At 68.6% G+C, this 54,735-nt stretch carries 55 protein-coding genes and 2 tRNA genes (2 of these 57 cut by a window edge); 39 read left to right on the plus strand and 18 right to left on the minus strand.

Annotated elements, in window-relative coordinates:
• Positions 1–89 carry the final stretch of a citrate synthase gene (locus AC1DQJ_RS11170; RefSeq protein ID WP_477603215.1) on the plus strand. 1,078 nt of this gene lie to the left of the window's left edge, so the window shows 89 of its 1,167 coding nt (coding positions 1,079–1,167); its start codon lies off the left edge, out of view; the stop codon is at positions 87–89.
• 88 nt (positions 90–177) lie between these two features.
• Positions 178–999 carry a bestrophin-like domain gene (locus tag AC1DQJ_RS11175; protein WP_477603217.1) on the plus strand — a complete coding sequence of 274 codons (822 nt, stop codon included), beginning with the start codon at positions 178–180 and terminating at the stop codon, positions 997–999.
• 5 nt (positions 1,000–1,004) lie between these two features.
• On the opposite strand, the gene gltB is transcribed toward AC1DQJ_RS11175, so the two are convergent.
• Together gltB and AC1DQJ_RS11185 are read right to left on the minus strand one after the other, a co-directional pair.
• The gene (gltB, locus tag AC1DQJ_RS11180) at positions 1,005–5,534 is read right to left on the minus strand and encodes a glutamate synthase large subunit (protein WP_477603502.1); all 4,530 of its coding nucleotides are present in this window, start codon (positions 5,532–5,534) and stop codon (positions 1,005–1,007) included.
• Between the two features lie 32 nt (positions 5,535–5,566).
• On the minus strand, positions 5,567–7,003 hold the full coding sequence (locus AC1DQJ_RS11185) for an NAD(P)-dependent oxidoreductase (protein ID WP_477603219.1): 1,437 nt from the start codon (positions 7,001–7,003) through the stop codon (positions 5,567–5,569).
• A 226-nt stretch (positions 7,004–7,229) separates the two neighbouring features.
• Between AC1DQJ_RS11185 and AC1DQJ_RS11190 the strand changes: the two genes are divergently transcribed.
• Positions 7,230–8,030, plus strand: a complete 801-nt coding sequence (locus tag AC1DQJ_RS11190) for an undecaprenyl-diphosphate phosphatase (RefSeq protein WP_477603221.1) — start codon at positions 7,230–7,232, stop codon at positions 8,028–8,030.
• 7 nt (positions 8,031–8,037) lie between these two features.
• Here the strand turns inward: AC1DQJ_RS11190 and AC1DQJ_RS11195 are convergent, their stop codons facing one another.
• A complete protein-coding gene (locus AC1DQJ_RS11195) occupies positions 8,038–9,006 on the minus strand; it encodes a complex I NDUFA9 subunit family protein (protein WP_477603223.1) in 969 nt (322 codons plus the stop codon).
• A 154-nt stretch (positions 9,007–9,160) separates the two neighbouring features.
• Here AC1DQJ_RS11195 and AC1DQJ_RS11200 point away from each other — a divergent pair.
• From AC1DQJ_RS11200 to lptB, 5 genes are all read left to right on the plus strand, one after another.
• A tRNA-Leu gene (locus AC1DQJ_RS11200) sits at positions 9,161–9,247 on the plus strand.
• Positions 9,248–9,408: 161 nt separating this feature from the next.
• Positions 9,409–10,026 carry a ribonuclease D gene (locus AC1DQJ_RS11205; RefSeq protein WP_477603225.1) on the plus strand — a complete coding sequence of 206 codons (618 nt, stop codon included), beginning with the start codon at positions 9,409–9,411 and terminating at the stop codon, positions 10,024–10,026.
• Positions 10,027–10,033: 7 nt separating this feature from the next.
• Positions 10,034–10,651, plus strand: coding sequence for an LPS export ABC transporter periplasmic protein LptC (gene lptC, locus AC1DQJ_RS11210; RefSeq protein ID WP_477603227.1), 618 nt, complete (start codon positions 10,034–10,036; stop codon positions 10,649–10,651).
• Positions 10,652–10,725: 74 nt separating this feature from the next.
• Positions 10,726–11,274 (plus strand): LptA/OstA family protein, encoded by a 549-nt coding sequence (locus AC1DQJ_RS11215; RefSeq protein ID WP_477603229.1) that lies wholly within the window; start codon positions 10,726–10,728, stop codon positions 11,272–11,274.
• 8 nt (positions 11,275–11,282) lie between these two features.
• On the plus strand, positions 11,283–12,041 hold the full coding sequence (lptB, locus tag AC1DQJ_RS11220; RefSeq protein WP_477603231.1) for an LPS export ABC transporter ATP-binding protein: 759 nt from the start codon (positions 11,283–11,285) through the stop codon (positions 12,039–12,041).
• On the opposite strand, the gene AC1DQJ_RS11225 is transcribed toward lptB, so the two are convergent.
• Positions 12,038–12,769, minus strand: coding sequence for a helix-turn-helix transcriptional regulator (locus tag AC1DQJ_RS11225; protein WP_477603233.1), 732 nt, complete (start codon positions 12,767–12,769; stop codon positions 12,038–12,040). The genes lptB and AC1DQJ_RS11225 overlap by 4 nt on opposite strands.
• Before the next feature lie 101 nt (positions 12,770–12,870).
• On the opposite strand from AC1DQJ_RS11225, the gene AC1DQJ_RS11230 reads away from it, so the two are divergent.
• The 6 genes from AC1DQJ_RS11230 to AC1DQJ_RS11255 all read left to right on the plus strand — a co-directional run bounded on the left by AC1DQJ_RS11230 (position 12,871) and on the right by AC1DQJ_RS11255 (position 18,120).
• Positions 12,871–13,614, plus strand: coding sequence for a glutathione S-transferase family protein (locus AC1DQJ_RS11230; protein WP_477603235.1), 744 nt, complete (start codon positions 12,871–12,873; stop codon positions 13,612–13,614).
• Between the two features lie 180 nt (positions 13,615–13,794).
• A complete protein-coding gene (rpoN, locus tag AC1DQJ_RS11235; RefSeq protein ID WP_477603237.1) occupies positions 13,795–15,285 on the plus strand; it encodes an RNA polymerase factor sigma-54 in 1,491 nt (496 codons plus the stop codon).
• 135 nt (positions 15,286–15,420) lie between these two features.
• The gene (locus tag AC1DQJ_RS11240; RefSeq protein ID WP_477603239.1) at positions 15,421–15,570 is read left to right on the plus strand and encodes a hypothetical protein; all 150 of its coding nucleotides are present in this window, start codon (positions 15,421–15,423) and stop codon (positions 15,568–15,570) included.
• 86 nt (positions 15,571–15,656) lie between these two features.
• Positions 15,657–16,628: a methionine ABC transporter ATP-binding protein gene (locus tag AC1DQJ_RS11245; protein ID WP_477603241.1), complete on the plus strand. Its 972-nt coding sequence runs from the start codon at positions 15,657–15,659 to the stop codon at positions 16,626–16,628.
• A gap of 5 nt (positions 16,629–16,633) precedes the next feature.
• Positions 16,634–17,290, plus strand: a complete 657-nt coding sequence (locus AC1DQJ_RS11250; RefSeq protein ID WP_477603504.1) for a methionine ABC transporter permease — start codon at positions 16,634–16,636, stop codon at positions 17,288–17,290.
• Between the two features lie 20 nt (positions 17,291–17,310).
• Entirely contained in the window at positions 17,311–18,120 is an 810-nt protein-coding gene (locus AC1DQJ_RS11255) for a MetQ/NlpA family ABC transporter substrate-binding protein (protein ID WP_477603243.1), read from the plus strand.
• 136 nt (positions 18,121–18,256) lie between these two features.
• On the opposite strand, the gene AC1DQJ_RS11260 is transcribed toward AC1DQJ_RS11255, so the two are convergent.
• Entirely contained in the window at positions 18,257–19,300 is a 1,044-nt protein-coding gene (locus AC1DQJ_RS11260) for an aspartate-semialdehyde dehydrogenase (protein ID WP_477603245.1), read from the minus strand.
• A gap of 290 nt (positions 19,301–19,590) precedes the next feature.
• Between AC1DQJ_RS11260 and AC1DQJ_RS11265 the strand changes: the two genes are divergently transcribed.
• From AC1DQJ_RS11265 to AC1DQJ_RS11275, 3 genes are all read left to right on the plus strand, one after another.
• On the plus strand, positions 19,591–20,205 hold the full coding sequence (locus tag AC1DQJ_RS11265) for an exopolysaccharide biosynthesis protein (protein ID WP_477603247.1): 615 nt from the start codon (positions 19,591–19,593) through the stop codon (positions 20,203–20,205).
• Positions 20,206–20,236: 31 nt separating this feature from the next.
• Positions 20,237–20,875 carry a ribosome hibernation-promoting factor, HPF/YfiA family gene (gene hpf / locus AC1DQJ_RS11270; protein ID WP_477603249.1) on the plus strand — a complete coding sequence of 213 codons (639 nt, stop codon included), beginning with the start codon at positions 20,237–20,239 and terminating at the stop codon, positions 20,873–20,875.
• A gap of 74 nt (positions 20,876–20,949) precedes the next feature.
• The gene (locus AC1DQJ_RS11275; protein WP_477603251.1) at positions 20,950–21,414 is read left to right on the plus strand and encodes a PTS sugar transporter subunit IIA; all 465 of its coding nucleotides are present in this window, start codon (positions 20,950–20,952) and stop codon (positions 21,412–21,414) included.
• A 58-nt stretch (positions 21,415–21,472) separates the two neighbouring features.
• On the opposite strand, the gene AC1DQJ_RS11280 is transcribed toward AC1DQJ_RS11275, so the two are convergent.
• From AC1DQJ_RS11280 to AC1DQJ_RS11295, 4 genes are all read right to left on the minus strand, one after another.
• On the minus strand, positions 21,473–21,727 hold the full coding sequence (locus AC1DQJ_RS11280; RefSeq protein ID WP_477603506.1) for a DUF1150 family protein: 255 nt from the start codon (positions 21,725–21,727) through the stop codon (positions 21,473–21,475).
• 44 nt (positions 21,728–21,771) lie between these two features.
• Positions 21,772–22,185, minus strand: a complete 414-nt coding sequence (locus AC1DQJ_RS11285; RefSeq protein WP_477603253.1) for an Hsp20 family protein — start codon at positions 22,183–22,185, stop codon at positions 21,772–21,774.
• Positions 22,186–22,441: 256 nt separating this feature from the next.
• Positions 22,442–22,517: transfer RNA gene (locus tag AC1DQJ_RS11290), tRNA-Ala, on the minus strand.
• Positions 22,518–22,635: 118 nt separating this feature from the next.
• Positions 22,636–23,103, minus strand: coding sequence for a TIGR02300 family protein (locus AC1DQJ_RS11295; RefSeq protein ID WP_477603255.1), 468 nt, complete (start codon positions 23,101–23,103; stop codon positions 22,636–22,638).
• A 122-nt stretch (positions 23,104–23,225) separates the two neighbouring features.
• Between AC1DQJ_RS11295 and aroA the strand changes: the two genes are divergently transcribed.
• The 11 genes from aroA to AC1DQJ_RS11350 all read left to right on the plus strand — a co-directional run bounded on the left by aroA (position 23,226) and on the right by AC1DQJ_RS11350 (position 33,470).
• Positions 23,226–24,548: a 3-phosphoshikimate 1-carboxyvinyltransferase gene (aroA, locus tag AC1DQJ_RS11300; protein WP_477603257.1), complete on the plus strand. Its 1,323-nt coding sequence runs from the start codon at positions 23,226–23,228 to the stop codon at positions 24,546–24,548.
• Positions 24,545–25,195, plus strand: a complete 651-nt coding sequence (gene cmk / locus AC1DQJ_RS11305; RefSeq protein WP_477603259.1) for a (d)CMP kinase — start codon at positions 24,545–24,547, stop codon at positions 25,193–25,195. The genes aroA and cmk overlap by 4 nt, the downstream gene beginning before the upstream one ends.
• A gap of 190 nt (positions 25,196–25,385) precedes the next feature.
• Positions 25,386–27,095, plus strand: coding sequence for a 30S ribosomal protein S1 (gene rpsA / locus AC1DQJ_RS11310; protein WP_477603261.1), 1,710 nt, complete (start codon positions 25,386–25,388; stop codon positions 27,093–27,095).
• A gap of 310 nt (positions 27,096–27,405) precedes the next feature.
• Complete coding sequence (locus AC1DQJ_RS11315; protein WP_477603263.1) at positions 27,406–27,687, plus strand: integration host factor subunit beta; 282 nt, start codon at positions 27,406–27,408, stop codon at positions 27,685–27,687.
• Positions 27,688–27,766: 79 nt separating this feature from the next.
• Entirely contained in the window at positions 27,767–28,171 is a 405-nt protein-coding gene (mscL, locus tag AC1DQJ_RS11320) for a large-conductance mechanosensitive channel protein MscL (protein ID WP_477603265.1), read from the plus strand.
• Between the two features lie 40 nt (positions 28,172–28,211).
• Positions 28,212–28,856: a phosphoribosylanthranilate isomerase gene (locus AC1DQJ_RS11325; RefSeq protein WP_477603267.1), complete on the plus strand. Its 645-nt coding sequence runs from the start codon at positions 28,212–28,214 to the stop codon at positions 28,854–28,856.
• Between the two features lie 14 nt (positions 28,857–28,870).
• Complete coding sequence (gene trpB / locus AC1DQJ_RS11330) at positions 28,871–30,091, plus strand: tryptophan synthase subunit beta (protein WP_477603508.1); 1,221 nt, start codon at positions 28,871–28,873, stop codon at positions 30,089–30,091.
• An 8-nt stretch (positions 30,092–30,099) separates the two neighbouring features.
• Positions 30,100–30,234 (plus strand): hypothetical protein, encoded by a 135-nt coding sequence (locus AC1DQJ_RS11335; RefSeq protein WP_477603269.1) that lies wholly within the window; start codon positions 30,100–30,102, stop codon positions 30,232–30,234.
• Positions 30,231–31,064, plus strand: coding sequence for a tryptophan synthase subunit alpha (gene trpA, locus AC1DQJ_RS11340; protein ID WP_477603271.1), 834 nt, complete (start codon positions 30,231–30,233; stop codon positions 31,062–31,064). The genes AC1DQJ_RS11335 and trpA overlap by 4 nt, the downstream gene beginning before the upstream one ends.
• Before the next feature lie 6 nt (positions 31,065–31,070).
• A complete protein-coding gene (accD, locus tag AC1DQJ_RS11345) occupies positions 31,071–32,000 on the plus strand; it encodes an acetyl-CoA carboxylase, carboxyltransferase subunit beta (protein ID WP_477603273.1) in 930 nt (309 codons plus the stop codon).
• A 150-nt stretch (positions 32,001–32,150) separates the two neighbouring features.
• Positions 32,151–33,470, plus strand: a complete 1,320-nt coding sequence (locus AC1DQJ_RS11350) for a bifunctional folylpolyglutamate synthase/dihydrofolate synthase (RefSeq protein WP_477603275.1) — start codon at positions 32,151–32,153, stop codon at positions 33,468–33,470.
• Positions 33,471–33,551: 81 nt separating this feature from the next.
• Here the strand turns inward: AC1DQJ_RS11350 and trxA are convergent, their stop codons facing one another.
• The 7 genes from trxA to AC1DQJ_RS11385 form a co-directional block, all read right to left on the minus strand.
• The gene (gene trxA, locus AC1DQJ_RS11355; protein ID WP_183771157.1) at positions 33,552–33,875 is read right to left on the minus strand and encodes a thioredoxin; all 324 of its coding nucleotides are present in this window, start codon (positions 33,873–33,875) and stop codon (positions 33,552–33,554) included.
• Between the two features lie 81 nt (positions 33,876–33,956).
• Positions 33,957–37,418: a double-strand break repair helicase AddA gene (gene addA, locus AC1DQJ_RS11360; RefSeq protein ID WP_477603277.1), complete on the minus strand. Its 3,462-nt coding sequence runs from the start codon at positions 37,416–37,418 to the stop codon at positions 33,957–33,959.
• The gene (gene addB / locus AC1DQJ_RS11365) at positions 37,415–40,411 is read right to left on the minus strand and encodes a double-strand break repair protein AddB (protein ID WP_477603279.1); all 2,997 of its coding nucleotides are present in this window, start codon (positions 40,409–40,411) and stop codon (positions 37,415–37,417) included. The genes addA and addB overlap by 4 nt, the downstream gene beginning before the upstream one ends.
• A gap of 155 nt (positions 40,412–40,566) precedes the next feature.
• Positions 40,567–41,277 carry a nucleotidyltransferase family protein gene (locus tag AC1DQJ_RS11370; protein WP_477603281.1) on the minus strand — a complete coding sequence of 237 codons (711 nt, stop codon included), beginning with the start codon at positions 41,275–41,277 and terminating at the stop codon, positions 40,567–40,569.
• The gene (gene amgK, locus AC1DQJ_RS11375; protein WP_477603283.1) at positions 41,274–42,365 is read right to left on the minus strand and encodes an N-acetylmuramate/N-acetylglucosamine kinase AmgK; all 1,092 of its coding nucleotides are present in this window, start codon (positions 42,363–42,365) and stop codon (positions 41,274–41,276) included. The genes AC1DQJ_RS11370 and amgK overlap by 4 nt, the downstream gene beginning before the upstream one ends.
• Positions 42,349–42,831 carry a tRNA (adenosine(37)-N6)-threonylcarbamoyltransferase complex ATPase subunit type 1 TsaE gene (gene tsaE, locus AC1DQJ_RS11380; protein WP_477603285.1) on the minus strand — a complete coding sequence of 161 codons (483 nt, stop codon included), beginning with the start codon at positions 42,829–42,831 and terminating at the stop codon, positions 42,349–42,351. Before tsaE ends, amgK begins: the two co-directional genes overlap by 17 nt.
• On the minus strand, positions 42,828–43,706 hold the full coding sequence (locus AC1DQJ_RS11385; RefSeq protein WP_477603287.1) for a 1-acyl-sn-glycerol-3-phosphate acyltransferase: 879 nt from the start codon (positions 43,704–43,706) through the stop codon (positions 42,828–42,830). Before AC1DQJ_RS11385 ends, tsaE begins: the two co-directional genes overlap by 4 nt.
• Positions 43,707–43,835: 129 nt before the next feature.
• Between AC1DQJ_RS11385 and AC1DQJ_RS11390 the strand changes: the two genes are divergently transcribed.
• Together AC1DQJ_RS11390 and AC1DQJ_RS11395 are read left to right on the plus strand one after the other, a co-directional pair.
• On the plus strand, positions 43,836–45,350 hold the full coding sequence (locus AC1DQJ_RS11390) for a CoA-acylating methylmalonate-semialdehyde dehydrogenase (protein ID WP_477603289.1): 1,515 nt from the start codon (positions 43,836–43,838) through the stop codon (positions 45,348–45,350).
• A gap of 37 nt (positions 45,351–45,387) precedes the next feature.
• Positions 45,388–46,029: a hypothetical protein gene (locus tag AC1DQJ_RS11395; protein ID WP_477603291.1), complete on the plus strand. Its 642-nt coding sequence runs from the start codon at positions 45,388–45,390 to the stop codon at positions 46,027–46,029.
• Here AC1DQJ_RS11395 and AC1DQJ_RS11400 read toward each other — a convergent pair.
• Positions 46,026–46,241 carry a hypothetical protein gene (locus AC1DQJ_RS11400; RefSeq protein ID WP_477603293.1) on the minus strand — a complete coding sequence of 72 codons (216 nt, stop codon included), beginning with the start codon at positions 46,239–46,241 and terminating at the stop codon, positions 46,026–46,028. The genes AC1DQJ_RS11395 and AC1DQJ_RS11400 overlap by 4 nt on opposite strands.
• Positions 46,242–46,346: 105 nt before the next feature.
• Between AC1DQJ_RS11400 and zapE the strand changes: the two genes are divergently transcribed.
• Positions 46,347–47,462: a cell division protein ZapE gene (zapE, locus tag AC1DQJ_RS11405; RefSeq protein WP_477603295.1), complete on the plus strand. Its 1,116-nt coding sequence runs from the start codon at positions 46,347–46,349 to the stop codon at positions 47,460–47,462.
• Here the strand turns inward: zapE and AC1DQJ_RS11410 are convergent.
• The gene (locus AC1DQJ_RS11410) at positions 47,459–48,340 is read right to left on the minus strand and encodes a LysR family transcriptional regulator (RefSeq protein WP_477603297.1); all 882 of its coding nucleotides are present in this window, start codon (positions 48,338–48,340) and stop codon (positions 47,459–47,461) included. The genes zapE and AC1DQJ_RS11410 overlap by 4 nt on opposite strands.
• Positions 48,341–48,528: 188 nt before the next feature.
• Between AC1DQJ_RS11410 and sdhC the strand changes: the two genes are divergently transcribed.
• From sdhC to AC1DQJ_RS11450, 8 genes are all read left to right on the plus strand, one after another.
• Complete coding sequence (gene sdhC / locus AC1DQJ_RS11415; RefSeq protein WP_477603299.1) at positions 48,529–48,951, plus strand: succinate dehydrogenase, cytochrome b556 subunit; 423 nt, start codon at positions 48,529–48,531, stop codon at positions 48,949–48,951.
• On the plus strand, positions 48,951–49,349 hold the full coding sequence (gene sdhD / locus AC1DQJ_RS11420) for a succinate dehydrogenase, hydrophobic membrane anchor protein (RefSeq protein ID WP_477603301.1): 399 nt from the start codon (positions 48,951–48,953) through the stop codon (positions 49,347–49,349). The genes sdhC and sdhD overlap by 1 nt, the downstream gene beginning before the upstream one ends.
• Positions 49,349–51,136 (plus strand): succinate dehydrogenase flavoprotein subunit, encoded by a 1,788-nt coding sequence (gene sdhA / locus AC1DQJ_RS11425; RefSeq protein ID WP_477603303.1) that lies wholly within the window; start codon positions 49,349–49,351, stop codon positions 51,134–51,136. Before sdhD ends, sdhA begins: the two co-directional genes overlap by 1 nt.
• Positions 51,137–51,145: 9 nt before the next feature.
• A complete protein-coding gene (locus tag AC1DQJ_RS11430) occupies positions 51,146–51,880 on the plus strand; it encodes a class I SAM-dependent methyltransferase (RefSeq protein ID WP_477603305.1) in 735 nt (244 codons plus the stop codon).
• Positions 51,881–51,959: 79 nt separating this feature from the next.
• The gene (locus AC1DQJ_RS11435; protein ID WP_477603307.1) at positions 51,960–52,742 is read left to right on the plus strand and encodes a succinate dehydrogenase iron-sulfur subunit; all 783 of its coding nucleotides are present in this window, start codon (positions 51,960–51,962) and stop codon (positions 52,740–52,742) included.
• Between the two features lie 189 nt (positions 52,743–52,931).
• Positions 52,932–54,161 (plus strand): NAD(P)/FAD-dependent oxidoreductase, encoded by a 1,230-nt coding sequence (locus tag AC1DQJ_RS11440; protein WP_477603309.1) that lies wholly within the window; start codon positions 52,932–52,934, stop codon positions 54,159–54,161.
• A gap of 20 nt (positions 54,162–54,181) precedes the next feature.
• Positions 54,182–54,502, plus strand: coding sequence for a 2Fe-2S iron-sulfur cluster-binding protein (locus tag AC1DQJ_RS11445; protein WP_477603311.1), 321 nt, complete (start codon positions 54,182–54,184; stop codon positions 54,500–54,502).
• A 77-nt stretch (positions 54,503–54,579) separates the two neighbouring features.
• Positions 54,580–54,735, plus strand: the 5' end (the start) of a protein-coding gene (locus AC1DQJ_RS11450) for a methyltransferase domain-containing protein (RefSeq protein ID WP_477603313.1). 1,029 nt of this gene lie beyond the right edge of the window; the window shows 156 of its 1,185 coding nt (coding positions 1–156); the start codon lies at positions 54,580–54,582; its stop codon lies off the right edge, out of view.

Genomic DNA, 54,735 nt, shown 5'->3' on the forward strand with positions numbered 1-54,735 from the left:
CCGGCTGGATCGCCCACGCCATCGAACAGGGCCAGACCGGCGGCCTGATCCGCCCGCGGGCGCGGTATGTGGGCGTCGAAGTAGGGTAGGTTTCCGCGCCGCCTCCGGGCGACGCCCCATGGCGAAGCCGTCGAATGCCGGAAACCTTGGCCTTCTGGGGGCTGAGGAGCGGTGACGATGGGCGCGACCGTGTTGGGCTGGGTGCTGCTGACGGCCGTGCTCATCCTGGCGGTGGAGCTGGGCTTTCGACTCCACACCCGGGTTCTCGATCGGGCACGCGCCAGCGGCGACGCTGAAATCGACGGCTCGGGCTCCGGCTACGTGCTGAGCGCGACGCTCGGCCTGCTGGGCCTGCTGATCGCCTTCGTGTTCAGCATGGCCAACGACCGCTTCGTCGAGCGCCGTCAGCTGGTGGTGGCCGAGGCCAACGCCATCGAGACGGCGGCGCTGCGTTATCAGCTGCTGCCCGAGCCGCATCGGAGCGACCTGCTCAAGACCATGGCCGGCTATGTGAAGGTCCGGCTGGAGTTCTACGACTTCGGCGACGACATGGCGAAGGTGACGGACGCCGAAGCCCGCGCCGAGGGGCTGCAGGCGCGAATCTGGCGCCAGCTCGACGCGGCGGTGCGCACGCCCGAGGGCTCGGGTCTGGCCATCAGCATGCTGTTGCCGACCAACGAGATGTTCAACCTGGAGACGGCGCGACGGGCGGCGCTGGAGGAACGGGTGCCGGCGCGGGCGCTGCATGTGCTGGTGATCTTCTCGGTGGTCACCGCGGCGATCATGGGCCACGGCCTGGCGCATGGGCGACGACGGCATCTGGTGGCGACCAGCGGCCTGTTCGTGCTGGTGGCGATGGCGATCAGCCTGATCGTCGACCTCGACAGCCCCCGGATCGGCAGCGTGCGGGTGCCGCAGACGCCGATGGAGCACGTGGCCCGGCAGGTCGAGGGGATGGCCGCGGCCGCGCGACCGGGCATCCCCAAGCGCGCGCCCTAGGCCCCTCAGGCCCGGTGATGCACCGCTTCTTCCTCGGCCAGGGGCTTGTCGAGGCGGTGGACCATTTCCTTGGGGACCACTTGCCAGAACTTCGGCAGGTGGCGGTCCCAGTCGCGCAGGATGCCGGCGGCGAAGGCTGAGCCGGTTTCGCGGGCGTGCTCCTCGACCAGGGCCTTGAGCTCGGCCTCCCAGTGGCGGGTCCCGATCCGTTCGACCACGACGCTGTCGGTGTTGAGCATGGTCAGGAAACGGTCGTGCAGGTCGAGCACGAAGGCCATGCCGCCGGTCATGCCGGCCGCGAAGTTGATGCCGACCGGCCCGAGCGCCACGACGGTCCCGCCGGTCATGTATTCCAGGCCGTTGGCGCCGCAACCCTCGACCACCGCAGTGGCGCCGGAGTTGCGCACGCCGAAGCGCTCGCCGGCCAGACCGGCGGCGAACAGCCGGCCGCTGGTGGCGCCGTAGAGCACGGTGTTGCCGATGATGGCGTTGGACTCCGCCGCCGCCAGGTGCGGGGTAGGGCGGATCACCAGGGTCGCGCCGGACAGGCCCTTGCCGACATAGTCGTTGGCCTCGCCGGTCAGTTCGATGCGCAGGCCTTGAACGGCGAAGGCGCCGAGGCTCTGGCCGGCCGAGCCCTTGAGCTGGACGGTCAGGTGGCCGGCGGGCAGGCCGTCCATGCCGAACTTGCGGACGATGTGTGAGGAGGTGCGCGAGCCGATTGCCCGGGCGGTGTTCCGCACGGTGTAGGTCAGTTGCATCTTCTCGCCGCGCTCGAGCAGCGGGGCGGCGTCGCGGACGATCTGGGCGTCTAGGGTGTCGGGCACCTCGTTGCGGCCCTCCACCGTGCAGAACGGGGCGTGGGCGCCGGGGTCGGCGCGGACCAGCAGCGGGTTGAGGTCGAGGTCGTCGAGGTGCTCGCCGCCGCGGGAGACCTGCTGCAGCAGGTCGGTGCGGCCGACGATGTCGTTGAGGCTGCGGAAGCCCAGGCCGGCCAGGATCTCGCGCACTTCCTCGGCGATGAAGGTGAAGAGGTTGATGACCTTCTCCGGACTGCCCGAGAACTTCTCGCGCAGCGCCTCGTCCTGGGTGCAGACCCCGACCGGGCAGGTGTTGGAGTGGCACTGACGGACCATGATGCAGCCCATGGCGATCAGGCTGGCGGTGCCGATGCCGAACTCCTCGGCGCCGAGCATGGCGGCGATCACCACGTCGCGGCCGGTGCGCATGCCGCCGTCGGCCCGCAGCCGCACCGAGTGGCGCAGGTTGTTCAGGGTCAGGACCTGGTTGGCTTCGCTAAGGCCCATCTCCCACGGGCCGCCCGCGTACTTGATCGAGGTCTGCGGAGAGGCGCCGGTGCCGCCGACATTGCCGGAGATCAGGATCACGTCTGCTTTTGCCTTGGCGACGCCGGCGGCGATGGCGCCGATGCCGGTCATGGCCACCAGCTTCACGCAGACCCGGGCCTCGGGGTTGATCTGCTTGAGGTCGTAGATGAGCTGGGCCAGGTCCTCGATCGAATAGATGTCGTGGTGCGGCGGCGGACTGATCAGCATCACGCCGGGCGTCGAGTGGCGCAGCTTGGCGATCAGCTCGGTGACCTTGAAGCCGGGCAGCTGACCGCCTTCGCCGGGCTTGGCGCCCTGGCTGACCTTGATCTCGATCTCGCGGCACTCGTTGAGGTACTGCGCGGTGACGCCGAACCGGCCCGAGGCGATCTGCTTGACCGCGGAGTTGGGATTGTCGCCGTTGGGCAGCGGCTTGTAGCGGGCCGGGTCCTCGCCGCCCTCGCCGGAGACGCTCTTCGCGCCGATCCGGTTCATGGCGATGTTGAGCACGCCGTGCGCCTCGGGGCTCAGCGCCCCCATGCTCATCCCGGGGGTCAGGAAGCGCTTGCGGATCTCGTTGACGCTTTCGACCTCGTCGACGCTGACCGGGCGCTCGGTGGAGCGCAGGTCGAGCAGGTCGCGCAGCTGGATGTGGGGCATGCGTCGCATGCCGTCCGAGAACGCCTTGAACGACGTGTAGTCGCCGGCGTCGCAGGCCCGCTGCAGGGTGTGGATCATCCGCGCCTCGAAGGCGTGGGCTTCGCCGGCGCGGCGCGCCTTGTAGAAGCCGCCGACCGGCAGCGAGATGGCCGCCGCGTCCCAGGCCTTGCGATGCAGCTCGAGCGCCTTGGCCTCGAGACCGGCCAGGCCGATGCCGGAGATGCGCGAGGGCATGCCGGGGAAGAACTCGGCGACCAGGGCGCGGGAGAGGCCCAGCGCCTCGAAGTTGTAGCCGCCGCGATAGGACGAGATCACCGCGATGCCCATCTTGGCGATGATCTTCAGGAGCCCGCCCTCGATGGCGTGCTTGAAGTTCACACAGAGGTCGCGGAGCGTCAGCTCGCCGGTCAGGCCGCGGTCGAGGCGGTCCTGGAAGCTCTCCTGGGCGAGGTAGGCGTTGACCGCCGTCGCCCCGACCCCGACCAGCACCGCAAAGTAGTGGGTGTCGAGGCACTCGGCCGAGCGGACGATGATCGAGACGTAGGAACGCAGGCCCTTGGCGACCAGCGAGGAGTGCACCCCGCCGGTGGCCAGGATCATCGGCAGGGCGAGGCGGTCAGGCCCGCAGGCCTGGTCGGTCAGCACGATGGTGGCGCAGCCGCGCAGGGCGGCGTCCTCGGCCTCGGCGCGGATGCGGTCGAGATTGGCGCGCAGGGCGTCGCCCGGCCGGCTTTCGGCCGCGGGCAGCGGCATGGTGCAGTCGATGACTGCGACGCTCTTCTCGCCGATGAACTCGACGATGCGTTGGTACATGCCGGTGGTGAGCACCGGGCTCTCCAGCACGAACACGTCGGTCTGGGCCTCGTCCTGGGCCAGGATGTTGCCGAGGTTCTTGAACCGGGTCTTCAGGCTCATCACCGCCGTCTCGCGCAGCGAGTCGATCGGCGGGTTGGTCACCTGGCTGAAGTTCTGGCGGAAGAAGTGCGACAGCGGCCGGTACTGGTCGGAAAGCACCGCGAGCGGCGCGTCGTCGCCCATCGAGCCGACGGCTTCCTTGGCGTCCTCGACCATGGGCGCGAGGATCAGCTCCAGGTCCTCAAGGCTGAGGCCGGCGGCGACCTGGCGGCGGACCAGCTCCTCGCGGGAATAGGCGCGCGGCTCGGGCCCCGGCGCGATGGTCTTTTCCAGATCGACCATGTTGCCCAGCCACTGGTCGTAGGGGTGGCGCTGGGCGAGGTGATCGATGATCTCGTCCTCGCCGTAGAGCCGGCCCTCGACCAGGTCCACCGCGAGCATGCGGCCGGCCTGGATGTGGGTCTTGCGGACAATGCGGCTTTCCTCGACCCGGCACATGCCGGCTTCGGAGCCCATGATCAGCAGGCCATCGTCGGTATAGGCCACGCGCAGCGGGCGCAGGCCGTTGCGGTCCTTGCCGGCCACCACCCAGCGGCCGTCGCTGGCGCAGACCGCGGCCGGGCCGTCCCACGGCTCCATCACCGCGTTGCAATAGGCGTAGAGCGCCTTGTGCGCCGGCTTGATCTGCTCGTCGGAGCGAGCGTTCCAGGCCTCGGGCATCAGCAGGGCCTTGGCCATCGGCGCGTCGCGGCCGGCCCGGACCAGCACCTCGAAGGTGTTGTCGAGCGCCATCGAGTCCGAGCCGTGCGGGTCCTGGATGACCGGCTTCACGTCGTCGCCCATTTCCCCGAAGGCGTCGGCCGCCATTCGGATCTCGTGGGACTTCATCCAGTTGACGTTGCCCTTCTTGGTGTTGATCTCACCGTTGTGGGCCAGCATCCGGAACGGCTGGGCCAGCCGCCATTCGGGGAAGGTGTTGGTCGAGTAGCGCTGGTGGAAGATCGCCACCGCGGCCGCGAAGCGTTCGTCCCGCAGGTCGGGATAGAAGGCGTCGATGTGCTCGGCCAGGAACATGCCCTTGTAGATCAGCTGCCGGGCCGAGAACGAGCACAGGTAGAAGTGCTGGATGCCGGCGGCGGCGACGCGCTTCTCGATCCGCTTGCGGCAGAGGAAGAGCGCGCGCTCCAGCGCCTCGCCGGTCAGGCCGGCCGGCGGGGAAAGCATGATCTGCTCGATCTCGGGACGGGTGGCGTTGGCCTTCTCGCCGATCACCGAGGTGTCGACGGGCACCTGGCGCCAGCCGTAGATGTAGAAGCCGAACCGCAGGGCCTCGGCCTCGACGATGGTCCGAGCCGATTCCTGGGCCCCGAGGTCGTTGCGCGGCAGGAACACCTGGCCGACGGCGATCGGTCCGGGACGCAGGGCGTGGCCGATGCGGGTCACTTGGTCGGCGAAGAAGTCCTGCGGCACAGACAGCAGCACGCCGGCCCCGTCGCCCGTCTTGCCGTCAGCGTCGACCGCGCCGCGGTGCCAGACGCTCTTCAGCGCGGTGATGGCCAATTCGACCACCTCGCGGCGCGGCTTGCCGTCCAGCGCGCAGACCAGGCCGACGCCGCAAGCGTCGCGCTCGTCGGCGGGGGAGTAGGCGTGGGCGTCGATCAGGGCGGCGCGGTTGGCGAGGTAGCGGTCCATCTCACTTGGGTGGTGTTGGTCGCTCATCGGGATCACTCCGCGGCCAGCAGCGCACGCTGCGACAGGTATTGATGGATGGCGTCGGCGGCGTCGCGGCCGTCGCGGATGGCCCACACCACCAGCGAGGCGCCGCGGACGATGTCGCCGGCCGCGAAGACGCCGGGCAGGCTGGTCGCCTGGGTCTTGAAGTCGGCCTTCAGCGTGCCCCAGCGGGAGACGGCGAGATCGGGGGCGCCGAAATGGCCCGGCAGGTCTTCCGGGTCGAAGCCCAGGGCCTTGATGACCAGGCCGGCGGGCAGGTCGAAATCACCATCCTCGACCTCTTCGGGCGCCTGACGGCCGCTGGCGTCGGGCGGGCCGAGCCGCATGCGGACGGCGCGCAGGCCGTCGGCGCGCTCGGCCTCGCCCAGCACCGCGCGCGGCGCGGCCAGCCATTCGAAGACCACGCCTTCTTCCTCGGCGTGGGCGACCTCGCGGGCTGAGCCGGGCATGTTGGCCCGGTCACGGCGATAGAGGCAGGTGACCGACCTGGCGCCCTGGCGCACGGCGGTGCGCACGCAGTCCATGGCGGTGTCGCCGCCGCCGACCACGACCACATCGCGGCCGGCGGCGTTGAGCTCGCCGCTGTCATAGGCCGGGACGCTGTCGCCCAGGCCGACGCGGTTGGAGGCGATCAGGTAGTCCAGGGCCGGGGTGACGCCGGCCGAGCCGGCGCCGGGGGCGATCAGCTCGCGGGCGGCGTAGACGCCGGTGGCGATCAGGATCGAGTCGTGACGGGCGCGCAGCTCGGGCAGGGAGGCGTCGCGGCCGACCTCGAAGCCGAGCTTGAACTCGACGCCGCCCTCGGCGAGGCGCTGCGTGCGGCGCGCGACCACGTCCTTTTCCAGCTTGAAGCCGGGGATGCCGTAGATCAGCAGGCCGCCGGCCCGGTCATGACGGTCGTAGACGGTGACCTCGTAGCCGGCTTCGCGCAGCCGCTCGGCCGCGGCCAGACCCGCGGGCCCGGCCCCGATGATCCCCACCGACTGGCCGCGTGGGCGCCCGGCGCGCAGCGGCTGGACCCAGCCTTCCTCCCACGCCTTGTCGGTCAGGTAGCGCTCGACCGCACCAATGGTGACGGTGCCGTGGCCGGACTGCTCGATGGTGCAGGAGCCTTCGCACAGGCGGTCTTGCGGACAGATGCGGCCGCAGATTTCCGGCATCGAGTTGGTGGCCTGCGAGAGAGCGTAAGCCTCCTCCAGCCGGCCCTCGGCGGTCATCCGCAGCCAGTCGGGGATGTTGTTGTGCAGCGGGCAGTGGGTTTGACAGAACGGAATGCCGCATTGTGAGCAGCGCGAGGCCTGTTCGGCCGCCTTGGCGTCGATGAAGTCGGCGTAGATCTCGTGGAAATCGCCCGCGCGGGTTTCAGCTGCGCGCTTGGCGGGCGTCGTCCGTTCGACCGTGGTGAACTTCAGCATGCGCTCGGCCATGGCCGCAAAACCTCCACGCCCGGATGTCAGGCTGCAGGCTCTCTAGCGGCGAATGGCGACCCGTGAAAGTTGATAGTCAAAAAGATAGACTAAATGAATCGGGTCGTCGGGGCTTGTTCAAGAGAACGTGTCTCATGCTGCGCAAGATGGTCCATAAATGGGATGAACGTGAAATTTACCGTGTTCATCGCCCTTGCTCGTTCAATCTCAATCCATGGAGTCGCCCGTGCCGGACTGGATCGCAGCCGTCATCCTTGGCCTTGTCGAAGGGCTGACGGAGTTCATTCCGGTCTCCTCGACGGGGCACCTGCTGCTGACCAAGAAGCTGCTGGGACTGCCGGACGGGTTCTGGGACACCTTCAGCGTCATGATCCAGCTGGGCGCGATCCTGGCGGTGGTGGTGCTGTACTTCCAGCGGCTGTGGGGCGTGTTCATCCGCCTGCCGACCGATCCGAAGGCGCGCTGGTTCGCGGCCAGCGTGCTGCTGGCGGTGGTTCCGGCGATGATCGTCGGCCTCTCCCTGCACGATTTCATCAAGACCGTGCTGTTCGAGAGCGTGGCGCTGATCTGCGCCTCGCTGATCGTTGGCGGCGTGCTGCTGCTGCTGGTCGATCGCTGGACGCCGGCGCCGAAGGAAGACGACGCCATGGAGCTGTCCTGGAAGCGCTCGCTGGGGATCGGGCTGTTTCAGTGCCTGGCGATCGTGCCGGGGGTTTCGCGCTCCGGGGCGACGATCGTCGGGGGGATTCTGCTGGGCGTCGATCGCCGCGCGGCCACCGAGTTCTCGTTCTTCCTGGCGATCCCGACCATGGTCGGCGCCTTCGCCCTGGATTTCTGGGAGAACAAGGACGTGTTGACCGGCGACAATCTGGGGATCATCGCCATCGGCTTCGTGGTCAGTTTCCTGTCGGCGCTGGTGGTCGTGAAGACCATGCTGGGCTTCGTGAACCGCTACGGCCTGGCGCCCTACGGCTGGTGGCGGATCGCCGTCGGGGCGATCGGCCTGGGCGTTCTGTTCCTCGGCTAGAGGAAGATCAGGCCGCGGTGGCGGCCTGATCGGCGAACTGGCCGCCCTTGCGGAAGCGGTAGAGGTAGGTCGGGGCGATGGCCTCGATCGAGACAGGGGCCGTGACGCCGAGGTCGGCCAGGCCCGGCAGGGCCGGATCGGCGACATTGTCCGACTGCAGCACCTCGACCTGGCCGGGCGTGATCGGCGGGGCGATCGGGGTCAGCAGGCCGATCGGCGCGCAGAGCTTGGCGATCAGGTTGGCGATGCCGAACGGCAGCGGCAGCAGGATGCGGCGGCGGCCGGTCTCCGCCACCACCAGCTCGAGGATTTGGCGCATGGTGTAGACGCCCGGGCCGCCCAGCTCATAGGTGCGGCCGGCGGCGGCCGGGTCCAGCACCGCGGCGGCCGCGGCGCGGCCGAGGTCGCCGACATGCACCGGCTGCAGCTGGGTGTCGCCGCCGATCAGCGGCAGCACCGGGCTGAACACCGCCATCTCGGCGAAGCTGTTGAGCAGTTTGTCGCCCTGGCCGAACACCACCGACGGCCGCAGGATCACGGCGTCGGGGAAGGCCGCGCGGGTGACCGACTCGGCCTGGCGCTTGGAATCGACGTAGTCGCCGGCCTCGGCCGCATCGACGCCTATGCCCGAGATCAGCACCAGCCGGCGGACGCCCGCCTCGTGGGCGACCTTGGCGACATTGGCCGCGCCCTCGACGTGGACGTTCTTGAACTTCTGGCGGCCGGTCTCGTGATGGATGCCGACGGCGTTGACGCAGGCCTGGGCGCCTTTGAGGGCGCGGCGCACCGAGGCCTCGTCGCGGATATTGGCCTGGACCACCTCGACCTGACCGACGTCGCCCATCAGGCGCATGGTGTGGGCCAGATGCGGCTGTCTAACCGCCACGCGGATGCGCAGACCCTGCCGGGCGAGCGCCCGAACGATCTGGGTTCCGATGAAGCCCGATCCGCCGAAGACCGTGACCAGATCCTGCATGCCGTGCGCCCGCAAAGAAAAACAAAGAGGTTACGAGCCGTCCGGATAGACGAAGCCGCCCCCCGCCGCAACGTGACTCGATTATCTGTCACAGAGGGCGTTGACCGCGATCAGCCGGCGCCCTAAAGGACGCGCCTCCTGATCTACGGATCGGGCCCAGGTGGCGGAATTGGTAGACGCGCTGGCTTCAGGTGCCAGTGGCCGAAAGGTCGTGGAGGTTCGAGTCCTCTCCTGGGCACCACTCTCGGAAAACGAGGGTGGTCGCCCCAAATCCCACAAGCTGACCATGTCGATGCGGGGCCCTCTGGCGCTGTAAGCGTCGTACTGTGTCGTGGGTGCGCCTGTGCGGCGCGGATTGGGCGCTATATAGGAATGGCGAAATCAGTTCGGAGACAGGCGCGCTTGGCCAACCATCTGCATATCGGCGACCTTCCCGACGGCCTGTTCGCGGATGCGGAAGCCGTGGCGATCGATTCGGAGACCATGGGCCTGATCCTGGGCCGCGATCCGCTCTGCGTGGTCCAGCTGTCGGACGGCAAGGGCGACGCCCACCTGGTTCAACTGAACCGCTCGACCTATGACGCGCCGAACCTGAAGCGGGTGCTGACCGACCCGAAGATCCTGAAGATCTTCCATTTCGGCCGCTTTGATATCGCCATGTTCCACCTGCATCTTGGGGTGGTGACCGCACCCGTCTACTGCACCAAGATCGCCTCCAAGCTGGCCCGGACCTACACCGACCGCCACGGCCTGAAGGACGTCAGCAAGGAACTGCTGGGCGTCGACATGTCCAAGGCGCAGCAGAGCTCCGACTGGGGCGCGGCCAAGCTGTCGGACGAGCAGGTCGCCTACGCCGCCTCCGACGTGCTGCACCTGCACGCCCTGCGCACCAAGCTGGACGCCATGCTGGTCCGCGAGGGCCGCGACGGCCTGGCCCGCGCCTGTTTCGACTTCCTCCCGCACCGCGCCCTGCTGGACGTGAGGGGCTGGGAAGAGGTCGACATCTTCGCTCACGCCTGAGGTGACGATGACGCTCGCCGCCGCCTCGGAGCGACCGCAGGTCCCAACGGACTTCGAGCGCTGGCGCCGGCGATCGCTGCTGGTCCGCCGCCTGCGCGTCATCCTGCCGACCCTGATCGGCATGATCCTGGCCTCCATGGTCGGGTTCGTGCTGCACACCACCTTCCTGGGCCGCGACGCCGCGCCGCGCGAGGCCGACGCGCCGATCCAGCTGGTCAATCCGCGTTTCGTCGGCAAGGACGAGAAGGGGCGGGCCTTCGTGCTGACGGCCTCCACGGCGGTGCGCGACGAAAACGACTACCAGCGGGTGCTGCTGGACAAGCCGGCCCTGATCCTCGACGCCGAAGGATCCAATCCGACCCGGGTTACGGCCAAGTCCGGCGTCTATCGCGAAGATCGCCGGGTGCTGAACCTGGACGGCGGAGTGAAGATGAGCGGCGGCGACGTCAGCTTCGACACCGCGTCGTCGATCTTCAACACCGCCACCGGCGAGCTGGAAGGCCAGGGCGAGATCTCCGGCGCCTCGTCGCTTGGCGAAATCACCGCGAAGTCCTATGGCGTGTACGACAAGGGCGAGCGCCTGGTCTTCAAGGGCGGGGTGCGCGGACGTATCGATTCGAAGTAGAGCTATGCAGGAATGCACTCGCACTTTCGAACCGGGCATCCCAAATGGGCTTCATGAGCATGAGCGGGCTTGAAATGACGAAGCTGGCGGCCCTCGCGGCCTTGGCGCTTGGACTGTGCGCCGGACCCGCGGCAGCGCAGCTCTCGCAGAACTCCGACGCGCCGGTCGATATCACCGCCGATTCGCTCGAGGTGGTGAACACCCAGTGCCTGTCGATCTGGAGCGGCTCGGCCGAGGCGCTGCAGGACACGACCCGGCTGCGGGCCGATGTGCTGAAGACCTTCTCGCAGAAGGCCCCGGCGCGGCCCGGCGGCCAGGCCGGCGCCTGCGGCACGCTCGAGCGCATGGAAGCGATCGGCAACGTCTTCTACGTCACCCCGCAGCAGCGGGTTCGCGGCAACAACGCCACCTACGAGGTGGCGGCCGAGCGGATCATCATCACCGGCGACGTGGTTGCGGTGTCCGGCTCGAACGTGATCCGCGGCGACAGGCTGGTGGTCAATGTCGCGACCGGCGACGCGCAGATGGAGTCTGGCGCCAAGGGGCGCGGCAAGGCCCGGCCGCGCGCGGTGATCTATCCTGATCAGCAGTCGTCGGCGGCCCAGTCCGCCGCGCGGCGCTAGGCGTTCCCTTGAAGGCCGACGCCTCCGATTCCCTCCCGGCCCTTGCCGGGGAAGGCTTGGTTGTCGACAACATCGGCAAGTCCTTCCGCAAGCGTCCCGTGGTCAAGGGCGTCTCGCTGCGCCTGGCGCGTGGCGAGGTGGCGGGCCTGCTGGGCCCGAACGGGGCGGGCAAGACCACCTGCTTCTACATGATCACCGGCCTGATCCCGGCCGACTACGGCTCGATCTATCTGGACGGCGAGAACATCACCCAACAGCCGATGTACCAGCGCGCCCGCATGGGCGTCGGTTATCTGCCGCAGGAAACCTCGATCTTCCGGGCCATGACCGTGGAAGAGAACGTGATGGCCGTGGTCGAGCTGCGCGAACGCAGCCAGAGCCGGGCCAAGACGGCGGTGACCGAGCTGCTGCAGGAACTGCGCATCGAGCACCTGCGCAATTCCCCGGCCATCTCGCTGTCGGGCGGCGAGCGCCGCCGGGTGGAGATCGCCCGGGCCCTGGCCAGCGAACCGTCGTTCATGCTGCTCGACGAGCCGTTCGCCGGCATCGACCCGCTGGCCATCGCCGACATCCGCGAGGTCATCACCTACCTCAAGGGGCGCGGCATCGGCATCCTGATCACCGACCACAATGTCCGCGAGACCCTGGACATCATCGACCGCGCCTCGATCATCCATGCCGGCGAGGTGCTGTTCGAAGGCACTCCCGACCAGATCGTCGACGACCCCGAAGTGCGCCGGGTCTATCTCGGCGAGCGGTTCGGCTAGGCTTCCGCCTCGGCCGCGGCTTCCCGTTCTCGATACCGCCGTCGTTCCTCCTCGATGGCCGCGCGCCACCGGGCCCGCAGCAGCGAGGGGCGTTCGGGGAAGCGGTCTTCCAAGAACTCGGCGTCGAGCACCCGGTCGGTGCGGAAGTTGCGGAAATCGGTGCGCAGCTCGCACCAGGCGACCAGCATCCGCACCGTCTCGTGATAGCCGACCGTGACCGGCCAGACGGTGCGCCGGCTCTCGCGGTCCTGCTCGTCGCGGTATCTCAGAGTGATCTTACGGCCGCCGCGGATCGCAGCGCGAACCTGGGCCATGTCCAGCAGGTCCGGCGGCTGAGTGCGCCAACCGGGCACGGCGCGGCCTGCCGGCTCCAGCACGAACGGGCGCAGGCGTTCAGGGACCGAGGCGCCGATCTTGGCGATCAGGTCCTGGGCGGCCCTTGCGAGCGATGGGTCGCCGCGGCTGGCCACCCACTGCGCGCCGAGCACCGCGGCCTCGATCTCATCGGGGGTCAGCATCAGCGGCGGCAGGTCGAAGCCCTGGTCGAGCACATAGCCCATGCCGGCCTCGCCACGGATCGGCACCCGCTGACCCATCAGGGTGGCGATGTCGCGATAGACCGTGCGCTTGGAAGTCTCGAGTTCCTCGGCGATGGCGTCGGCGGTGATGGGCGCTCGCGCCCGGCGCATGATCTGGATGATCTGGAACAGGCGATCGGCGCGTCGCATGGAGATCCGCTTCATGGGGGGCAGCATCGGGGAGCGATGCTGACAGCATGCTGTCAGTAGGTGAGTTCTAAGCCAATGACGTTCTTTGAGGGAGAGACGTCATGATCACGCTTTACGGAGCCGGCGCGAACTTCGGCCTTCCCGAGGTCAGCCCCTATGTCACCAAGACCGAGGTCCATCTGCGGATGGCGGGGCTGGACTACGTCAAGGAATTCGCCATGCCGCACCTGTCGCCCAAGGGCCAGCTGCCCTGGCTGGACGATGACGGCGAACTGATCGCCGACAGCCATTTCATCCGGCTGCACCTGGAACGGAAGTACGGCGTCGATTTCGACGAGGGGCTCTGCGCGGTCGAACGGGCCCAGGCCTGGGCCATCGAGCGGATGATTGAGAACCACTTCGGCTGGACGCTCGCCCACGTGCGCTGGCTGATCCCTGAGAATTACGCCAAGGGCCCGGCCCAGTTCTTCAACGCCATGCCGCCGGAAATGCAGGAGGGCATGCGCCGCGACATCCAGGGCCGAGTGGCCGAGAACATCCGAGCGGTCGGGGTCGGCCGCCATTCGGAGCCCGAGGTGCTGGCTCTGGGCGTGCGTTCGCTGGCGGCGCTCTCGGCGCTGCTGGGCGACAAGCCGTTTCTGATGGGATGCCGGCCGACCAGCGTCGACGCCATCGCGTTCGGGATGCTGGCCGGGCTGATGACGCCCTTCTTCGACGCGCCGATCCGCGACCGCGCGATGACCTTCGGCAACCTGGCGGCCTATGTCGACCGCATGATGGCCGGGGTCTATCCGGAGTTCGCCTGGCGGCCGCTCAACTTGCCGGCGGAGGCGGTCGCGGCCTAGCCCGGTCGGCAAGAATTAACGCCTGCGCCTGCGAACTCCACGCCGGCGCGGACGCGACCCGGCGGGAAAACCCGAAAAACGCAGCCGATCGCGCGCCGGCGAGCCTTCGCCGCGCGGTTAACTAATCGGTGGTGATGCGCGCGCTAACCTCGCCAGCAAGAAACAGGCCAGGAGGCAAAGTTGGCGCTCGGCGCGCGTTTGGAGCTCAGGCAAGGGCAGGGGCTGGTCATCACCCCCCAGCTGCAGCAGGCGATCAAGCTGCTGCAGTTGTCGAACCTTGAGCTCGAAGCCTTCGTCGAGGGTGAGCTGGAGCGCAATCCGCTGCTGCAGCGGGACGAGCGCGAATCAGAGGGCGACCGCGAGGAAGCGCCGCGCGAGGCCGAGGCCGCTTCGTCCGAACACCTTTCCGACCACGCGGCCGCGGCCGACATGGACACCTCCCACGACCAGGCCTCGCCTGGCGAGCACGCCACCGGCGACGCCCAGGAAGCCCAGCACGCCGGCGGCGCGGTGGATTGGTCCAAGGCCGGCAAGGGCGGCGGGTTCGAGGACACCGAGGATTTCGAAGGCCGCCTGACCCGCGAAAAGACGCTCAGCGAACATCTGCACGACCAGCTGGCGGTGGCGGGCCTTTCGCCCGCCCAAGGCGTGATCGCCGCGGTGCTGATCGACGGGGTCGACGAGGGCGGCTACCTGCGGATCGATCTGGTTGAGACTGCCGAGCGGCTCGGCTGCGAGTTGGCCGCTGTCGAAGGCGTGCTGACCGCGCTGCAGGGCTTCGAGCCGACCGGGGTGTTCGCCCGCGACGTGCGCGAGTGCCTGATGCTGCAGCTCAAGGAACGCGACCGCTGCGATCCGGCCATGCTGGCCATGCTCGACAATCTCGAGCTGCTCGCTCGCCGCGACATGGGCGCCCTGCGCAAAATCTGCGGCGTCGACGACGAGGACATGCGTGACATGGTCGCCGAGCTGCGCGGCCTGACCCCGCGGCCCGGGGCGGCGTTCGGCGGCGAGCCGAGCCAGCCGGTGGCCCCGGACGTGTTCGTGCGCGAGGGCCTGGGCGGCCTGTGGCACGTGGAGCTGAACACCGACACCCTGCCGCGGCTGCTGGTCGACCAGCGCTATCACGCCCGGGTGGCCGGCGGCGCGCGCACCGACCAGGAAAAGGTGTTCGTCGCCGACTGCATGGCCAGCGCCAACTGGCTGGTGAAGAGCCTCGACCAGCGGGCCAAGACCATTCTGAAGGTGGCCAGCGAGATCGTGCGCCAGCAGGACGGCTTCCTGGCCTTCGGGGTCGAGCACCTGCGGCCGCTGAACCTGAAGACCGTGGCAGACGCCATCGGCATGCACGAGTCGACCGTCAGCCGGGTGACCTCGAACAAGTACATCGCCACCCCGCGCGGCCTGTTCGAACTGAAGTTCTTCTTTACGTCCTCGATCGCCTCCACCTTGGGCGGCGAAGCGCACTCGGCCGAGAGCGTGCGTCACAAGATCAAGCAGTTGATCGACGCCGAGCGCGGCGAGCGCGACGTGCACTCCGACGACCGGATCGTCGAGATCCTCAAGGAGACCGGTGTGGACATCGCGCGCCGCACTGTGGCCAAGTATCGCGAAGCCATGCGTATCCCGTCGTCGGTGGAACGTCGGCGGATGCTGAAGGAAGCAGTTTAACTGCCTTCACCATCTCTCCCCGCGTTGGGGGAGGAGTTCTCCTTGTGTATTGCGACGTGCCTGAGGCGGCGTCGGGCGAAGTGAACGCCTCCGGCCTTCGGCGCGTTGAATCGACGTCAACCGGAGCCGTGACACATGGAAACCGTCAAAGAGCATCACACCGAGCGGATGTCGCGAAACAGCACCGAGTACGCGGTGCTGTTCGTGCTGCTGCTGGCCTCCTCGGGCCTATTCTTCGGGTTCTCGGTGGCGACCATCATCGGCGTGCTGAACCCGACCGGCTAGGCAGTGGGGGCATGATCGGCCCCTAGCTACGGCCTTGCCGAGAAATTCTGTCTTGAGCATCCCAAGTCTCGGGCTAGGGATGTGCGGTGATCAGCTTTCAATCCGTCGGCAAGACTTTTGCGCGCGCGCCCGCGCCGGCGCTGCGTGACGTCACCCTGCAAGTCGCGCCCGGCGAGGTGTTCGGGGTCATCGGGCAATCGGGGGCGGGCAAGTCCACACTCATCCGCCTGATCAACGGGCTGGAGCGTCCGAGCGACGGCCGCGTGGTCACAGACGGCGAGGATGTCGGCGCGCTGAGCGCGGGTGCGCTACGGGCCCTGCGCCGCCGGGTCGGGATGATCTTCCAGCACTTCAACCTGCTGGCCTCGAAGACCGTGGCCGACAACATCGCCTATCCGCTGAAGGTGGCCGGCGTGCCGAGGGCCGAGATCGGGCCGCGAGTCGCGCAGCTGCTGGCGCGGGTCGGGCTGGCCGACCAGGCGCACAAGTATCCGGCCCAGCTTTCGGGCGGGCAAAAGCAGCGGGTGGGGATCGCCCGGGCATTGGCCAACGGTCCGAAGATCCTACTGTGCGACGAGGCGACCAGCGCGCTGGACCCGCAGACCACCGAACAGATCCTCGACCTGTTGGCCGAATTGAACCGCGAGCTTGGTCTGACCATCGTGCTGATTACCCACGAGATGGAGGTGATCCGCCGGGTCTGCCACCGCGTGGCCGTGCTCGACGCCGGCTCGGTGGTGGAGAGCGGCGAGGTGGCCGAGGTGTTCCTGCATCCCCAACACGCGGTGACCCGGGCCCTGGTGGCCGACGCCGCCGGCCTGGGGGCCAGCGCCACGCCGGGGGCGTTGCGGCTGACCTTCCGCGGCCAGGCCACCTTCGAGCCGATCCTGGGGCGCATCGCCCGCGACACCGGCGTCGACTACTCGATCCTGGCCGGCCGCATCGACCGCATTCGCGACGAGCCCTACGGCCAGCTGCTGGTCTCGCTGGTCGGCGGCGACGTCGGCAAGGCGCGCGAGCGGCTCAGCGCCGCCGGCGTGCGCGTCGAGGAGGCGTGAGCGCCATGTTCGCCAACATCAACTGGGCCGACATCGGCCAGGCGACCATCGACACCCTGGTGATGCTGCTGGGCTCGCTGGGGTTCTCGGTGCTGCTGGGCCTGCCGCTGGGGGTGATCCTGTTCCTAACCGGCAAGGGGCGGCTGCTGGATAATCCAGTCGCGCACGGAGCGCTGTCGTTCGCGGTCAATGTGCTGCGCTCGGTGCCGTTCGTGATCCTGCTGATCGTGATGATCCCGCTGACCATGCTGCTGGTCGGGACGTCGCTCGGCGTGGCCGGGGCGATCCCGCCGCTGGTGGTGGGCGCCGCGCCGTTCTACGCCCGGCTGGTCGAGACCGCCCTGCGCGAGGTGGACAAGGGCGTGATCGAGGCGGCCCAGGCCATGGGCGCCAGTCCGCGCCAGATCGTGTTCGGAGCACTGTTGCCCGAGGCGCTGCCGGGCATCGTCGCCGGCGCCACGGTCACCGCCATCGCCCTGGTCTCCTACACCGCCATGGCCGGGGTGGTCGGAGCGGGCGGGCTGGGCGATCTGGCCATCCGTTTTGGTTATCAGCGGTTCCAGACCGACGTCATGGTCGTGACGGTGCTGCTGCTGCTGGCCCTGGTTCAGGGGCTGCAATGGGCGGGCGACCGCCTGGTCATCAAGCTCAGCCGACGCTGAGCGCGAGAGGTACGAATTCCATGCTCACCAAGCGCAACCTGATCCTGGCCGTCGCCGCCGCCCTGGCGCTGGCCGCCTGCGGGCAGAAGCCGGCCGCCGGCGGCGGCGCCTCCGACACCCTGGTGGTCGCCGCGACGCCGGTGCCGCACGCCGAGATCCTGGAGGTGGTGCGCCCGATCCTGGCCAAGGAAGGCGTGAAGTTGGATGTGAAGGTGTTCAACGACTACGTGCAGCCCAACCTGCAGGTCGATCAAAAGCAGCTGGACGTGAACTACTTCCAGACCGCGCCCTATCTCGACGAGTTCAACAAGGCGCGCGGCACCCATCTGGTGAAGGTGGTCGGCGTGCACATCGAGCCGATCGGCGCTTATTCGAAGAAGCACAAGAGCCTGGCCGACCTGCCGCAGGGCGCCAGCGTGGCGATCCCCAACGAGCCGAGCAACGGCGGCCGGGCGTTGCTGCTGCTGCAGAAGGGCGGACTGATCACCCTGAAGGATCCCGCCAACCCGCTGCAGACCCTGAACGACATCGTCGCCAATCCGAAGGGCCTGAAGTTCAAGGAGCTGGAGGCCGCGACCCTGCCGCGGGTGCTGGGCGAACTGGACCTGGCGGTGATCAACACCAACTACGTCCTCGACGCCGGCCTCAGCCCCGCCAAGGACGCGCTGATCCTCGAGGACGGCAACAGCCCCTATGTGAATCTGCTGGTCGCCCGGCCGGACAACAAGGACGACCCGCGCGTGCAGAAGCTGGCCAAGGCGCTGACCAGCCCGGAGGTGAAGGCCTTCATCGCGAAGACCTACGGCGGCGCGGTGCAGCCGGCGTTCTAGCCGTCGAGTTGCTCCCCCGCTGGGGGAGCTGCCAGCCGGAAGGCCGACGGAGGGGGATTGCTGACTCCGCAAGCCCCCTCCGTCTCGGCGCGGCGCGCCGATCCACCTCCCCCAAGAGGGGAGGAATTGAGAGTCCCTACCGCGCCAGCTGCTCGGCGATCTGGACGGCGTTGAGGGCGGCGCCCTTCAGCAGTTGGTCGCCGGCCGCGAACAGGCTGAGCGTGCGGCCGGTCGGGTCGGAGAGGTCGGCGCGGATGCGGCCGACCAGCACGTCGTCGGCGCCGGAGGCTTCGTTGGGCATCGGGAAGTGGTTGCGCTGGGCGTCGTTGACCAGCTTCACGCCGGGCGCCGCGGCCAGCCATTCCTCGGCCTCGGCCGGGGTCACCGGACGCTCGAACTCCACAGTCAGCGACATGGAGTGGGCGCGTAGCACCGGCACCCGCACGCAGGTGAAGGACAGCCGCAGGTCCGGCGCCGACATGATCTTGCGGATCTCCTCCATCGCCTTCAGCTCTTCGCCGTTGTAGCCGCTGGCGGCGTCCACGCTGGCGTTGTGGCTGAACAGGTTGAAGGCGTAGGGGTGCGGCAGGACCTTGGGCTCAAAGGCCTCGCCGGCCAGATAGGCGGCGGTGGACTGCTCGAGTTCGGCCATGGCCGCGGCGCCGGCGCCTGAGGCCGACTGATAGGTGGCGCCGATCACCCGGGCGATGGGGCTGTGGGCGTGCAGCGGCTGCAGCGCCATGACCGCGATGGCGGCCACGCAGTTGGGATTGGCGACGATGCGCGGCCGGTCGGCCAGCAGGCCGCCGTTCACCTCGGGCACCACCAGCGGCGTCCCGTCCTGCATGCGGAAGGCCGAAGAGTTGTCGACCACCAGGCAGCCCTTGGCGGCGGCGATCGGCGCGAACTCGCGGCTGATCGAGGCGCCGGCCGAGAACAGGGCGATGTCGACGCCGGTGAACGAGTCGGCGGTCAGGGCCTCGACGGCGACCTGGCGGCCCTGGAACTGGTAGGTGCGGCCGGCCGAGCGCGGCGAGGCCAGCAGCTTCAGCGCCCGGACCGGGAAGTTGCGGCGCTCAAGGCACTCCATCAGCTCGACGCCGACGGCGCCGGTGGCGCCGACGATGGCGACGTTGAACAGGCGCTGGCCGGCGGGGTGGGCGACTTCGGTGGAAAGCATGGCTCTATCGTCTCCGGTGATGAGTTCCGGAAGGCCAGGGTCTTTCGCGTTTCGTGGAATGCGACCCCGGCCTGCCGGCGGGGTCCTTGGGGTCTTACGCGGCGAGCACGCGCGAATCCCCAAGCCCCGCGGGCATGGTGATTTTAATCGCGTTTTTAATGGTCGAACGACGCATGCCGCTCCGATAAGTCAAAGAGCGCCTAGTTGTAAATGGCGAATTGTGAGCCAAATCATCCTGAGCCTGCGCGTTGTCGTCGCGATGTGGCGCAGGAGGGACCGCAGCGGACGGAATGGACGACGAGACCGACCGCGCCCCTATTTCCCGGATCATCCGCGACCTGAGCGCGCGCGAGAGCGTCAGCGTGGGCGAAATCGTCGACGTGTTCGGCACCCGCGCGTTCGGCGCGCTGCTGTTCATCTTCGCCCTGCCGAACCTGCTGCCGCTGCCGCCTGGTTCCTCGACCATCCTGGGCGCCCCGCTGCTGTTGCTGACCCCGCAGGTGGCGATGGGGGTGCCGGCGCCCTGGCTGCCGCGCGCGGTCGACGCCCGACGGATCAGCGGGACAGATCTCAATAAGGCGTTCGGCCGGCTGTTGCCCTGGGTCGAGCGGTTCGAGAAGATTTCCCGCCCGCGGTTGCCGATCATGTTCAACCCGATCGGCGAGCGCGTGATCGGGGTTGTTTGCAGCCTGCTGTCGTTCGTGCTGATCCTGCCGATCCCGCTCGGCAACCTGCTGCCGGCCCTGACCATCGGGATCTTCGGGTTTTCGCTGTTCCAGCGCGATGGCCTTTTTGCGGCCGCTGGCTGGGTCCTGGCGGGGTTCAGCGCCTTTCTTCTGTATGTCGCCGCCGACGCCGTGATCGGTGGAGTTCGCCTTCTCGTGAACTGGCTTGGGGGCGCTTGACACCTTCGCTGCTCCGGCGCGTTGATAGGGCATGCAAGTCTTAGTCTCCGGCAAGCATGTCGCCGTCGGGGAGGCCCTGCGAGAGCGGGTCACCGACGAAATCACGGGCTCGATCGGCAAGTACTTCGAACGCGGCGGGGACGCCGATGTCGTGGTCAGTCGAGAGGGTCATTCCTTCCGAGTCGATTGCGCAGTGAAGCTGGCCTCAGGCCAGGCGTTGCAGTCCCACGGCCTGGGCACCGACGCTCACGGCGCGTTCGACGCAGCGCTCGCCAAGATCGAGACGCGCATTCGGCGCTACAAGCGCCGCTTGAAGAGTCACTCGGCCGCCGCGAACGCCAAGCTGGCGGAAACCGCGTCCTACTTCGTCATCCGCGCGCCCGAGGGCGACGAGGATGTCGATTGGGATGACGGCGAAACGCCGCAGGCCCTGAACAAACCGCCTTCGGCAATGGTAATCGCTGAAACGGAAAAGCCAGTCCGGGAGATGACCGTTTCGATGGCGGTCATGGAGTTGGACTTGACGGAATCTCAAACAATCGTGTTTAGGAACGCCGCTCACGGGGGCTTGTCCGTGGTGTACCGCCGGCCAGATGGAAATATCGGCTGGATCGATCCCGAACGTACGAAATCGCTCAATGGGACCGGAGTGAACGGAGCCAGCGTCTAGGCGCTGGTTCGTCCTCTATTCCTGGAGCCGGACGTAGGTCGGGCCAGCTGTCGAGTTTGGGCGTCACGAGAACTATGCAGATTGGCGACATCCTGGATCGCGCCGCTATCGCGGTACGCGCGAGCGCGCCCAGCAAGCGTCAGGCCCTGGCCGTAGCAGCGGAAATCGCTGGGCGGCAGTTCGGCCTGGACGCTGGAGTGGTGCTCGACGCGTTGATCGAGCGCGAGAACGCGGGCTCCACCGGCGTCGGACACGGCGTCGCCGTGCCGCATGCGCGCCTGCCGGGCCTCAGCAGCATGCGCGGCGTCTTCGTGCGGCTGGACCAGCCGGTCGACTTCGAGGCGGTGGACGAACAGCCGGTGGACCTGATCTTCGCGCTGTTCGCGCCGCCGAACGCCAGCTCCGAGCATCTGCGGGCCCTGGCCCGGGTCTCGCGCCTGCTGCGCCAAGGCGACCTGCGCGAGCGCCTGCGCCAGACGCGGACGCCTGACGCGGTGCATGCTCTGCTAGTTCAGGAAATGCCGTCAGCGGCGGCTTAAGGCAGCCCGTTCCGGACGGGGGCGGGCCCGCCGGACCCGCCCAAGGGCTTCGTTCAATCTAGTGGACCGAGACCGGCGCCAGCTCGTGCGCCAGGGCCGCGGCCATGGCCGAGTCCTTGTCGGTCAGCACCGCTAGGCGTTCGCCATCGGCGCGGTGGACCGCATAGAGAATTTGATCGGGATCGAGCTGAAACCCCTGGATCTGTGCAGCAGGCGTGCTGGCGATGATCTCGGCAGCCTTGATCGGGCGGACGTAAACGAGGTCCGGGGCTCCAAGAGCAGCGAAAGCTTCAGTCGTCAGTGCGGGCGTCATCATGACCACCTCCGTAAAACTCAACGCGTCGAACGGCCGCCGGTTCAGCCGGCCGTCTTGATGGGGATCCGCTGGATGAGCCGTTCCGGCTCGGGCCGGACCAGGTCGATATGCAGCAAGCCATGCGCCAGGGTGGCGCTATCGACCTTCATGCCGTCGGCCAGGATGAAGGTGCGTACGAAGCCCCGAGCCGCGATGCCGCGGTGCAGGTAGGCCTCGTCAGCAGCGCCTTCGCGCTTGCCGGCGACGATAAGTTGGCGGTCCTCGATGGTCACCTGCAGCTGGTCCGGCGCGAAGCCGGCCACGGCCAGGGTGATCCGCAAGGCGCCGTCGCCACGGTCTTCGACATTGTAGGGCGGATAGCTCTCCGCAGCGGCCTTGGCGGCGCGCTCGATGAGACTGCGGGTATGATCAAAGCCCAGCAGGAAGGGGCTGTCGAAGACAAGCGACCGGTTCATTCCAGAGTCCTCGGTTTAAGCGACTCCCCGAATCTCCGCCCAAAGCTGGCGCGGCGGTCCGGTTGGAACAGATGTGGCGATTGCAGCGGTCGATTTCAACGGCGGCCGAAGCGGGCGGGCCGCGGGCTGGACAGCCGCACGTCGATGCCGGTTGCGGCGCTGTCACGCTCTAGGTTCTTGAGCGATGCTCCCGGGCGAGTCGATGCGCGATGGCCCGGAAAAGGCGAAGGCCCGCAGCGCTAACTGCGGGCCTCCATGGTGGAGCTAAGCGGAGTCGAACCGCTGACCTCTTGAATGCCATTCAAGCGCTCTACCAGCTGAGCTATAGCCCCGAGGTCTCGGGTCTCTCAGGAGGTGGCCCCCCGAAGAGGCGCGGAACCTAGTCTGAGAGTTTCGTGCGATCAACCCACCCCGGAGAGATTTTTTTGGGTGGGTTGTCGCACCCCGGATTTACCGGTCGTCGTCGTCCCCTTCGCCCGGGAGACCCTCGATTTCCGTATCGTCGAAATCGTCCTCGTCCTCGTCCTCGAGGAACGGAACGTCGTCGGTTTCCTCGTCCTCGAGGTCGTCCTCGGTGAACTCGGAGAGCTGGTCTTCCGGCGTGGCGTCGGGAGCCTCGTCGTCATCGTCCGAAACGAGCGGCGGCTCGTTGGCGACTTCGTCGAGTTCCGGGGTGACGGCCTCGTCTTCTTCTTCTTCTTCGTCCTCGACGGCCTTGCCGCGGACTTGATCCTCGGCTTCCTCGTGCTCGTGATCGACGGGCGAGGTGCGGGCGCGGACGCGGCGGGTCCGGACGGCTTCGTCCGGATCGAATTCATTGGCGCATTTCGGGCAATGGGCAGGCCGGCGCTGCAGGTCGTAGAACTTCGCCTGGCAGTTGGGGCAAATCTGCTTTGCACCCAGTTCGGGATTGGCCAAGGGGCTGAGCCTCTTTGAGCGATAGGGAATTGAAGCCGGCTCCCTTGCCATGGGCGGGGAGCGCTGTCAAAAGCAAACCCCTTTTCGAAAAACAGCAAGGCCTTAAGGAGGCTTGCCATCCCATGACGTCGGCAGGACTGACCGCGAAACGCGGCGGCCCGCTGCGGGGCCGCGTGCGCGCCCCAGGCGACAAATCGATCTCTCACCGTTCGCTGATCCTGGGCGCCCTGGCGCAAGGGACGACGGAGATCGAAGGGCTTCTCGAAGGGGATGACGTGCTGCGCACCGCCGCGGCGATGCGCAGTTTCGGCGCCAAGGTCGAACGGCTAGGCGAGGGACGATGGCGCGTCGAGGGCCAGGGCGGCTTCGCCGAGCCGGCCGACGTCGTTGACTGCGGCAACGCCGGTACCGGGGTTCGCTTGATCATGGGCGCCATGGCCGGCTTCCCATTCGCCGCCACCTTCACCGGCGATGAGTCGCTGCGCGGTCGTCCGATGCGCCGGGTGCTGGGGCCGCTGGGGCAGATGGGCGCGAGCTTCGTCGGCCGATCGAACGGTCGCCTGCCGCTGACCCTGCAGGGCGGGGCGCTGAAATATCTGTCGTATCGGCTGCCGGAGCCCTCGGCCCAGGTGAAGTCGGCGGTGCTGCTGGCTGGTCTGCACGCGCAGGGGGGCGCCCAGGTCATCGAACCGGAGGCCACCCGCGACCACACCGAGCGGATGCTGCGGGCCTTCGGCGCGACCGTCGAGGTCGAGGATCGGGCCGACGGCCGCTGGATCACCCTGCCGGGCGGACAGAAGCTGACGGGAACCACCGTGCGGGTGCCGGGCGATCCCTCTTCGGCCGCCTTCCCGCTGGTGGCGGCGCTGGTGACGCCGGGTTCCGAGGTGACGGTCGAGGGCGTGCTGCTCAACGAACTGCGCACGGGCCTGTTCACGACCTTGCAGGAGATGGGCGCGGACCTGGTCATCTCGAACGTCCGCGAGGAAAGCGGCGAGCAGGTGGGCGACATCACCGCCAGGCATTCGGCGCTGAAGGGCGTCGAGGTGCCCCCGGAGCGCGCGCCTTCGATGATCGACGAGTATCCGATCCTGGCGGTGGCGGCGTCGTTCGCCGACGGCCAGACTGCGATGCGCGGCATCGGCGAGATGCGGGTGAAGGAAAGCGACCGCATCGCCCTGATGGCGGCGGGCCTGGCGGCTTGCGGCGTCGGGGTCGAGGAGGAGCCCGAGGCCCTGATCGTGGTCGGCTCGGCCCGTGGCAACCACCTGGTCGGTGGCGGGGCGCGGGTGACGACCAAGGGCGACCACCGGATCGCCATGTCGCATCTGGTCATGGGCCTGGCCTCGGAGGAGGCGGTGGCCGTGGACGAGCCAGGCATGATCGCCACCAGCTTCCCCGGCTTCGTGGAGCTGATGCGCGGCATGGGCGCGGACATATCGTGAAGGGGCCGTTCGTCATCGCGGTCGATGGGCCGGCGGCGTCGGGCAAGGGCACCATCGCCAGCCGTCTGGCCGAGGCCTACGACCTGCCGATGCTGGATTCGGGCCTGCTCTACCGGGCGGTCGGGGTTCTGCTGCACCGGCATGGCGGCGACTTCGACGACGTGGACGCGGCGACCATGGTGGCCGCCGAACTGACCGCCGAGATGCTGACCGATCCGGCCTTCCGCACCCGCGAGGCCGGCGAGGCCGCGAGCCGGGTCGCTGTGCATACCCCGGTCCGCATCGCCCTGCGCGAGATGCAGCAGGCATTCGCTCGCCGACCGGGCGGGGCGGTGATCGACGGCCGCGACATCGGCACGGTCATCGCGCCGGAAGCGCCGGCGAAGCTCTTTGTGACCGCCCGGGCCGAGGTCCGCGCCGAGCGCCGGTTCAAGCAGCTGCAGGCCCAGGGCGAGGCGGTGACCTACGAGGACATCCTGGCCGACATCCTCAAGCGCGACGCCCGCGACGGCGGCCGCGCCGACAGCCCGATGATGCAGGCCGACGACGCCGTCTTGCTGGATACCAGTGAAATGACTATAGAGCAGGCCACCGATGCGGCCCGCCGTATCGTCGAGGCGGCGCGCGCGCGCTGGGAGCTTTCCTAAGGAAGGCGACTGGCCCGCAAATCCAACCGCGCCTTTTCCTCGCACGGCTGCGGGCAAATCACCGGCGCGGGGTCTCCCGCGTCATCGGTCGCAACCCTCAACCTGACGCCAGGACTCCGTCCGAACTTCCGTTCGGCTGGGCCCGCATCCTTTCCGGGATATGGCGTCATCCAAGTACGAAAGAACATCAATGGCTGACGATCTTAGCCTCAACCCCTCCCGCGACGACTTCGCCGCCCTGCTCGACGCCTCGATGGGCGGTCGTGACTTCATGGAAGGCACCGTCGTCAAGGGCGCCGTGGTCGGCATCGAAAAGGACTTCGCCATCATCGACGTCGGTCTGAAGACCGAAGGCCGCGTTCCCGTGAAGGAATTCGGCGTCGATGACGAAGGCAAGGCGACCCTGAAGGTCGGCGACACCGTCGAAGTCTTCCTGGAGCGCGTCGAAAACGCCATGGGCGAAGCGGTCATCAGCCGCGACAAGGCCCGCCGCGAAGAAGCCTGGACCCGTCTGGAAGGCGTCTACGAGAAGAACGAACCCGTCATGGGTACGATCGTGGGCCGCGTGAAGGGCGGCTTCACCGTCGACCTGGGCGGCGCCTCGGCCTTCCTTCCCGGCAGCCAAGTCGACATCCGCCCGGTGCGCGACGTCGGCCCGCTCATGGGCAAGGAACAACCCTTCGCCATCCTCAAGATGGACCGTCCGCGCGGCAACATCGTCGTCTCGCGTCGCGCCATCCTGGAAGAAGCCCGCGCCGAACAGCGCACGGAGCTGGTCAGCCAGCTGCAAGAGGGCGAAGTCCGCGAAGGCGTGGTCAAGAACATCACCGATTACGGTGCGTTCGTTGACCTGGGCGGCATTGACGGCCTGCTGCACGTGACCGACATGAGCTGGAAGCGCGTCAACCACCCGAGCCAAGTGCTCGCGGTCGGCGACACCGTGAAGGTCCAGATCGTGAAGATCAATCCGGACACCCAGCGCATCAGCCTCGGCATGAAGCAGCTGCAGTCCGACCCGTGGGACGGCGTGGAAGCCAAGTACCCGGTGGGCGCGAAGTTCACCGGCCGGATCACCAACATCACCGACTACGGCGCCTTCGTGGAGCTGGAAGCCGGTGTCGAGGGCCTGGTCCACGTCTCGGAAATGTCCTGGACCAAGAAGAACGTCCACCCCGGCAAGATCGTCTCGACCTCGCAAGAAGTCGACGTGGTCGTGCTGGACGTCGATCCGTCGAAGCGCCGCGTGTCGCTGGGCCTGAAGCAGGCCATGGCGAACCCGTGGGACGCCTTCGTGGCCGCCCATCCGATCGGCTCGACCGTCGAAGGCGAAGTCAAGAACGCGACCGAATTCGGTCTGTTCATCGGCCTCGACAACGACATCGACGGCATGGTGCACCTGTCGGATCTCGACTGGACCGTGTCGGGTGAAGAAGCGATCGCCAAGTACAACAAGGGCGACGTGGTCAAGGCGCGCGTTCTCGACGTCGACGTCGAGAAGGAACGCATCTCGCTGGGCATCAAGCAGCTGGCCGGCGACCCGATGCAGGGCGACACCTATCGTTCGAAGCAGACCGTCACCGTCACCGTCACCGAGATCACCTCGGGCGGTATCGAAGTGAAGTTCGGCGACGACGAAGCCCCGATGACGGCCTTCATCCGCAAGTCCGACCTGTCGCGCGACCGTGGCGATCAGCGCCCCGAGCGCTTCGCCGTGGGCGACCGCGTCGACGCTCAGATCACCAGCATCGACAAGGCCGCTCGCCGCGTCGCGCTGTCGATCAAGGCTCTGGAAATGGCCGACGAGAAGGAAGCCATCGAGCAGTTCGGTTCGTCGGACTCCGGCGCGTCGCTGGGCGACATCCTCGGCGCTGCCCTTCGCGAGAAGGCCGGCAAGGAATAAGCCTGACGACCTTCTGAAGGTCTGAAGCTGACGGCGGATCGGGAAACCGGTCCGCCGTTTTCTTTTGCCCGGACGCCAAAACTTGACGCCGCGCTGCGCTCAAACATCGAGCGCCCGTCGAAAACTCGCGAAACTGGGCGATTGGTTGGGTGATCTACCCGCTTTGCGCCTTGAACATCGAGGCGGACTCGACCATGGTCCCGCTCGCTTCCAGCGATTTCTTGCGAGGCACGCCTGGATTTGGCGAACTATTGCTCCTAGTTGAACGCCTATGAGCCGTCTCCCCACGGCTCGGGGACTCGGAATAGGCATGATCAAGTCGGAACTTATCGCCCAATTGGCGGAGGAAAACCCGCACCTGACGCAACGCGACATCGAGCGCGTGGTCGGTGTCATTCTCGAACGGATGATCCAGGCCCTCGAGGCCGACGGCCGTGTCGAGCTGCGAGGCTTCGGCGCCTTGTCGGTCCGCTCGCGCGACGCCCGCGCGGGCCGCAACCCTCGCACCGGCGAGGCCGTGGACGTGCGCGCCAAGCACGTGCCGTTCTTCAAGAGCGGCAAGGAGCTGCGCGAGCGCCTCAACGCCGAATAGAGACGGCGCTCGTTTCCAGTTGACCGCGAGGAAGCGGCAGGCCGATCCTGGCCCGCCCTTCGCTGATCAACGGTGGACCATGAGCATCTTCTCCGAATTCCGCGAGTTCATCGCCCGCGGCAACGTGATCGACTTGGCGGTCGGCGTGATCATCGGCGCGTCGTTCAACAAGATCGTCGACAGTCTGGTGAACCAGGTGGTGATGCCGCCGATTGGTCTGGCCTTGGGCGGCCTGGACTTCTCCAAGCTGCAGTTCGTGCTGCGTCCCGACGATCCGGCCACCGCCGTCAGCGAGCTGGTGGCGATCCAATACGGCGCCTTCGTCAACACCCTGATCCAATTCCTGATCGTGGCCTGGGTGGTGTTCATGCTGGTCAAGGCGGTGAACACCGTGCGCCGCGCCCAGCCGGCCGAGGCCCCCGCCCCGACCCCGAGCGAAGCCCTGCTGACCGAAATCCGCGATCTTCTGAAGTCGCGTCCCTAAACGACTTGGCTTGGCGCCCGCGAGGCCCTAACTCCGGGCCATGAGCGTGCGCGCCAAGATCTGTGGATTGTCGACGCCCGAGGCCGTGCGCGCGGCCCTCGACGGCGGCACCAGCCACATCGGCTTCCTGTTCTTCGATAAGAGCCCGCGGAACATTGCGCCGGAGGCCGCCGCCCTGCTGGCCGCCGAAGCGCGGTCGCGAGGTGTGAAGATCACCGCCGTCACGGTCGATCCCGACGACGCCCTGCTGGACCGGCTGACAGCGACGCTGAAGCCCGACCTGATCCAGCTGCACGGCAAGGAGACGCCGTCCCGCGCCCATGCGGTGACCGCGCGGACCGGGGCCGGGATCATCAAGGTGCTGTCGGTCTCCGACGCCTCGGACCTGGCGCCGGCGTCGGCCTTCGAGCCGGTGGTCGAGCACCTGATGTTCGACGCCAGGCCTCCGAAGGATCACCCTCTGCCGGGCGGCGCCGGCGTGCGTTTCGACTGGACGATCATGGCCGGCCGCCGTTTTCAGCGGCCGTGGTTCCTGGCTGGGGGTCTCGATCCCTGGAGCGTGGGAGAGGCCGTTCGCCTCACCGGCGCGCCGCTTGTGGACGTTTCCTCTGGCGTGGAGCGCGGTCCCGGACTAAAGGACCCGGCCTTGATCACGGCGTTCCTTGACGCTGTCCGCCGCGCTTGAAGTTGCAGATCACCGTGAACGCCCCAGCCAAACCCAACGATTACACCGCCTATCCGGACGCTTCCGGTCGCTTCGGCGACTACGGCGGGCGCTATGTGCCCGAGACGCTGATGCCGCTGGTCCACGATCTGGACGCGGCCTACACGGCGGCCAAGAACGACCCGGCCTTCCAGGCGGAGCTGCGCAGCTTCCTGACCCACTATGTGGGCCGCCCAAGCCCGCTCTATTTCGCCGAGCGGCTGACCGCCCACTACGGCGGCGCCAAGATCTATCTGAAGCGCGAGGAGCTGAACCACACCGGCTCGCACAAGATCAACAACTGCATGGGCCAGATCCTGCTGGCCCGGCGGATGGGCAAGACCCGGATCATCGCCGAGACCGGCGCCGGCCAGCACGGGGTGGCCACCGCCACCGTCTGCGCGCGCTTCGGCCTGCCCTGCGTGGTCTATATGGGCGCGGTGGACGTGGAGCGGCAAAAGCCCAACGTCTTCCGGATGAACCTGCTGGGCGCCCAGGTCGAGGCGGTCACCGCCGGTTCGGCGACCCTGAAGGACGCCATGAACGAGGCCCTGCGCGACTGGGTCACCAACGTCCACGACACCTATTACCTGATCGGCACCGCCGCCGGGATGCACCCCTATCCGGCCATGGTCCGCGATTTCCAGGCGGTGATCGGGAACGAGGTGAAGCAGCAGATCCTGGAGATGGAAGGTCGGCTGCCCGATGCAGTCGTCGCCTGCGTCGGCGGCGGCTCGAACGCCATCGGCCTGTTCCACCCGTTCTTGAACGACGAGAGCGTGCGGATCTACGGCGTAGAAGCCGCCGGCGACGGCATGAGCACAGGCCGCCATGCGGCGGCGATCAATGGCGGCCGTCCGGGCGTCCTGCACGGCAACATGACCTATCTTCTGCAGGACGACGAAGGCCAGATCACCGAGGCGCACTCGATCTCGGCCGGCCTCGACTATCCCGGCATTGGCCCCGAGCACTCCTGGCTGCACGACGTCGGCCGCGCCACCTACCTGACCTGCACCGACCAGGAGGCGCTGGACGCCTTCAAGCTGCTCGCCGAGCTGGAGGGCATCCTGCCGGCCATTGAATCCTCGCACGCCCTGGCCCGCCTGCCGGACGTCTGCGCGGAGGTCGGCAAGGACGGCATCGTGGTGCTCAACCTCTCCGGCCGCGGCGACAAGGACGTGCAGACCGTCGCCGATCACCTGGGCCGCAAGATTTGAGCGCGCCGATGTCGAGGCTGAAGTACGTCCTGCAATTGCTCGCGGCCACCGTGATGCTGCTGGCGGCCGGCTGGGCGACCGGCGTCATCAAGGTGAAAGTCGAGAGCGATCCGACTCCCACGGTGCACAGGGCGTCTCAATGACCAAATCCCGTATCGAAGCCCGCTTCGCCCAGCTGAAGGCGGAGAACCGAGCGGCCTTCGTGGCCTATGTGATGGCGGGCGATCCCGACTACGCCGCCGGCCTGGAGATCCTGAAGGGCCTGCCGGGCGCCGGCGCGGATCTGATCGAGGTGGGGTTCCCGTTCTCCGACCCGATGGCCGAGGGGCCGCCGATCCAGCGCGCGGCCCAGCGGGCGCTGGCGAACGGCATGACGTTGAAGAAGACGCTGGCCGCCATCACCGAATTTCGCGCGGGAGACCAGACGACGCCGATCATCATGATGGGCTACGCCAACCCGCTGGTGCACCATGGCTTCGAAGCCTTCGCCCGCGACGCGGCGGCGGCCGGGGTCGATGGCCTGATCTGCGTCGATATTCCGCCGGAGGAAGCCGATCCGCTGGCCGACGCCCTGGACGCGCACGAGCTGTCGCTGATCCGGCTGGCGACGCCGACCACGGACGATGCGCGCCTGCCGGTGGTGATCCGCCGGACCTCGGGTTTCGTCTACTACGTCTCGGTCGCCGGGGTGACCGGCGTGAAGGAAGCCGACGCCGACGCGGTGGCCCCCAACGTGGCGCGGATCCGCGCCGCCTCGGGCCTGCCGGTCGCTGTCGGGTTCGGCATCAAGACCGCTGAGCGGGCCGCGGAGATCGCCCGGGTGGCGGACGCGGCGGTGGTGGGCTCGGCGCTCGTTGAAGAGGTCGCTTCAGGCTTGGCAATGAACGAATCTGTGACCACCCGGGTTCTTTCCAAAGTAGAATCCTTGGCTAAGGCTGTGCGCTCCGCGCGAGTCGAAAGCCTCACGGTGTAGAACCCCATGGCGATGGCTGAACAGCGAAACGATAAACCGGGCAAGGGCCCCCAAGGACCGCGTGAGCGTCGGGGCTGGTTGTCCCGCATCGCGCCTGGGGTGCGAAATCTCGTCGCCAAGCGCGAGACGCCCGAGAACCTCTGGGTGAAATGCCCGGACACGGGCGAGATGATCTACCGCTCGGACCTGGAGGCCGCCCTGTGGGTGACCCCGTCCGGTCACCACATGCGGATCGGCGCCGAGCAGCGCCTGCGTTACACCTTCGATGACGGCGCCTACGAGAAGCTGGAATCGCCCAAAGGCGTGGTCGATGACCCGCTGAAGTTCCCCGACACAAAGCCCTACATGGAGCGCCTGAAGGCGGCCCGGAAATCCACCGGCGCCCAGGACTCAATGACCAGCGGCTATGGCAAGATCCTTGGCCAGCCGGTCGTGGTGACGGTCCAGGACTTCAACTTCATGGGCGGATCGCTCGGCATGGGCGCTGGCGAGGCCTTCATCAAGGCCGCGCAGGAAGCCGTGAAGCGCGATTGTCCGTTCGTGATCTTCACCGCCTCGGGCGGCGCGCGGATGCAGGAAGGGACCCTGTCCCTTATGCAGATGGCCCGCACCACCCTGGCGCTGAACGAGGTGAAGGCCGCCGGCCTACCCTACATCGTGGTGCTGACCGACCCGACCACGGGCGGGGTGTCGGCCTCCTACGCGATGCTGGGCGACATCCACATCGCCGAGCCGAACGCGATGATCGCGTTCTCCGGCCGCCGGGTGATCGAGCAGACCATCCGCGAGGTGCTGCCGCCCGGTTTCCAGCGCGCCGAGTTCCTGGTCGAACGCGGCCAGGTCGACCGCGTCGTGCCGCGCAGCGACATGCGCGATACTCTGGCCTCGATCCTCAAGACCCTGATGATGGGACGCGAACGTTCGAAAGCCGCCTAAGCGCTAAACCTATGCTCATCCCGGCGAAGGCCGGGACCCAGCTTTTTCCGCTGTATTCGGGGACCTGCGCATTGGCGCCGAGCCTTGTGACCTGGGCCCCGGCCTCCGCCGCGGTGATCGGGGGCGGGACCAAACGCGAGCCATCCGCCCATGTATGATCCCATCCGCGCTTCGGACGAGGTGATCCTGCGACTGCGGGCGCATCACCCATCGCTGATCGACCTGACCACAGGCCGCGTCGAGCGGCTGCTGGCTGCGCTCGGGCATCCGGAGAAGCGGCTGCCGCCCGTGGTCCACGTAGCCGGCACCAACGGCAAGGGCTCCACCGTGGCCTATCTGCGGGCGATCGCCGAGGCGGCGGGCCTGAAGACCCACGTTATCACCTCGCCGCATCTGGTACGCTTCGCCGAGCGCATCCGGCTGGCCGGCGAGCTGGTCACGGACGAGCGTCTGTCTGAGTTGATCGACAAGGTCGAGGCGGCCAACGCGGGCGAGCCGATCAGCTTCTTCGAGATCACCACCGTGCTCGCCATCCAGGCCTTCGCCGAGACCCCGGCCGACCTCTGCATCGTCGAAGTTGGGCTGGGCGGACGGTTCGACGCCACCAACATCTTCGACGCCCCGGCGGTCAGCGTGATCACTCCGGTTGACTACGATCATCTGGAGATGCTGGGGCCCGAGCTCTCCAAGATCGCCTGGGAGAAGGCCGGGATCATCAAGCACCATCGCCCGGTGGTGGTCGCCCGCCAGATGGAAGAAGGCGAGGCGGTGATTCTGCACGAGGCCGAGGCGCTCGCCGCGCCGGTGACCCTGATGGGCCGTGATTTCGACGCCTGGGAGGAGCGCGGCCGACTGCTGGTGCAGATGGAAGACCGGCTCTACGACCTGCCGGCGCCTAGCCTGTTCGGCGGCTACCAGTTCGCCAACGCGGGGCTGGCGGTGGCCGCGGCCCTGGCGCTAGGCGATTCGCGCATCGACGAGGCGGCCTTGGCCAAGGGCGTGTCGAGCGCAGTCTGGCCGGCCAGATTCCAGCGACTGACCGAAGGGCCGATGGCGCGGCTGGCGGCCGAGCGCGGATCGGACCTCTGGCTGGACGGTGGGCACAATCCGCACGCCGGCCGGGCGCTGGCCGAGGCCGCGGGGAGGCTGGTCGCGCGCGATCCGCGTCCGCTGGTGCTGGTCGCCGCCATGTTCGCGCGCAAGGACGCGCTCGGCTTCTTCCAGCCGTTCGCCGACCTGAAGCCGCAGGTGCTGGCGACCACCTTCGATTCGCCCAACGCCGCGCCGGCCGAGGAGCTGGCCGCGGCGGCGACCGAAGCCGGGTTGGAGGTTCAGATCGTCAGTGATGTCGAGGAGGGTGTGCGCCGGGCTCTGGCGCTGCCGGGACCGGCGCCGCACGTGCTGGTCTGCGGCGGCCTGCACTTCGCTGGCGAGGTGCTGGCGATGAGCCCGGAAACCTGGCCGACCTGAGGACACGAAAAAACCCGCCCGTCTTGTCGGCGAGCGGGTTCTTCAGCCTAGGTCCCCGCCTTGGCGAGGATGGGCGGCGTCTTAAATGCCGGCCTCGTTAAGCCATTCAACGATCTTCTGCTTGGGCATGGCGCCGACCTTCATCGAGGCCATCTGGCCTCCCTTGAACAGCATCATGGTCGGGATGCCGCGCACGCCGTAGCGCGACGGGGTCGTGGGGCTGTCCTCGATGTTCAGCTTGGCCACGGTGACCTGTTCGCCGAGTTCGGCGGCGATCTGCTCGAGGGCAGGCGCAATCTGCTTACAGGGGCCGCACCACTCGGCCCAAAAGTCCACCAGCACAGGCTTGGAAGCCTGCAGAACGTCCTTGTCGAAGGACTCGTCGGTGACCGTCACGGTGCTCATGAAAAGCTCCTTATAGCCCAGCCGGAGAATCGCGTGGCTGAGGCTCTCGATCCGCCGATGTAGGCGGGGGCGACCCCGGTATCAACCTTCGCGATGTAGGTCGGCAAGGGTTTGACGCCACAAGTTTTCTGGAACCGCCATCAGCTTCGGGCCATCCGTCCAGACCAGGGCGGCCTCAATGCGCCGGCCGTCGAAGATATCCTCCAGCACCGCGGCGTAGATCGCCATCTGGCGAAGATAGGCCGGGTCGGCGTCCTCGATCCGATTGGGCGAGGGGCGATTGGTCTTGAAATCAGTCACCAGAACACGGTCTTGCAACACAACGAGCCGGTCTATGCGGCCAGAGATGGCGAGGCCGGCGGGCAGGCCGCGGGCGGTTCCAGCCACGGAGACCTCGGCTCGGCTGCCTGGCCCGAACACCTCGGCGAAGCGCGCGTCGTTCAGCACGCCGAGGGCCGCGGCGGTCATCTCCGCCCGCTGATCGTCGGTCAGATCACGTTCGCGCGAGAGTATGCGGCCGGCGGCGGCTTCTCGCTCTGCGGGCGGAAGGTCGGGCAGGATCTGCAGCAGCCGGTGGATCAGGTCGCCGCGCCGGAAACGGCCCAGCCCCTCGGTGCGCACCAGCGGCGAGGCGGCCGGGGTCACGACGTCCTCGCCGAGTTGCGAGGGCGAGGCGTAGCGCGCGAAGGCCTCGGCCGGCGGCGCGGTCTCGGCCCAGGCCGGCAGGGCCGCGTGGGCCTGCTCGCGCGCGCTCGCCGCGCCCAGCGGCTGGGGATCGGGGCCGAAGCGCAGCATGTCGAAGCCGCCGGAGCGGACGATCCGCCGCTCTTCGGCGAGGGCCGAATGATCGAACGCGGCGACCACCGCCCCCCACCAGCCCTTGATGTTCTCTTCCTTGGCGGTGGCCGAGACCCGTCCGCAGATCACCAGCCGGTCGCGGGCCCGGGTAAGGGCGACGTAGAGCAGGCGGGCGGCCTCGTCCTCGTCCTTCTTGGCCCGCCACTCGCGGGCCTCCAGCGAGGCTGCGCAGTCCGTGCCTTTCGAAGTGCTCCAGAGGAAACCGCCGGCCGGGGTGGGCATCAGCGGCGATCCGCGAGCTGTGCGGCCGAGCGTCGTCTCCGGCAGGAAGACAATCGGCGCCTCCAGCCCCTTGGCGCCGTGGGCGGTCATCACCCGGACCTCGTCGCGGCCGGCCTCCATCTCGCGCTTGACGGTGATGTCGAGGCCCGCGAGCGCGGCGGCCAGGCTCTCGAGGTCCTCGACCCCGCGGCCCTCGGCGGCCAGCACCTGGGCCAGGAACTCGTCCATCGCGTCCTCGGCCTCATTGCCGAGGCGCTCCAGCAGCCGGCGGCGCATAGAGCGGCCGCCCGCGTCGCGCAGGGCCAGCAGTCGAGAATAGAACTCGAAGGGACGCAGGACCCGGTTGGTGGTGATCCAGTCGGCCAGGGCGGCGGCGGCGGCCCACTCCGGCGTCTCCTCGCGGCGGCGCTGCAGGATGGCGGCGAGGTTCTCGCGGCCGCGGCCATGGGCGAGCGCGTAGAGCCGATCGTCCGAGAGATCGCAGAACGGGCTGCGCAGCAGGGCCGCCAAGGTCAGCTCGTCAGCGGGGAACTGAGCGAAGCGAGCGATCGCCAGCAGGTCGTCGAAGATGATGTGCTCCGACAGCGCCAGGCGGTCGGCGCCGGCCACGGGAATCTTGCGGTGCTTGAGCGCGCGCAGGATCTCCTCGAACAGCGCCTTGCGGCGACGGACGAGGATCAGCACGTCGCCGGGGGTGGCCGGGCGTGGGCGGCGGGTCTCCTTATCGAGCACGGCGTCGCCGCGGGCGAGCACGGCGGCGATCTCGGCGGCGATCTTCTCGGCCAACCGCTTGTTGGCGCTGGCCTGGCTCTCCTGGTCGAGCGGGGCGTCCCAGGCGTCGTGGGCGTCGCCCTTTTCTTCGCGCTCCAGCGGCCAGAGGTCGACGCAGCCGGGGTCGGTGCGGACCGCCTCGTGGACGATGGCCTGCGCCTCGACGCGCGGCAGGATGGCGGCGGCCAGCTCCGGCGGGGCGAAGGCGGCGTCGACGAAGCGCAGCACCTGCGGGGTCGAGCGCCAGGAGGTCAGCAGGTCGACCCGTTCGAACCGGAAGCCGGCGCCGGTGGCGCGATCGCGGTGGAATTCGAATTCCTGGATCAGCAGTTCCGGGCGCGCGCCCTGGAACGAGTAGATCGACTGCTTCTCGTCGCCGACGACGAACATGTTCCGGTCGAGCGCCCGGTCGGTGGGCTTGCCGGCGCCGGAGAAGAACTCCTCGGTCAGGGCGCGGACGATGTCCCACTGCTCGGGGGCGGTGTCCTGGGCTTCGTCAACGAGGATATGATCAACCCCTCCGTCGAGCTTGTAGAGCACCCAGGCGGCCATGGGGCGCGAGGCGACTAGATCGCGTGTTTTTTCAATAAGATCGGTGAAATCCAGCGCGCCCGAGGCGGTCTTCTCGATGGCGTAGGCGGTCAGGTACGCCGCCGCCAGGATCAGGGCGCCGTGGGTGTCGTGGGCGACGCGGGCGGCGCGGCGGCGTTCGCGGGCTCGTCCCAGGCGGTCCTGCTCATCCAGCAGGAAGAAGCGCAGGTCCTCGCGGACCTTGAGACCGGCGGTCTTGGCGACCCAGGCGACCGGCGTGCTCTCGCCCTTCTCGGTGAACAGGGCGGCCAGGCAGGCGTCGAAGCCGCCGTCCGGACCGATGGCGGCGGCGAGCTTGGCGGCGTTGACCTGATCGGCCTTGCCGCCCTGGGCCAGCACCTCGGCGCAGTCCTTCCAGACCGAGCGGTCTAGATCGGCCATGGCTTGGGCTTCGACATCCTCGGGGTCGATGGGTCCCTCAGGGTCGCAAACGCTCCAGACATCGGCGACCGCGCCCGCCAGCCCGCCATGCCGGGTCAGATAGGCGCCGAGCTGTCCGCGCTGGGTCTCAAAGGAGGCGAACATCCCCTGGAAGCTCTGGAAATCCAGGGCGACGGAGAAGCGGGCGTACGCCTCGGCGACCGCGCCTTCGCCGCGCAGGGCGTGGCGGGCGACGGCCTTGCGGGCGGCGCCGGCGACCGCGGCGCTGGCCGAGTCGTCCATGACCCGGAAGCCCGGTGACACGCCGGCCTCCAAGGGGAAGCGGCGCAGCAGCTTCTCGCAGAAGGCGTGGATGGTCTGGATCTTCAGACCGCCGGGGGTTTCCAGGGCGCTGGCGAACAGGGCGCGGGCCTTGGACAGGCGCAGGTGATCATAGACAGCGGGGCTGGCGCCCTCGAGCTTCGCCAAGGCCTCGCGCAGGGTGGCGTCGTCGCCGACCGACCAGCCGCCGAGCAGGTCGAACAGCCGGCGCTGCATCTCCGCGGCCGCGGCCTTGGTGTAGGTCACGCAGAGGATGGTCTCGGGCTTGGCCCCGGCCAGCAGCAGTCGCGCCACCCGGTCGATCAGGGTCTTGGTCTTGCCCGAGCCGGCGTTGGCGGTGACGAAGGCCGACAGGCCCGGGTCGGCTGCGAGGCGTTGGGGATCGGCGACGAGCTTCATTCGCCGTCCTCCTCGCCGCTGGTCGACCATTCGAACACCCGGGCCAGGTGGTCGTAGTCGCTCATGTGCAGCTTCACGAACTGAGGGGCGACGCGCGAGGCGTAGGGGCGGCCGCGGTCGAACTGGTCGATCAGCTTGGCCAGGCCCTCGAGGGCGCGGGCCGCGGCGTCGGCGCTCTCCTCGCCGGCGTGGGCGCGAACTTCCTCGCGACCGGCCGGCTTGCGGCCGGTGACCTCCAGATAGGTCAGCTCTCCGGGCTCGGCGCGGCCGATGTCGCGGAACCCGCCCGCCGCCAGGATGGCGGCGGTGAGGGTGAGCTGCGGCGAGAAGCCGGAATCCACGACCTTCTTCGACGGCGCCTTGCCGGTCTTGTAGTCGAGGATGTGCCCGTAGCCCTGTGCGTCGAGCTCGATCCGGTCGGCCTTGGCGGTGACGGTGAAGGGGCCGGCGGGCGCCTCGATGGTCCGTTCGCCCGAAAGCTCGACATGAATGGCGCGGCCATCGGCGCGGCGGCGAACTTCCAGTTCGGCGACCCATTGGGCGGCTTCGCGGGCCAGGGCGGCCTCTCGGGCCAGGGCCTCGTGCGGCATGCCGGCCGCTTCCAGCTCGGCCACGTACATCGCCTCGAAGATCGCCGCGGCGTCGGGCGGCAGCTCCTTGGGGAAGTCGGTGGCGAAGCGCTCGAAGGCGGCGTGGATGGCCGTGCCGCGGGCCCTGGCCTCTACCGCCTCGTCGGGACGGTCGAGCGGGAAGAGCTTGAGGATGTCGCGGGCCCAGACCGCGTAGGGGTCGCGGGTCAGAGCCTCGACCCGGGTGACGGCCATACGGCGCGGCCGATCCTCGATCGGCGGCGAGGGCGCCGGCCGTTTCTCGGGCTTGTAGTCCAGGGCCGCGTCCAGGGCGCGTGCCCAGTCGAGCACGTCCTCGCGGCCGGGCAGGGCCACGCCTGCCCCGCGGGCCAGGGTCTCCAGCCGCCACAGCCACCGGGACTTCACGGCCGGCGCTCCCTCGCGGCGTTCGGAGTGCAGCAGGATCACCTCGGGCGCGCAGGCGGCCTGGGCGAAGTCGTGGGCGGCCAGACCGACCCGGCGCTCGGGCGGCGGCAGGCCGAGGCGCTCGCGCATCGGCCGTGACAGGAACGGGTCGAGCGGCGCGCCCTGCGGCCAGACGCCCTCTTCCAGGCCGGCGACCACCAGGCGGTCGGCGCGGGTGAGGCGGGCCTCGATGGCGCCGAGGATGCGCAGGCGCGGATGGGTGGCGCCGCCGGTGCGCACGCTCTCGCCTGCCATCAGCCGCGAGAGCAGATCGGCGAAGCCGCGCGGGGTGACGGGCGGCAGGTCGCCGGCCTCGTCGATGACGCCGGCCAGCAGCCGGCCGAGCGCCTCGCCGCCGTGGCCGGCCCAGAGGTCGCCATGGTCGCCGAGCGGGTCTTCGGCCAGGGCCTCGAGGGTCTCCGTCAGGCGGCGGGCGGCTTCCGAGGGCGGCTGGGCGTCGGCGTCGATGACTAGGCGAGACAGGGCCGCTTGCAGCCGGGCGGCGAGGCGCAAAGCTTCGTCCGGCGCGGACTTGGCCGCGAGGCGGGCCTCCAGCGCCTGCCAGGTGGTGCGGCGCGGCCCGCGCAGGCCGTGCAGCTCCAGCGCCGTGCGGCCGGCGTCGAGAGCTTCAGCCTCGAGGCCGAGGCGGACCAGCGGATGCTTGAGGATCGCCAGCATCACCACCGGATCGAGCGGATCGACGGCGGCCTTGGCGATCAGGCCGGCGAGCACGCCCCCGGGGCAGCCGGACAGCGAGAGCCCGGCCGAAGAGTCGGCGGCGACGCCCCAGCGGGCGAGCTTGGCGGCGACCCGCCGGGCCAGGGCCTGGTCGGGGGCGACCAGGGCGGCGGTGCGGCCGGGCGTCTCCAGCGCCTCGCGCAGCAGCAGTGCGGCGGCGGTGGCGGCTTCCTCCTCACCGCGGGCGGTGACGACCGAGAGGCCGGACAGGCCCTCGGCGATGGCGTCGACGCCGTCCTTCTCACCTTCCAGGCGCAGGTTCTCGATGACCGTCAGCCAGTCGGCGGTGCGCTCCGCGGGGCGTAGGGCCTCATTGATCACCCGTCGGCGCCAGCGGCCGCGGGCGTCGAGGGTAAAGGAGGCGGGCCAGTCCATGACCTCGCCGCGCTCGATGCCGGCGCGGTGCAGGAGGCGGCGCATGGCGCCCTGCGGATGCTGTTCGCCGACCTCGATCCAGGCGCTTTCGGCCAGGCTGTCGTCGAGGCCAGGAAGGACCACTGCGCCCTGCGGGGCGGCGGCGACCACGGCGAGAAGGTCGGCGGTGGCCGGGGCGGTGCCGGTCGAGCCGGCGGCGATCAGCACGCCCTGCGGCGGGCGTTCGGTCCAGGACTGAGCGAGCTTGCGCAACAGGGCGACCCGGCGCTGGGAGACGTCGACCAGACCGAGTTCGGCGAGGCGGGCCGGCCAGGCGACCTGGGCCATCTCCAGGAACTCACGGCTGATCCGCCAGTGCTCGGCGAGATCGGCGTCGACCAGGTCAGCCAGGCCGGCGCCGTCGACCTCCTCGATCTGCAAGCTATCCAGGAAGCCGCCGAGCGCGTCGGCCAGCTCCAGGGCGGCGGAGGCGTCGAGCTCGCGGCCGAGCTGCTTTTCATGAGCCTTGACCAGCCGGGTCAGTTCGAACCGGCGGCGCAGGGAGCCGATGGCGGCGGGCAGTTCGACGGCCAGGTCGCCCGGCTCGAACGGCGGTTCGCCCTCGTCGAGGTCGCCCAGCGGGCGGATCTGCGGCGGCAACACGGCCTTGCCGCCGGCCGCGGCGATGAAGGCGTCGGCCAGGGCGCGCGCGCCGCGCCGGGTCGGGGTGAGGATCGTCGCCTGCGAAAGGGCGTCGGGCCCCAGCGGGGTCAGGGTGTCGTAGAGGCCCTGGGCCAGGTCCTGCACGAACGGGCGATGGGCCGGAATGCTGAACCAGCGCGGACCGGGCCGGGTGAAGAGGGTCATGGCGGTCTAAGATCCTCCCCTCTTGGGGGAGGTGGATCGATGCGCAGCATCGAGACGGAGGGGGACTGCGCTCACCCTCGTTGAGTCAAAGTCCCCCTCAGTCAGCCATGCGGCTGACAGCTCCTCCAAGGGGGAAGCATCTTGAAGGGGGGCTATCACCGAAGCTTCGCCTCGGTGGCCTCCCGGGCGGCGGGGTCCCCGACGTGCATCCAGAAGCCATCCATCACTGCGCCGAACAGGCGTTGCTGCTCGGAGAGCCGCCACCAGATCGGGACGATGGAGAACGGGCCGTCCGGCTCGCCGTCGAGGATCTGCGGCTTGAGGATCTGGAAGCCGACATTGGCGAACGGGGTCGGCGGCTCGGGATTGGCCGAGTGGGTGATGCGGCCGGATTCGTCGCGGAAGAAGCCCTGCGGGCCCTCGAAGCCGATGCCGTGGCCGCGGCGGACCAGCAGCAGGCAGAGGTCCATCAGCTCCGGGTTCCAGGTCGCCTTCAAGGTGTCCAGCGCGGGGGTCTCCCCCTCGATCCAGAGGGAGTCGATGTTGGCGATCAGGATCGGGTCGTCGCCGAGCAGGGGCCGGGCGTGCTTGATGCCGCCGCCGGAGTCGAGCAGGGCGGCGCGCTCGTCGGAGATCCTGATCTCGATGTCTTTGCGAGTCGCCAGGTGGGCTTCCATCTGGTCAGCGAAGTGGTGGACGTTGACCACCGCGGTCTCGATCCCGGCCGCGACCAGCCGGTCGAGCACGTGGTCGATCAGCGGCTTGCCGGCGACGGTGACCAGGGCCTTGGGCGTGGCGTCGGTCAAAGGCCGCATGCGGGTGCCGAGGCCGGCGGCCAGCACCATGGCGATCTTGATCTGGCTCATCGGCGCGCCTCGGCGGGCACGTGGCGGTCGAACCAGGTCTGCAGGCCGGCCATCGAGGGATCGGTCAGGTTGCGCTCCAGATATCGCCAGGTGCGCGGCATGAAGGCCTCGTACTGGCGGCGGCCGAGCAGGGCCTGGCGGGCGAACACCCGGCCCAGAATGCGCGCGGCGTTGGAGGCGGCGAGCGCCCGGTAGTCGTGAACGAACGCCTCGCGGTCGAGCTGGGCGCGCGCGCCGAGGAAGCGGTCCAGCATGGCCGCCTCCAGCTCCGGAGAGATGTCGCGGCGGGCGTCCTGCAACAGGTGGGTCAGGTCCCAGGCCGGATGGCCGCGCAGGGCGTCCTGGAAGTCCAGCAGTCCGACCCGCGCGGCGCCCGTGCGTTGCGGCAGCCAGAGCAGGTTCTGGGCGTGATAGTCGCGGTGGGTGAAGACCCCGGCGCCGGCCGCGCCTCGGGCGAAGATCGGCGCCCAGAGCGCGTCCCACTCGGCCACGGCGTCGGGGCCGAATTCGGGGATGGCGGCGAACTTGGGCCACCATTCCAGGAAGGTGTCGGTGCCGACCTTCAGGGCCAGGGCGTCATAGGTCAGCAGCGGCCACTGCGCGCCTTCCGCCTGCAGCACGTCGGGCGGAGCCTGCTCCTGCAGCTGCACCTGCACGTCGACGGCCGCTTCGTAGAGCGGCAGCTCGGCCTGGCCATCGGCGATCAGGGTGGCGAACAGGCCATCGCCCAGGTCCTCCAGCACCGCCAGCCCGTCTTCGACGTCGTGCGCGAGGATGCGCGGGGCCGAGAGGCCGTGGTCGCGAAGATAGGCCGCGGTGGTGACGAAGGCGGCGACCGAGCCGGCGGCCAGGCGCGAGGCGGCGTTGTAGCCCATGGCCAAGCGCTCGGCCTCGGTGGCGCCGGGCGGACAGACGGCGCTCTCGGCGGCCGGCGGCTGGTCCATGAAGATCAGCGAGACGCCGTCCGGCGCCGTCAGACGCTCATAGCGACGCGTGGAGGCGTCGCCGGCCAGCAGCTCGCGTCGCGCGTCGGCCAGACCCGCAGCCTTCAGGAACTCGGCCTTGCGGCCCTCACGATCGGAACTCAAGCCCACGTCCTTCCCAGGCGCCCGCCGGCGTGAGCCGGGCGCGTCGCGCCTCGCCGCCGCTTCGCGACTCATCGACCACGATCTCTACATCAAGTCGGTCGGGGGGAAGATGGCCCTCCAGGCGTTCGGGCCATTCGATGACCGCCGCGCCGTGCTCAAGAGCTTCGTCGAGGCCGATTTCATAGGCTTCGTCCGCGGAGGTGAGCCGGTAGAGGTCGAAGTGCGCGACGCTGAGCCGCGGGCCTTCGTAGAACTGTACGATGGTGAAGGTCGGGCTGGGCACGTCCTCGACGGCGCTGGTCAGTGCGCGCACCAGGGCGCGAGCCAGGGTCGACTTGCCGGCGCCAAGTGGGCCGATCAGGCAGATCGCCTCGCCGGGCTTCAGCTCGGCGGCGATGGCCGCCCCCAGGCGCGCGGTGGCCGCTTCGTCGTCCAACCGGAACTCGCCGTCGGCGGGGGTGATCATGCGAAGGCCCGATCTGGATGCTGCGGCAGGAGGTTCTCGACGTAGTGCTTGAGCGATAGGGTGGCCGCGCCGGCGTCGGCGTCCAGCGCCTCCGGCGCGATGGGGGGGCCGACGATCAGCGAAAACTCGCGGCCGCGCTTGTTGAGCAGCTCGTGGAAGAGGGTGATGTCGCGCAGCTCTTGTGAGAAGCGGTTGAAGAAATGGAACAGGGTCGACCACGGCCCGGTCAGATGCAGCGGGACGACGGGGGCGTCGTACTTGCGGGCCAACGAGATGGCGCTGGGCATCCACTCGGGATCGGCCAGCACCCCGTCCGGGCCGTGGCGCGCCAGCCGGCCGGCCGGGAAGATCACCAGGGCGCGCTCGTCCTCCAGGGCCTGACGGGTCAGCTGCAGGGTCACGCGGGTGCGCTCGCGAGTGCGCTTCTCCTCGACCCACTCGACCGGGATCAGCACCTCGTCGAAGTGAGGCGCGACCCGGTGGGCGTCGGAATTGGCGTAGAAGCAGATGTCAGGGCGCAGGCCCTTCAGCGCATCGAACACCGCGATGCCGTCGGCGATGCCGGTCGGGTGGTTGCAGATGAAGATGGCGCGGCCCTTGGTCGGGACGTGCTCCAGGCCGCGGGCCTCGACCTTCACGCTCAGCAGGTCCGACACATAGTCGAGGGCGGCGCGTCCGGGCATGGGGGCGATGGCGTCGGCCATGGCCCGGGCCTTGCGGTAGTCGAGCAGCCGGTAGAGCGCCAGGCGGATCAGCGGCCATAGGGCGCTCCCCGACAGCTTGGGCGCCCGCTCGGCGATCAGGGTGTCGACGATGTGGTCGTGATAGCCGCTGCGCGCGGGCAGGGCGGACGCGGTGGGGGCGAGGCTCGTCATCGGACCGTCAGAATGCGACGCGCAGCTGCGCCGGGGCAAGCGGGGCGCAGCTTGGCCGCCCAAGAACCACGTTCGGTTGACGCAGCGTAGGCTCTACCCAGGCGGCCCCGAAGGGCCTACAACCTCGCCATGCGCGATATCCAACATTTTGTCTCCGGCGTGGCTCAACCTGGCGTTTCGGGCCGGTTCAGCGATATTTTCGACCCCAACACGGGTGAGGTTCAGGCAAAAGTCGCCTTGGCGACGGCGGCCGAAGTCGACGCTGCGGTGCAGGCCGCGCTGAAGGCGCAGCCGGCCTGGGCGGCGACCAATCCGCAGCGCCGCGCGCGGGTGATGTTCGAGTTCAAGCGCCTGGTCGAGGCGCACATGGACGAACTGGCGCAGCGGCTTTCGTCCGAGCACGGCAAGGTGATCGCCGACTCCAAGGGCGACATCCAGCGCGGCCTGGAGGTGATCGAGTTCGCCTGCGGCATCCCGCACGCGCTGAAGGGCGAGTACACCGAGGGCGCGGGCCCCGGCATCGACGTCTACTCGATGCGCCAGCCGCTGGGCGTGGCGGCGGGGATCACTCCGTTCAACTTCCCGGCCATGATCCCGATGTGGATGTTCGGCATCGCCATCGCCGTGGGCAACACCTTCGTGCTCAAGCCCTCGGAGAAGGATCCGAGCGTACCGGTGCGGCTGGCCGAGCTGTTCATGGAAGCCGGAGCGAACCTCGGCATGGATCTGGCCGGGGTGCTGAACGTGGTGCACGGCGACAAGGTGGCGGTGGATGCGATCCTGACCCACCCGGGCATCGCCGCGGTCAGCTTCGTCGGGTCGTCCGACATCGCCCACTACGTCTATTCGACCGGCACGGCGCACGGAAAGCGCGTTCAGGCCATGGGCGGCGCCAAGAACCACGGCATCGTCATGCCGGACGCCGATCTCGACCAGACCGTGAAGGACCTGGTCGGCGCGGCCTATGGCTCGGCCGGCGAGCGCTGCATGGCGCTGCCGGTGACGGTGCCGGTCGGCCAGAAGACCGCCGAGGCGCTGCGCGAGCGGCTGCTGGCCGAGGTCGAGACCCTGAAGGTCGGGGTCTCCACCGACGCCTCGGCGCAGTACGGGCCGGTGGTCAGCGCCGCGCATCGCGACAAGATTTCCGACTACATCCAGCTGGGGGTCGACGAGGGCGCCGAGCTGGTGGTCGACGGCCGCGGCTTTGCGCTGCAGGGCTTCGAGAAGGGGTTCTTTATCGGCCCCAGCCTGTTCGACCAGGTGAAGCCGGCCATGCGCACCTACCAGGAGGAGATCTTCGGGCCGGTCCTGCAGATCGTGCGCGCCGAGAGCTTCGAGGAGGCGCTGGCCCTGCCGAGCGCCCACCAGTACGGCAACGGGGTGGCGATCTTCACCCGCAACGGCCGCGCGGCGCGCGAGTTCGCCAGCCGGGTCAATGTCGGCATGGTCGGGATCAATGTGCCGATCCCGGTGCCGGTCGCCTATCACACCTTCGGCGGCTGGAAGCGCAGCGCGTTCGGCGACGTGAACCAGCACGGTATGGAAGGCGTGAAGTTCTACACCAAGGTCAAGACGATCACCGCACGCTGGCCGGAAGGCGACGCCCACGCCGATTCGAGCTTCGTCATTCCCACCATGCGCTGAAGCTTCTACGCTGCGTTGAGACGTGGCGGAGTTCTCGATGAAGCGGTTCCAGCTCTGGGCGATCATCATCCTGGTCGCGGCGCTTGCCGGCGCAGGCGGCTTCGCGTGGTGGACCTACGACCTGCGCTGGCGGCCGAAGACCATCACCAGGCACCAAGCCGAGATCACCAAGATCCTCGAGAGCTCGGGCTGGGTGTCGCCGGGCAAGACCGGGCCGAAGCTCTACATGGTCTCGTTCCGCACGTGCCCCGACTGCGTGCGCTTCCGGGCCGAGGAGTTTCCGCTGCTGCACGCCGCCGAGGTCGACACCCGGGTGATCGAGATCGCGCGGCGTGATCACAACGGGATCTCGAAATCGACACCGGCCGAGCGGGCGACGGTGGCCGAGCTGTGGCTCAACCGCTCCTGGCCGCTGATGGAGCGCTGGGAGGCGACGCCGCCCGAGGCCTGGACGGCGCCGGGAGTCGCCCCCGCCGACGGCGACATGGCGCGCACCGCGGTGGTGGAGGCCGGCCGCAAGATGGTCGACGACCTGAAGCCGCTGCTGAAGGCCAACGGGATCAACTTCGCCTATCCGACCCTCATCTGGTGGACGAAGGACGGAAAGATGCGCGGCTGCGCCTGCGAGAAACGGGAAACCTACCGCTTCGTGCGCCAGGAACTGGGTGTGACGAGCTAGCTCGAATAGGGCCGCCCGCTTACGATCGCCTTGCTGCGCGCCCGGGTCTTGAGCCCGTGCTCACGGTCCGCCGGATGCGGCTCGGCACGGCGGCCGATTCCCTGGCGTACGCCCTCGGCCTCGAACTCGATGCCGTCCAGTTCCTCCGGCGCCAGTTCCACTTCGGGCTCGAAGGACGCGTCTTCGTCGTCGCGTCGATCATTCGCGGCCATTGCGGTCTCCTTATTCGGGGTACGGAGGATCAACCCGCAGGACCGCGTGCTGTTCCGCAGGGCTGACGCTTGAGGCGCCCGCCAAGCCGGGGTAGGCGGGGATGGATGACTTCCCGCCTGCAAGCCGCCTATGACGCCCGCCTGGCCGCGGGCGAGATCTCGCCGGACCCGGCCCAGGCCGCGGCGCTGGCGGTGCTGGCGCGGCTGGAGCGCGACCTGATCGCCGCCGAGCCCAGCGGCTTCGCCTCGTTCTTCAAGAAGCCGGAGAGCCAGCGCGGGGTCTATCTGGTTGGGCCGGTGGGCCGCGGCAAGTCGATGCTGATGGACCTGTTCTTCGCCAACGCGCCGATGGAGAAGAAGCGCCGCGTGCACTTTCACGTGTTCATGGGCGAGATCCACCGGCTGATCGACGCCTGGCGCAAGGGCGACGCCGCCGCGCGCAAGGCGAGGTTCGGTCAGCACAAGGGCGATGACCCCATTCCGCCGGTGGCCGAGGTGGTGGCCGGCGAGGCGCGGCTGCTGTGCTTCGACGAGTTCCAGGTCACCGACATCGCCGACGCCATGATCCTTGGGCGGCTGTTCGAGGCGCTGTTCGCCCGCGGCGTGACCCTGGTGGCGACGTCCAACCGCGTGCCCGACCAGCTCTACAAGGACGGCATCAACCGCCAGCTGTTCCTGCCGTTCATTGAATTGCTGAAGAGCCGCGTCGAGGTGATCAGCGTGGCCGGCCCGCACGACTACCGCCTGGACCGGCTGCGCGCGGCGGGGACCTGGTTCAGCCCCAACGACCCGGACAACCAGCGCAGCTTCCTCGGCCTGTGGCGCGAGATGCTGGGCGGCGAGGAGGAGCTGGGCGAAACCCTGGAGGTGCTGGGCCGCAAGGTCCACCTGCCGCACGCGGCCGGCGGCATGGTGCGAGCCAGCTTCGCCAGCCTCTGCTCCGTGGCGCTGGGGCCGAACGACTACCTGGCGATGGCCGAGCACTTCCACACGGTGTTTCTGGAAGACGTGCCGAAGCTGACGCCGAACCGGCGTGAGGAAGCGCGGCGGTTCGTGATCCTGATCGACGCGCTCTACGAGTCCCACACCCGGCTCATCGTGCTGGCCGAGGCCGAGCCCGTGTCGCTCTATCCGGCCGGCGACGGCGCCTTCGAGTTCGAACGCACAGCCTCGCGCCTGCAGGAAATGCGCTCGGCCGATTGGCTGGAGGACGTCGACTAGCTCCGCAGGCTCTCGACCAATTCGCGGGCGTAGGGGGCCAGGCCCGCAAGCGAACGCACGCAGATGGTCAGTTCGCGCTGCGCCCAGTCGTCGGTCAGGTCGACGATGCCCAGCGACATGGTGCGGGCGGCCCGGCGGGCGGTGGTCTCGGGCACGATGCCAACCCCGACGCCGCACTCCACCAGCCGGCAGACCGCATCGAAGCTGCGCAGCTGGACACGCAGCCGCAAGGGCCGGCCCTCGCGCGCCGCCTTGGCGGAGAGGAACCGCTGCAGCGAACTGGCGCGGTCGAGGCCGACGATGTCGCAGCCGAGCACGTCGGCGAAGGTCATCGAGGCGCGCTGGGCCAGCGGATGGATGGCGCTGGTCACCACCACGAAGCGGTCGGAGCGGAAGGGAAAGGTCTCCAGGCTGCCCATGTCGACCGTGCCGGCGACGATGCCGACGTCGCCGACGCCCTCGGCGACCAGGCCGACGATCTCGTCGGACAGCCGTTCCTCAAGATTGATGCTGACGTGCGGGTGGTCGGCCAGGAAGCGGCTGAGCGCCTCGGGCAGGAACTCGGTCAGGGCGTTGGTGTTGGCCAGCAGCCGCACCTCGCCGGACAGCCCGCCCGCATAGGCGCCCAGGTCTTCCCGCAGGCGCGCGGTCTGCGAAAGGATGGTGCGGGCGTGCTTGAGCAGGGTGCGGCCGGCCGGGGTGGGCGTCACGCCTTGGCGCGAGCGTTCCAGCAGCGGCGCGCCCAGCGCCTCTTCCATGTTGCGGATGCGGGTCGAGGCGGCGGCCAGGGCGAGGGCGCAATGCTCGGCGCCGCGGGTGATGGAGCCTGCGTCCACGACCTCGCAGAACAGCCTCAGATCAACCAGGTCAAAGCGCATCCTTCGTCTCCCGCGAAGGATGCTTACGGGAAAGACGCATTGCATCAAAAGAAAAACCGCCGAAACTTCGGCCCTCGCGAAGGGGAGGTCGCTGCTCTGTAGAGAGCGGGACTGCGCCTTCGTTGACACCCGAAGGCTGCGGCTTAAAAGCGGAGCCGCCTCTTCCTAGTCAGGAAATACGACTCGTCATGCCCGACGCTCCCCGCCCACGCCCGCTATCGCCGCACCTGATGACCGGGGGCTTCGGTTCGCCGCTGCTCTGGCGCTGGCACATCACCATGGCGACCTCGATCATCCATCGGGGCAGCATCTTCGGGATCTACCTTTCCGCCCTATTACTGGCGGGCTGGCTGCTGTCCCTGGCCGGCGGGCCGGAAAGCTATGCCGCCTATACCGGCGCGCTCGGCTCGCCGCTCGGACTCCTGGTGCTGTTCGGCCTCACCTTCACGCTGTTCTTCAACCTGGCCTACAACGTGCGCCAGGCCTTCTGGGACATGGGCAAGGGCTTCAAGATTCCGGAAGCCAACGCGGGCTCGGTGGCGATCATCGCCTTCGCCGTCGTGACCACCCTGGCCTTGTGGGCCGTCCTCTTCACGCTGGGAGTGCTGTGATGACCACAGGTCCGACCCTTCGCACCCCCCGATCCCGAGCCCTCGGCCTTGGCTCCGCGCATCACGGCGTGGGCCACTTCATCGTCGAACGCGTCACCGGGATGATGCTCGTGCCGCTCGGCCTCTGGGGAGCCTGGGCGGCGGTGCAGCTCGCGGGCGGGGGCTATGACACGGCCGCCTACTGGATCGCCAAGCCGGTGAACGCCGTGCTGCTGGCCCTGCTGCTCGTCTGCGCCCTGGTGCACGTGAAGCACGCCATGCAGGTGGTCATCGAAGACTACATCGGCCGCTTCATCACCAAGGCGGCGCTGCTGCTGCTCAATTTCTCTGTCTGCGTCCTCGCCGGCGCCCTGGGCGTCTTCGCGATCCTCAAGGCCGCCCTCTCCGGAGCCTTCTGATGGCCGAGTATAATTTCATCGACCACAAGTTCGACGTCGTCGTCGTCGGCGCCGGCGGCTCCGGCCTTCGCGCCGCCCTCGGCTGCGCCCAGGCCGGCCTGAAGACGGCCTGCATCACCAAGGTATTCCCGACCCGCTCGCACACCGTGGCGGCGCAGGGCGGCATCTCGGCCAGCCTCGGCAACATGGGCCAGGACGACTGGCGCTGGCATATGTACGACACCGTCAAGGGGTCGGACTGGCTGGGCGACCAGGACGCCATCGAATACCTGTGCCGCAACGCGCCGGCCGCGGTCTACGAGCTGGAGCACTGGGGCGTGCCGTTCTCGCGCACCGCCGAGGGCAAGATCTACCAGCGCGCCTTCGGCGGCATGACCCGCAACTTCGGCGAGGCCCCGATCCAGCGCACCTGCGCGGCGGCCGACCGGACCGGCCACGCCATGCTGCACACGATGTACGGCCAGAGCCTGGCGCACGACACCGAGTTCTTCATCGAGTACTTCGCCCTCGACCTGATCATGGACGAAGGCGTCTGCCGCGGCGTGACCGCGTGGAAGCTCGACGACGGCACCCTGCACCGCTTCCAGGCGCAGCAGGTGATCCTGGCCACCGGCGGCTACGGCCGCGCCTACTTCTCGGCCACCAGCGCCCATACCTGCACCGGCGACGGCGGCGGCATGGCGCTGCGCGCCGGCCTGCCGCTGCAGGACATGGAGTTCGTGCAGTTCCACCCGACCGGCATCTACGGCGCCGGCTGCCTGATCACCGAAGGCGCCCGCGGCGAAGGCGGCTACCTGACCAACTCCGAGGGCGAGCGCTTCATGGAGCGCTATGCGCCGTCCGTGAAGGACCTGGCCCCGCGCGACATGGTCAGCCGCGCCATGACCATCGAGATCCGCGAAGGCCGCGGCGTCGGTCCGAAGAAAGACCACATCTTCCTGCACCTCGATCACCTGGATCCGAAGATGCTGGCCGAACGCCTGCCGGGCATTTCGGAGAGCGCCAAGATCTTCGCCGGCGTCGACGTGACCAAGGAGCCGATCCCGGTCCTGCCGACCGTGCACTACAACATGGGCGGCATCCCCACGAACTTCTTCTCCGAAGTCGTGACCCGCGCCGGCGAGGACCCCGACAAGGTGGTTCCGGGCCTGATGGCGGTGGGCGAAGCGGCCTGCGTGTCGGTGCACGGCGCCAACCGCCTGGGCTCCAACTCGCTGATCGACCTGGTGGTGTTCGGCCGCTCGGCCGCGCTGCGCTGCGCCGACACGATCAAGGCCGGGGCGACACAGGTGGAGCTGAAGCCCTCGATGACTGACGGCCATCTGGCCCGCTTCGATAAGTTCCGCAACGCCAACGGCGGCACCACCACGGCGCACCTGCGCCTGGAGATGCAGCAGGCGATGCAGGAGGACGCCGCGGTGTTCCGCACCTCGGAGTCGCTGGCCTCGGGCGTCAAGCGCCTGGAAGCCGTGCACGCCAAGCGCCCGGACCTGAAGGTCTCGGACCGCGGCCTGATCTGGAACACCGACCTGCTCGAGACCCTCGAGCTGGACAACCTGATCGGCCAGGCGACGGTCACCGTGGTCGGCGCGCACAACCGCACCGAAAGCCGCGGCGCCCACGCGCACGAGGACTTCCCCGATCGCAACGACGACGTCTGGATGAAGCACACCCTGACCTGGTTCGACGACGCCACCGGCAAGGTGAAGATCGATGACCGGCCGGTGCACAGCTACACCATGACCAACGACATCGCTTACATCCCGCCCAAGGCGCGGGTGTACTAGGACCGACTGATGACGGTTGAGCGCGACACAGACGCCGACTGGCGGGAGCTGGGATCCACCCAGCCCTACTGGGGCGTGCTCACCCATCCGGAGTTCCGGACCGAGAACCTGACTCCGCAAGGGCTAGAGGCGTTCTACGCTTCCGGCGTGCAGTACATCGACGATATCGCAGCTCGGCTGGAGCGCGCCACCGGGGCGGGGCCCGGGGGCCGCGCCCTGGACTTCGGCTGCGGGACCGGCCGCCTGGCCGAGGCGATGAGCGACTATGCGCAGACGACCGGCTACGACATCTCGCCCGGCATGCTGGCCAAGGCGCGGGAGCACGGCGGCAAGGCGCAGTACGTCGACGTGCTGCCCGAAGGCCCGTTCGACTGGATCAATTCCTTCATCGTCTTCCAGCACATCCCGCCCGAGCGGGGCATGGCCCTGATCGAGCAGCTGCTGGCCCGCCTGGCGCCTGGCGGCCAGGTCAGCCTGCACGTCACCGCCTGGCGCGAGCCGCACCTGGTTCCGGCGCAGCCCAGGGGCTGGCGCAAGCTCGCCGCGCGGCTGCTGGCCAGGGCCCAGCCCACCGGCCTGGTTTCGATGTACGAATACGACCTCTCGCAGGTGTTGCGGCTGCTGAACGCGGCCGGCCTGGAGGAGGTCAGCCTCCATTCCACCGACCACGGCGGCCATCACGGCGCTGTCCTGCTGGGCCGCAAGGCCAACGCGGCGAAGGCCGCGCAGAGGGCCGCGGCATGACCGCCCACACCTCATCCCTGCATTGCGCCGGGCGCCCCTGCGGCGCGGCGCCGAAGATCTCGCCTAAGGAAAGCGTCTGATGGTCCAGCTTGCCCTGCCCAAGAACTCCCGCGTCCAGAAGGGCCGCCATCACCCCGCCCCGGCTGGCGCCAAGACGGTCAAGACCTTCAAGATCTACCGGTACGACCCGGAGGGGAACGAGAACCCCCGCTGGGACACCTACGACGTCGACGTCGAGGCCTGCGGCCCGATGGTCCTGGACGTTCTGATCCACATCAAGAACGAGGTCGACCCGACCCTGGCCTTCCGCCGCTCGTGCCGCGAAGGGGTCTGCGGCTCCTGCGCCATGAATATCGGCGGCCGCAACACCCTGGCCTGCACCCATGGCCACGAGGAAGTGCCCGGCGCCCAGTGCCAGATCAGCCCGCTGCCGCACATGCCGGTGGTGAAGGACCTGATCCCGGACCTGACCATGTTCTATGCCCAGTACGCGTCGATCGAGCCGTGGCTGCACACTGAGACGCCCGAGCCGCAGAAGGAATGGCGCCAGACCCCGGAGGACCGCGAGAAGCTCGATGGCCTCTACGAGTGCATCCTCTGCGCCTGCTGCTCGACCTCGTGCCCGAGCTACTGGTGGAACGGCGACAAGTATCTTGGCCCGGCCGCCCTGCTGCACGCCTACCGCTGGCTGATCGACAGCCGCGACGAGGCGACCGGCGCGCGTCTGGACGAGCTGGAAGACCCGTTCAAGCTCTACCGCTGCCACACGATCATGAACTGCGCCCAGGTCTGCCCCAAGGGCCTGAACCCCGCCAAGGCGATCGGCGAGATCAAGAAGATGCTGGTGGATCGCGTCGTCTGAGGCTTCTCCGGAGCCCTTTCGCCGCGGGCCGACTGGCCTAAAGCGTGAAAAAGGGCTCCAAATTCAAAGTTCGAGCGTGATCGCCGCCGAAACCGGGTCCACTTTCGGCTATCACGCTCGGGAGAGGCGAACGATCCGAACTGTGTTTGGAAAGTTGACGCCGCCGTCACTTTTCTGCATGGGGCTTATATGAGCCATTCGGACGCGCATGTTGTGATCCTCGGGGCGGGCCACGCAGGTGGGACCGCCGCCGCCCTGCTGCGCCAGTATGGCCATTCGGGGCCGATCACCCTGATCGGCGAAGAGCCGATACCGCCCTATCAGCGGCCGCCGCTTTCCAAGGCCTGGCTGAAGGGCGAGGCCGACGCCGACTCTCTGGCGCTGAAGCCGCTGGAGTTCTATCCCGAGCAGAACATCGACTTCCGCCCGAACCTGAAGGCGGTGAAGCTGGCGCGGTCGGACAAGACCGTAACGCTCTCGGACGGTTCGAACCTCTCCTACGACATCCTGATCATCGCCACCGGCATGCGGCCGATCCGCCTGCCGATCGAAGGCGCGGACCTGGCCGGAGTGCTGACCCTGCGCTCGGCGGCCGACGCCGAGGCGATCAAGGCGGCGCTGGGTCCCGGCAAGCGGCTGGCCATCGTCGGCGGCGGCTACATCGGGCTGGAGGTCGCCGCGTCGGCCCGCGCCCTGGGCGCCGAGGCCGTGGTGCTGGAGCGAGAGGCCCGCATCCTGGCCCGCAGCGCCTGCGAGCCGCTGTCCAAGTTCTTCTACGAGTATCATCTGGCCCGCGGGGTCCAGTTCCTGCTGGGCGCCAGCGTCTCCGGCTTCGTTGGCGAGGGCGGCAAGGTGAGCGGCGTGCGCTTGGCCGACGGCCGGGTGGAACCCTGCGACCTGGTGCTGCTCGGCGTCGGCGCGACGCCCAACGAGGAGATCGCCCGTGACGCCGGCCTGGAATGCGCCCGCGGCATCGTGGTCGACATGGAAGCGCGCACCGCCGATCCGAGCGTCTTCGCCATCGGTGATGTGACCCACCGGCCGATGCCGCACTATGGCCGGATGTTCGGCCCGGAAAGCGTGCCCAGCGCCCTGGAGCAGGCCAAGCAGGCCGCGAGCGCCATCACCGGCCGCGCCCCACCGTCGCCGGAAGTGCCCTGGAACTGGTCGGACCAGTACGATCTGAAACTGCAGATCGCCGGCCTGCCGTTCGACGCCGACCGCGTGCTGCTACGCGGCGATCCGGCCAGCGGCAAGTTCGCGGTGTTCCATCTGAAGGGCGATCAGGTCCAATCGGTCGAAGCGATCAATTCGCCGCCCGAGTTCATGATGGGCAAACAGCTCATCGCCAACCGCAAGCCGGTCGATCCGGACAAGCTTGCCGATCCGTCGGTTTCCATGAAAGAGGTCGCCGCCTAACAGGCGACGAAGGGGAGTAAATGGCCAAGATCACCTATATCGAGCATGACGGCACGGAACACGTCGTGGATGTGAAGAATGGCCTGACGGTCATGGAAGGCGCTGTGAAGAACAACGTCCCAGGCATCGACGCCGACTGCGGCGGCGCCTGCGCCTGCGCCACCTGCCACGTCTATGTGGACGAGGCCTGGAAAGGGAAAACCGGTTCGACCTCGGCCATGGAAGACTCCATGCTGGACTTCGCCGAGAACGTCGAACCGAACAGCCGCCTGTCCTGCCAGATCAAGGTCAGCGACGAGCTCGACGGCCTGGTCGTGCGGATGCCGGAAAGCCAGCACTAACAGGAATCGGCATGCTATAGCCCGGTCCGGTTGCGCGGGGGCGCGCCGGATCGGAGCTGTTGCAAGTGGATGCAGAGTTGAACGCGCCTGATCTCTCGTTCAATCAGGTCGATCCCGTCTACCGGGCCTTTATCGACGACTATCTGCGCCTCCACGACCTGGACCCGGCAAGGTTCTGTAAGCCCTTGCCCGGCCAGGACGAGATGTTCTTCAAGGCCATCCTGCCCAACTAC

This window comes from Phenylobacterium sp. P4_E10 (assembly GCF_056401675.1).

Excerpts from the sequence above, each read along its gene's own strand:
- AC1DQJ_RS11335 (WP_477603269.1), top strand. The coding sequence starts at position 30,100 with ATGTCGAGGCTGAAGTACGTCCTGCAATTGCTCGCGGCCACCGTGATG.
- rpsA (WP_477603261.1), top strand. The coding sequence starts at position 25,386 with ATGGCTGACGATCTTAGCCTCAACCCCTCCCGCGACGACTTCGCCGCC.
- sdhD (WP_477603301.1), top strand. The coding sequence starts at position 48,951 with ATGACCACAGGTCCGACCCTTCGCACCCCCCGATCCCGAGCCCTCGGC.
- AC1DQJ_RS11280 (WP_477603506.1), bottom strand. The coding sequence starts at position 21,727 with ATGACGCCCGCACTGACGACTGAAGCTTTCGCTGCTCTTGGAGCCCCG.
- AC1DQJ_RS11215 (WP_477603229.1), top strand. The coding sequence starts at position 10,726 with ATGACGAAGCTGGCGGCCCTCGCGGCCTTGGCGCTTGGACTGTGCGCC.
- gltB (WP_477603502.1), bottom strand. The coding sequence starts at position 5,534 with ATGGACCGCTACCTCGCCAACCGCGCCGCCCTGATCGACGCCCACGCC.
- trpA (WP_477603271.1), top strand. The coding sequence starts at position 30,231 with ATGACCAAATCCCGTATCGAAGCCCGCTTCGCCCAGCTGAAGGCGGAG.
- AC1DQJ_RS11285 (WP_477603253.1), bottom strand. The coding sequence starts at position 22,185 with ATGAACCGGTCGCTTGTCTTCGACAGCCCCTTCCTGCTGGGCTTTGAT.
- AC1DQJ_RS11260 (WP_477603245.1), bottom strand. The coding sequence starts at position 19,300 with ATGCTTTCCACCGAAGTCGCCCACCCCGCCGGCCAGCGCCTGTTCAAC.
- AC1DQJ_RS11230 (WP_477603235.1), top strand. The coding sequence starts at position 12,871 with ATGATCACGCTTTACGGAGCCGGCGCGAACTTCGGCCTTCCCGAGGTC.
- hpf (WP_477603249.1), top strand. The coding sequence starts at position 20,237 with ATGCAAGTCTTAGTCTCCGGCAAGCATGTCGCCGTCGGGGAGGCCCTG.
- lptC (WP_477603227.1), top strand. The coding sequence starts at position 10,034 with ATGACGCTCGCCGCCGCCTCGGAGCGACCGCAGGTCCCAACGGACTTC.
- AC1DQJ_RS11390 (WP_477603289.1), top strand. The coding sequence starts at position 43,836 with ATGCGCGATATCCAACATTTTGTCTCCGGCGTGGCTCAACCTGGCGTT.
- mscL (WP_477603265.1), top strand. The coding sequence starts at position 27,767 with ATGAGCATCTTCTCCGAATTCCGCGAGTTCATCGCCCGCGGCAACGTG.
- AC1DQJ_RS11250 (WP_477603504.1), top strand. The coding sequence starts at position 16,634 with ATGTTCGCCAACATCAACTGGGCCGACATCGGCCAGGCGACCATCGAC.
- sdhA (WP_477603303.1), top strand. The coding sequence starts at position 49,349 with ATGGCCGAGTATAATTTCATCGACCACAAGTTCGACGTCGTCGTCGTC.
- AC1DQJ_RS11400 (WP_477603293.1), bottom strand. The coding sequence starts at position 46,241 with ATGGCCGCGAATGATCGACGCGACGACGAAGACGCGTCCTTCGAGCCC.
- AC1DQJ_RS11315 (WP_477603263.1), top strand. The coding sequence starts at position 27,406 with ATGATCAAGTCGGAACTTATCGCCCAATTGGCGGAGGAAAACCCGCAC.
- sdhC (WP_477603299.1), top strand. The coding sequence starts at position 48,529 with ATGCCCGACGCTCCCCGCCCACGCCCGCTATCGCCGCACCTGATGACC.
- AC1DQJ_RS11445 (WP_477603311.1), top strand. The coding sequence starts at position 54,182 with ATGGCCAAGATCACCTATATCGAGCATGACGGCACGGAACACGTCGTG.
- AC1DQJ_RS11225 (WP_477603233.1), bottom strand. The coding sequence starts at position 12,769 with ATGCGACGCGCCGATCGCCTGTTCCAGATCATCCAGATCATGCGCCGG.
- accD (WP_477603273.1), top strand. The coding sequence starts at position 31,071 with ATGGCGATGGCTGAACAGCGAAACGATAAACCGGGCAAGGGCCCCCAA.
- AC1DQJ_RS11410 (WP_477603297.1), bottom strand. The coding sequence starts at position 48,340 with ATGCGCTTTGACCTGGTTGATCTGAGGCTGTTCTGCGAGGTCGTGGAC.
- addB (WP_477603279.1), bottom strand. The coding sequence starts at position 40,411 with ATGACCCTCTTCACCCGGCCCGGTCCGCGCTGGTTCAGCATTCCGGCC.
- tsaE (WP_477603285.1), bottom strand. The coding sequence starts at position 42,831 with ATGATCACCCCCGCCGACGGCGAGTTCCGGTTGGACGACGAAGCGGCC.
- AC1DQJ_RS11385 (WP_477603287.1), bottom strand. The coding sequence starts at position 43,706 with ATGACGAGCCTCGCCCCCACCGCGTCCGCCCTGCCCGCGCGCAGCGGC.
- AC1DQJ_RS11255 (WP_477603243.1), top strand. The coding sequence starts at position 17,311 with ATGCTCACCAAGCGCAACCTGATCCTGGCCGTCGCCGCCGCCCTGGCG.
- AC1DQJ_RS11175 (WP_477603217.1), top strand. The coding sequence starts at position 178 with ATGGGCGCGACCGTGTTGGGCTGGGTGCTGCTGACGGCCGTGCTCATC.
- AC1DQJ_RS11350 (WP_477603275.1), top strand. The coding sequence starts at position 32,151 with ATGTATGATCCCATCCGCGCTTCGGACGAGGTGATCCTGCGACTGCGG.
- trxA (WP_183771157.1), bottom strand. The coding sequence starts at position 33,875 with ATGAGCACCGTGACGGTCACCGACGAGTCCTTCGACAAGGACGTTCTG.
- AC1DQJ_RS11435 (WP_477603307.1), top strand. The coding sequence starts at position 51,960 with ATGGTCCAGCTTGCCCTGCCCAAGAACTCCCGCGTCCAGAAGGGCCGC.
- AC1DQJ_RS11430 (WP_477603305.1), top strand. The coding sequence starts at position 51,146 with ATGACGGTTGAGCGCGACACAGACGCCGACTGGCGGGAGCTGGGATCC.
- AC1DQJ_RS11275 (WP_477603251.1), top strand. The coding sequence starts at position 20,950 with ATGCAGATTGGCGACATCCTGGATCGCGCCGCTATCGCGGTACGCGCG.
- AC1DQJ_RS11395 (WP_477603291.1), top strand. The coding sequence starts at position 45,388 with ATGAAGCGGTTCCAGCTCTGGGCGATCATCATCCTGGTCGCGGCGCTT.
- AC1DQJ_RS11440 (WP_477603309.1), top strand. The coding sequence starts at position 52,932 with ATGAGCCATTCGGACGCGCATGTTGTGATCCTCGGGGCGGGCCACGCA.
- addA (WP_477603277.1), bottom strand. The coding sequence starts at position 37,418 with ATGAAGCTCGTCGCCGATCCCCAACGCCTCGCAGCCGACCCGGGCCTG.
- AC1DQJ_RS11370 (WP_477603281.1), bottom strand. The coding sequence starts at position 41,277 with ATGAGCCAGATCAAGATCGCCATGGTGCTGGCCGCCGGCCTCGGCACC.
- zapE (WP_477603295.1), top strand. The coding sequence starts at position 46,347 with ATGACTTCCCGCCTGCAAGCCGCCTATGACGCCCGCCTGGCCGCGGGC.
- AC1DQJ_RS11325 (WP_477603267.1), top strand. The coding sequence starts at position 28,212 with ATGAGCGTGCGCGCCAAGATCTGTGGATTGTCGACGCCCGAGGCCGTG.
- AC1DQJ_RS11185 (WP_477603219.1), bottom strand. The coding sequence starts at position 7,003 with ATGGCCGAGCGCATGCTGAAGTTCACCACGGTCGAACGGACGACGCCC.
- aroA (WP_477603257.1), top strand. The coding sequence starts at position 23,226 with ATGACGTCGGCAGGACTGACCGCGAAACGCGGCGGCCCGCTGCGGGGC.
- AC1DQJ_RS11265 (WP_477603247.1), top strand. The coding sequence starts at position 19,591 with ATGGACGACGAGACCGACCGCGCCCCTATTTCCCGGATCATCCGCGAC.
- AC1DQJ_RS11240 (WP_477603239.1), top strand. The coding sequence starts at position 15,421 with ATGGAAACCGTCAAAGAGCATCACACCGAGCGGATGTCGCGAAACAGC.
- AC1DQJ_RS11195 (WP_477603223.1), bottom strand. The coding sequence starts at position 9,006 with ATGCAGGATCTGGTCACGGTCTTCGGCGGATCGGGCTTCATCGGAACC.